Annotated in this window: 55 protein-coding genes (2 of these 55 only partly in view); 27 read left to right on the top strand and 28 right to left on the bottom strand. The window is 48.8% G+C overall.

Annotation, left to right across the window (positions count from 1 at the left end):
* The 5 genes from trhO to A8707_RS07420 form a co-directional block, all read right to left on the bottom strand.
* On the bottom strand, window positions 1-225 hold the 5' end (the start) of the coding sequence (trhO, locus tag A8707_RS07440) for an oxygen-dependent tRNA uridine(34) hydroxylase TrhO (RefSeq protein WP_231947971.1). The gene continues 621 nt to the left of window position 1, outside the view; 225 of the gene's 846 nt are visible here — the first part of the coding sequence; it begins with the start codon at window positions 223-225; the stop codon falls past the left edge of the window.
* 385 nt (window positions 226-610) lie between these two features.
* Complete coding sequence (locus A8707_RS07435; RefSeq protein WP_068816168.1) at window positions 611-1231, bottom strand: superoxide dismutase; 621 nt, start codon at window positions 1229-1231, stop codon at window positions 611-613.
* Window positions 1232-1488: 257 nt separating this feature from the next.
* Entirely contained in the window at window positions 1489-2700 is a 1212-nt protein-coding gene (locus A8707_RS07430; RefSeq protein WP_068816167.1) for a M20 metallopeptidase family protein, read from the bottom strand.
* Window positions 2701-3052: 352 nt separating this feature from the next.
* Window positions 3053-3472: a tetratricopeptide repeat protein gene (locus tag A8707_RS07425; protein ID WP_068816186.1), complete on the bottom strand. Its 420-nt coding sequence runs from the start codon at window positions 3470-3472 to the stop codon at window positions 3053-3055.
* 71 nt (window positions 3473-3543) lie between these two features.
* Complete coding sequence (locus tag A8707_RS07420) at window positions 3544-3900, bottom strand: HesB/IscA family protein (protein WP_068816166.1); 357 nt, start codon at window positions 3898-3900, stop codon at window positions 3544-3546.
* A gap of 217 nt (window positions 3901-4117) precedes the next feature.
* On the opposite strand from A8707_RS07420, the gene A8707_RS07415 reads away from it, so the two are divergent.
* The 4 genes from A8707_RS07415 to A8707_RS07400 all read left to right on the top strand — a co-directional run bounded on the left by A8707_RS07415 (window position 4118) and on the right by A8707_RS07400 (window position 8904).
* Window positions 4118-5758: a DUF6930 domain-containing protein gene (locus A8707_RS07415; protein WP_068816165.1), complete on the top strand. Its 1641-nt coding sequence runs from the start codon at window positions 4118-4120 to the stop codon at window positions 5756-5758.
* Window positions 5759-6109: 351 nt separating this feature from the next.
* Complete coding sequence (locus A8707_RS07410; RefSeq protein WP_068816164.1) at window positions 6110-6391, top strand: HU family DNA-binding protein; 282 nt, start codon at window positions 6110-6112, stop codon at window positions 6389-6391.
* Between the two features lie 29 nt (window positions 6392-6420).
* Window positions 6421-7497: a threonine-phosphate decarboxylase CobD gene (gene cobD / locus A8707_RS07405; RefSeq protein WP_068816163.1), complete on the top strand. Its 1077-nt coding sequence runs from the start codon at window positions 6421-6423 to the stop codon at window positions 7495-7497.
* 6 nt (window positions 7498-7503) lie between these two features.
* Window positions 7504-8904, top strand: a complete 1401-nt coding sequence (locus tag A8707_RS07400) for a dihydrolipoyl dehydrogenase family protein (protein ID WP_068816162.1) — start codon at window positions 7504-7506, stop codon at window positions 8902-8904.
* On the opposite strand, the gene A8707_RS07395 is transcribed toward A8707_RS07400, so the two are convergent.
* Entirely contained in the window at window positions 8901-9452 is a 552-nt protein-coding gene (locus A8707_RS07395) for a 5-formyltetrahydrofolate cyclo-ligase (RefSeq protein ID WP_068816161.1), read from the bottom strand. The genes A8707_RS07400 and A8707_RS07395 overlap by 4 nt on opposite strands.
* Window positions 9453-9548: 96 nt before the next feature.
* On the opposite strand from A8707_RS07395, the gene A8707_RS07390 reads away from it, so the two are divergent.
* From A8707_RS07390 to A8707_RS07380, 3 genes are all read left to right on the top strand, one after another.
* Window positions 9549-11129 (top strand): peptide ligase PGM1-related protein, encoded by a 1581-nt coding sequence (locus A8707_RS07390; RefSeq protein WP_068816160.1) that lies wholly within the window; start codon window positions 9549-9551, stop codon window positions 11127-11129.
* A 163-nt stretch (window positions 11130-11292) separates the two neighbouring features.
* Window positions 11293-11691: a hypothetical protein gene (locus A8707_RS07385; RefSeq protein ID WP_068816159.1), complete on the top strand. Its 399-nt coding sequence runs from the start codon at window positions 11293-11295 to the stop codon at window positions 11689-11691.
* 4 nt (window positions 11692-11695) lie between these two features.
* Entirely contained in the window at window positions 11696-12961 is a 1266-nt protein-coding gene (locus tag A8707_RS07380; protein ID WP_068816158.1) for a glutamate-5-semialdehyde dehydrogenase, read from the top strand.
* 195 nt (window positions 12962-13156) lie between these two features.
* Here A8707_RS07380 and A8707_RS07375 read toward each other — a convergent pair whose 3' ends face one another.
* Window positions 13157-13969 (bottom strand): acyl-CoA desaturase, encoded by an 813-nt coding sequence (locus A8707_RS07375; RefSeq protein WP_068816157.1) that lies wholly within the window; start codon window positions 13967-13969, stop codon window positions 13157-13159.
* A 211-nt stretch (window positions 13970-14180) separates the two neighbouring features.
* Here A8707_RS07375 and A8707_RS07370 point away from each other — a divergent pair, with 211 nt between their 5' ends.
* Window positions 14181-15416 (top strand): methionine gamma-lyase family protein, encoded by a 1236-nt coding sequence (locus A8707_RS07370; RefSeq protein WP_068816156.1) that lies wholly within the window; start codon window positions 14181-14183, stop codon window positions 15414-15416.
* A gap of 603 nt (window positions 15417-16019) precedes the next feature.
* On the opposite strand, the gene A8707_RS07365 is transcribed toward A8707_RS07370, so the two are convergent.
* Window positions 16020-16502, bottom strand: a complete 483-nt coding sequence (locus tag A8707_RS07365; protein ID WP_068816155.1) for a hypothetical protein — start codon at window positions 16500-16502, stop codon at window positions 16020-16022.
* 79 nt (window positions 16503-16581) lie between these two features.
* Between A8707_RS07365 and hetZ the strand changes: the two genes are divergently transcribed.
* The 4 genes from hetZ to A8707_RS07345 all read left to right on the top strand — a co-directional run bounded on the left by hetZ (window position 16582) and on the right by A8707_RS07345 (window position 22272).
* Entirely contained in the window at window positions 16582-17772 is a 1191-nt protein-coding gene (gene hetZ, locus A8707_RS07360) for a heterocyst differentiation protein HetZ (RefSeq protein WP_231947970.1), read from the top strand.
* A gap of 12 nt (window positions 17773-17784) precedes the next feature.
* The gene (locus A8707_RS07355) at window positions 17785-18810 is read left to right on the top strand and encodes a hypothetical protein (protein WP_068816154.1); all 1026 of its coding nucleotides are present in this window, start codon (window positions 17785-17787) and stop codon (window positions 18808-18810) included.
* A gap of 135 nt (window positions 18811-18945) precedes the next feature.
* Complete coding sequence (locus A8707_RS07350; RefSeq protein ID WP_068816153.1) at window positions 18946-21168, top strand: transglutaminase TgpA family protein; 2223 nt, start codon at window positions 18946-18948, stop codon at window positions 21166-21168.
* A 225-nt stretch (window positions 21169-21393) separates the two neighbouring features.
* On the top strand, window positions 21394-22272 hold the full coding sequence (locus A8707_RS07345) for a restriction endonuclease (protein WP_068816152.1): 879 nt from the start codon (window positions 21394-21396) through the stop codon (window positions 22270-22272).
* A gap of 239 nt (window positions 22273-22511) precedes the next feature.
* Here the strand turns inward: A8707_RS07345 and A8707_RS07340 are convergent, their stop codons facing one another.
* Window positions 22512-23432, bottom strand: a complete 921-nt coding sequence (locus A8707_RS07340; RefSeq protein WP_231947969.1) for a CNNM domain-containing protein — start codon at window positions 23430-23432, stop codon at window positions 22512-22514.
* 111 nt (window positions 23433-23543) lie between these two features.
* Here A8707_RS07340 and A8707_RS28980 point away from each other — a divergent pair, with 111 nt between their 5' ends.
* The gene (locus A8707_RS28980; RefSeq protein WP_068816151.1) at window positions 23544-23957 is read left to right on the top strand and encodes a hypothetical protein; all 414 of its coding nucleotides are present in this window, start codon (window positions 23544-23546) and stop codon (window positions 23955-23957) included.
* Between the two features lie 180 nt (window positions 23958-24137).
* On the opposite strand, the gene A8707_RS29575 is transcribed toward A8707_RS28980, so the two are convergent.
* Window positions 24138-24581 carry a TOBE domain-containing protein gene (locus tag A8707_RS29575; protein WP_068816150.1) on the bottom strand — a complete coding sequence of 148 codons (444 nt, stop codon included), beginning with the start codon at window positions 24579-24581 and terminating at the stop codon, window positions 24138-24140.
* A 93-nt stretch (window positions 24582-24674) separates the two neighbouring features.
* On the opposite strand from A8707_RS29575, the gene modA reads away from it, so the two are divergent.
* Both modA and modB read left to right on the top strand, forming a co-directional pair.
* A complete protein-coding gene (modA, locus tag A8707_RS07325; protein WP_068816149.1) occupies window positions 24675-25472 on the top strand; it encodes a molybdate ABC transporter substrate-binding protein in 798 nt (265 codons plus the stop codon).
* Window positions 25473-27314, top strand: coding sequence for a molybdate ABC transporter permease subunit (gene modB / locus A8707_RS07320; protein WP_197484671.1), 1842 nt, complete (start codon window positions 25473-25475; stop codon window positions 27312-27314).
* An 88-nt stretch (window positions 27315-27402) separates the two neighbouring features.
* On the opposite strand, the gene A8707_RS07315 is transcribed toward modB, so the two are convergent.
* Together A8707_RS07315 and alaS are read right to left on the bottom strand one after the other, a co-directional pair.
* Complete coding sequence (locus tag A8707_RS07315; RefSeq protein WP_068816148.1) at window positions 27403-27987, bottom strand: Uma2 family endonuclease; 585 nt, start codon at window positions 27985-27987, stop codon at window positions 27403-27405.
* A 185-nt stretch (window positions 27988-28172) separates the two neighbouring features.
* Window positions 28173-30836, bottom strand: coding sequence for an alanine--tRNA ligase (gene alaS, locus A8707_RS07310; protein ID WP_068816147.1), 2664 nt, complete (start codon window positions 30834-30836; stop codon window positions 28173-28175).
* A 197-nt stretch (window positions 30837-31033) separates the two neighbouring features.
* On the opposite strand from alaS, the gene A8707_RS07305 reads away from it, so the two are divergent.
* Window positions 31034-32413 (top strand): DUF3370 domain-containing protein, encoded by a 1380-nt coding sequence (locus A8707_RS07305; RefSeq protein ID WP_068816146.1) that lies wholly within the window; start codon window positions 31034-31036, stop codon window positions 32411-32413.
* Here the strand turns inward: A8707_RS07305 and A8707_RS07300 are convergent.
* A complete protein-coding gene (locus A8707_RS07300) occupies window positions 32401-33738 on the bottom strand; it encodes a hypothetical protein (RefSeq protein WP_068816145.1) in 1338 nt (445 codons plus the stop codon). The genes A8707_RS07305 and A8707_RS07300 overlap by 13 nt on opposite strands.
* Window positions 33739-33814: 76 nt before the next feature.
* The gene (locus tag A8707_RS07295; RefSeq protein WP_231947968.1) at window positions 33815-34309 is read right to left on the bottom strand and encodes a MarR family winged helix-turn-helix transcriptional regulator; all 495 of its coding nucleotides are present in this window, start codon (window positions 34307-34309) and stop codon (window positions 33815-33817) included.
* Window positions 34310-34518: 209 nt separating this feature from the next.
* On the opposite strand from A8707_RS07295, the gene A8707_RS07290 reads away from it, so the two are divergent.
* The gene (locus tag A8707_RS07290) at window positions 34519-34731 is read left to right on the top strand and encodes a hypothetical protein (RefSeq protein ID WP_068816181.1); all 213 of its coding nucleotides are present in this window, start codon (window positions 34519-34521) and stop codon (window positions 34729-34731) included.
* A gap of 94 nt (window positions 34732-34825) precedes the next feature.
* Window positions 34826-35227, top strand: coding sequence for a hypothetical protein (locus tag A8707_RS07285; RefSeq protein WP_068816144.1), 402 nt, complete (start codon window positions 34826-34828; stop codon window positions 35225-35227).
* Here the strand turns inward: A8707_RS07285 and A8707_RS07280 are convergent.
* Together A8707_RS07280 and A8707_RS07275 are read right to left on the bottom strand one after the other, a co-directional pair.
* Window positions 35222-36376 carry a glycosyltransferase family 4 protein gene (locus A8707_RS07280; protein ID WP_068816143.1) on the bottom strand — a complete coding sequence of 385 codons (1155 nt, stop codon included), beginning with the start codon at window positions 36374-36376 and terminating at the stop codon, window positions 35222-35224. The genes A8707_RS07285 and A8707_RS07280 overlap by 6 nt on opposite strands.
* 3 nt (window positions 36377-36379) lie before the next feature.
* A complete protein-coding gene (locus A8707_RS07275) occupies window positions 36380-37402 on the bottom strand; it encodes a glycosyltransferase family 2 protein (protein WP_068816142.1) in 1023 nt (340 codons plus the stop codon).
* Between the two features lie 438 nt (window positions 37403-37840).
* Here A8707_RS07275 and gloB point away from each other — a divergent pair, with 438 nt between their 5' ends.
* Window positions 37841-38614, top strand: coding sequence for a hydroxyacylglutathione hydrolase (gloB, locus tag A8707_RS07265; RefSeq protein WP_068816140.1), 774 nt, complete (start codon window positions 37841-37843; stop codon window positions 38612-38614).
* A 4-nt stretch (window positions 38615-38618) separates the two neighbouring features.
* On the opposite strand, the gene A8707_RS07260 is transcribed toward gloB, so the two are convergent.
* Window positions 38619-39545 (bottom strand): 50S ribosomal protein L11 methyltransferase, encoded by a 927-nt coding sequence (locus A8707_RS07260; RefSeq protein ID WP_068816139.1) that lies wholly within the window; start codon window positions 39543-39545, stop codon window positions 38619-38621.
* A 76-nt stretch (window positions 39546-39621) separates the two neighbouring features.
* Here A8707_RS07260 and A8707_RS29570 point away from each other — a divergent pair, with 76 nt between their 5' ends.
* The 3 genes from A8707_RS29570 to A8707_RS07250 are packed head-to-tail and all read left to right on the top strand — an operon-like array spanning window position 39622 to window position 42531.
* Window positions 39622-39759, top strand: a complete 138-nt coding sequence (locus tag A8707_RS29570; RefSeq protein ID WP_156518407.1) for a hypothetical protein — start codon at window positions 39622-39624, stop codon at window positions 39757-39759.
* A gap of 36 nt (window positions 39760-39795) precedes the next feature.
* Complete coding sequence (locus A8707_RS07255) at window positions 39796-41199, top strand: anthranilate synthase component I (RefSeq protein ID WP_068816138.1); 1404 nt, start codon at window positions 39796-39798, stop codon at window positions 41197-41199.
* Window positions 41200-41235: 36 nt separating this feature from the next.
* Window positions 41236-42531, top strand: a complete 1296-nt coding sequence (locus A8707_RS07250) for a glycosyltransferase family protein (protein WP_068816137.1) — start codon at window positions 41236-41238, stop codon at window positions 42529-42531.
* Window positions 42532-42690: 159 nt separating this feature from the next.
* Here the strand turns inward: A8707_RS07250 and recA are convergent, their stop codons facing one another.
* Window positions 42691-43770, bottom strand: coding sequence for a recombinase RecA (gene recA, locus A8707_RS07245; RefSeq protein ID WP_068816136.1), 1080 nt, complete (start codon window positions 43768-43770; stop codon window positions 42691-42693).
* Between the two features lie 150 nt (window positions 43771-43920).
* Between recA and xseA the strand changes: the two genes are divergently transcribed.
* The 3 genes from xseA to A8707_RS07230 all read left to right on the top strand — a co-directional run bounded on the left by xseA (window position 43921) and on the right by A8707_RS07230 (window position 46938).
* On the top strand, window positions 43921-45174 hold the full coding sequence (gene xseA, locus A8707_RS07240; RefSeq protein ID WP_068816135.1) for an exodeoxyribonuclease VII large subunit: 1254 nt from the start codon (window positions 43921-43923) through the stop codon (window positions 45172-45174).
* A 42-nt stretch (window positions 45175-45216) separates the two neighbouring features.
* Window positions 45217-45516: an exodeoxyribonuclease VII small subunit gene (xseB, locus tag A8707_RS07235; RefSeq protein WP_082906266.1), complete on the top strand. Its 300-nt coding sequence runs from the start codon at window positions 45217-45219 to the stop codon at window positions 45514-45516.
* 321 nt (window positions 45517-45837) lie between these two features.
* The gene (locus A8707_RS07230) at window positions 45838-46938 is read left to right on the top strand and encodes a fatty acid desaturase family protein (RefSeq protein ID WP_068816134.1); all 1101 of its coding nucleotides are present in this window, start codon (window positions 45838-45840) and stop codon (window positions 46936-46938) included.
* Here the strand turns inward: A8707_RS07230 and A8707_RS07225 are convergent.
* The 3 genes from A8707_RS07225 to A8707_RS07215 form a co-directional block, all read right to left on the bottom strand.
* On the bottom strand, window positions 46913-47164 hold the full coding sequence (locus A8707_RS07225; protein ID WP_068816133.1) for a hypothetical protein: 252 nt from the start codon (window positions 47162-47164) through the stop codon (window positions 46913-46915). The genes A8707_RS07230 and A8707_RS07225 overlap by 26 nt on opposite strands.
* A 19-nt stretch (window positions 47165-47183) precedes the next feature.
* On the bottom strand, window positions 47184-48224 hold the full coding sequence (locus A8707_RS07220) for a DUF2325 domain-containing protein (RefSeq protein ID WP_068816132.1): 1041 nt from the start codon (window positions 48222-48224) through the stop codon (window positions 47184-47186).
* 607 nt (window positions 48225-48831) lie between these two features.
* On the bottom strand, window positions 48832-49533 hold the full coding sequence (locus A8707_RS07215) for a response regulator transcription factor (RefSeq protein ID WP_068816131.1): 702 nt from the start codon (window positions 49531-49533) through the stop codon (window positions 48832-48834).
* Window positions 49534-49755: 222 nt separating this feature from the next.
* On the opposite strand from A8707_RS07215, the gene A8707_RS07210 reads away from it, so the two are divergent.
* Both A8707_RS07210 and A8707_RS07205 read left to right on the top strand, forming a co-directional pair.
* The gene (locus A8707_RS07210; RefSeq protein ID WP_231947967.1) at window positions 49756-50376 is read left to right on the top strand and encodes a CPP1-like family protein; all 621 of its coding nucleotides are present in this window, start codon (window positions 49756-49758) and stop codon (window positions 50374-50376) included.
* Window positions 50377-50391: 15 nt separating this feature from the next.
* Window positions 50392-51000 (top strand): hypothetical protein, encoded by a 609-nt coding sequence (locus A8707_RS07205; RefSeq protein ID WP_156518405.1) that lies wholly within the window; start codon window positions 50392-50394, stop codon window positions 50998-51000.
* Here A8707_RS07205 and A8707_RS29565 read toward each other — a convergent pair.
* From A8707_RS29565 to A8707_RS07175, 7 genes are all read right to left on the bottom strand, one after another.
* Window positions 50970-51185 carry a hypothetical protein gene (locus A8707_RS29565; protein ID WP_156518403.1) on the bottom strand — a complete coding sequence of 72 codons (216 nt, stop codon included), beginning with the start codon at window positions 51183-51185 and terminating at the stop codon, window positions 50970-50972. The two genes, A8707_RS07205 and A8707_RS29565, sit on opposite strands and share 31 nt — an antisense overlap.
* A gap of 90 nt (window positions 51186-51275) precedes the next feature.
* Complete coding sequence (locus A8707_RS07200; protein ID WP_197484669.1) at window positions 51276-52004, bottom strand: hypothetical protein; 729 nt, start codon at window positions 52002-52004, stop codon at window positions 51276-51278.
* Entirely contained in the window at window positions 51905-52465 is a 561-nt protein-coding gene (gene coaD, locus A8707_RS07195; protein ID WP_068816128.1) for a pantetheine-phosphate adenylyltransferase, read from the bottom strand. The genes A8707_RS07200 and coaD overlap by 100 nt, the downstream gene beginning before the upstream one ends.
* A gap of 218 nt (window positions 52466-52683) precedes the next feature.
* Window positions 52684-52941: a hypothetical protein gene (locus A8707_RS07190; protein ID WP_068816127.1), complete on the bottom strand. Its 258-nt coding sequence runs from the start codon at window positions 52939-52941 to the stop codon at window positions 52684-52686.
* Between the two features lie 101 nt (window positions 52942-53042).
* Window positions 53043-54821: an ABC transporter substrate-binding protein gene (locus tag A8707_RS07185; protein ID WP_068816126.1), complete on the bottom strand. Its 1779-nt coding sequence runs from the start codon at window positions 54819-54821 to the stop codon at window positions 53043-53045.
* 125 nt (window positions 54822-54946) lie between these two features.
* Window positions 54947-56632: an ABC1 kinase family protein gene (locus tag A8707_RS07180; protein ID WP_068816125.1), complete on the bottom strand. Its 1686-nt coding sequence runs from the start codon at window positions 56630-56632 to the stop codon at window positions 54947-54949.
* Between the two features lie 156 nt (window positions 56633-56788).
* Window positions 56789-57358: the final stretch of a sensor histidine kinase gene (locus tag A8707_RS07175; protein WP_068816124.1), read on the bottom strand. It continues 1359 nt past the right edge of the window; only the last 570 of its 1929 coding nucleotides appear in the window; its start codon lies off the right edge, out of view; its stop codon occupies window positions 56789-56791.

The following is a 57358-nucleotide window of genomic DNA, read 5'->3' as shown; positions in this document are numbered from 1 at the left end:
ATCTGCCAGTCGAGGGTCGGCTCTGAGAAATGCCAGAACGGTATCGATGGCGGTGCGAGACCCGGCGATCGTGCCGTTGATCCCTTCCTCCGCCAGCAAGATTGTTCCTTTTACGCCCTGATCTGAGCAACATGACAATAAGGGGTCTCTCAACTCGACCCAATCAGAAAGCCGCACAAACTTATAAAAGGCGGCAACGACCTGGGGCATTTGTGATTCACGCATAAAGACGCATTCATCATATCGTTTGAGACTCTCCGATCGCTTGAATTGCCCTCACCCCCTCTCTCATTGGAGAGGAGAAATCTTGTTCCCTCTCTTAAGGGAGAGGGCTAGGGTGAGGACTAATTTATATCCAAACTCATCAGCACTCGATTCCCAACTAATGGCGAGCATCTGCTAACTACGCATTATTTTTGCTTTATAACAAAAAACCGACAGTCTCTATCAGAAACCTGTCGGTCAGTCGTGTGTTCCCTGTTGATGACTCGGCTAAAGTTGAGTCTTGTACAGTATGTCTGGCAGATGGTTCAGCTCTAGTGACTTCGATCACAGGGTATGGTGATCCCTATTTTAAACCAAGTTTAAAGTTACCAGTTCACTACAAGAGTTAGGTAGCGGACTGAGACTTAGCAAAACGGCGGTTGATCTCATCCCAATTGATCACATTCCACCAGGCATTTAAGTATTCTGGACGACGATTTTGATACTTTAAATAGTAAGCGTGTTCCCAAACGTCATTTCCCATGATGGGATAATAACCCTCGCTCAAAGGGCTATCTTGATTAGCAGTGCTTGTGATTTGCAGAGTTCCTTGATTGTTTTTCACGAGCCAAACCCAACCGCTGCCAAAACGCTTTACACCCGCGTCGTTAAACTGCTGTTTGAAGGTGTCAAAGGTGCCAAAGGTGCGATCGATCTCACGAGCCAGGTCACCCGCTGGCTCTCCGCCGCCGTTGGGCTTCATGATTTGCCAAAACATTGTGTGATTGACATCGCCGCCAGCGTTGTTGCGTATCGTTGCGCGAATGTCTTCGGGAACGCTGTCGAGCATTTTGACCAACTCTTCAACGCTTTTGCTTTGCAGATCAGCGTAGTTTGAGATCGCACCATTTAGGTTGTTCACATAAGCAGCATGGTGCTTATCGTGGTGCAACTGCATCGTCTGAGTGTCGATGAAAGGCTCTAAAGCATCATAGCTGTAGGGTAACGGAGCTAATTGGTGAGCCATATAGGTTTCCTAAAAATCAGGGTTCAACGGACTGTAATCTCTTCTTAAATCATAATCGTTATGATTATGATTTGCATTAGACCAGAAAGCCTTCTGATGATCTGATGTATCCACAGCAAAGTTTCTAATCTCTGAAGTCTAGATTAGACAAAGCTTATAGATAGCTCTTGTACAAAATTGAAGATTGTTAGTAATGACTCACAATCTCACTAAAGAGGTAGAAATTTGAGAAAAGCTGTAGACCCGCAGATTCTAAGTTAAGGTTTACAGAATTTTTCAACGCACCGCACAAAGATTTCGACTCCCATGCTGAGAGCGGTCTCATCAAAATCGAAGCGAGGATGATGATGAGGAAAATCTAATCCTTTTCGAGCGTTAGCAGACCCCAAAAAGAAGTAACAGCCCGGAACCGCTTGCAGAAAGAATGACATATCTTCGCCGCCCATCGTTTGACAGTTAGAGACGATTCCCAACGGCGACTCAATCACGGTTTCAGCGACAGATCGTACCAAATCGGCGATCGCGACATCATTGATTACAGGCGGATACAGTTTCTGATAATCCAACTCATATCTCGCACCGTGACTCTGGCAGATTCCAGCGATCACTTGCTCGATGCGCTGGGCAAAATAATCGCCATAATTTGGGTTGAAATATCGGACAGTGCCGCTCATACGAGCTGTGTCAGCAATCACGTTACACGCGGTTCCGGCATGAAATTCACCCACGGTCACGACTGCCGACTCGATCGGGTCAATGTTTCGCGCCACGATCGTTTGCAGAGCATTCACCACTTGAGAAGCCACAACGATCGAGTCGATCGTTTGTTGCGGAATTGCGCCATGTCCACCTTTGCCAAAAATCGTGCAGCGAAACGTCTCGACGGCTGCCATTAACGCCCCCGATCGCACACCTGCTGTCCCTAATGGCAGTTGATTCCACAAATGCAGCCCAACAATGGCATCGACATCAGGATTTTTGAGTACACCCGCTTCTACCATTGGCTGGGCACCCCCCGGACCTTCTTCGGCAGGTTGAAAAATGATTTTGACGGTTCCTGCAAAGTCACGGTGTTGTGACAAATAATAAGCAGTGCCAAGGACGATCGTGATGTGTCCATCGTGACCACACGCGTGCATCAGTCCGTCGTGCTGCGATTTGTAGGGCACCTCGTTTTCTTCCTGAATCGGCAGCGCATCCATATCTGCCCGAATTGCCAAAACCCGCCCCAGACGATCGCCTTGAATGATCGCCACGACTCCAGTTTTCGCGATTTGAGTCTGATGATCAATGCCCCATTCTTGAAGTTTTTGGGCAACAAATTCTGAAGTCAACTGCTCACAAAAGCCCAGTTCAGGATGTTGATGCAGCCGTCTGCGCCACTCAACTAACTGAGTGTGCAGTGCTTGAATCTCTGGACGAATCCGAGAAAAATCGATCGTAGACGGATTCGCAAAAGTAGAGACCATAAAAAACTACGCTTCCTGAGTAGATGACAGATGTTGCTTAACAGAATATTTTCTTCAATTCTAATCCCTCGATCGGCTTGAATCTCTAACTCCTTGATGCCGTAACGGAATGACTGCGACACATAAACTCAAGATTGCAATTTAGAAATAGACAGCTTCCTGCTATCTGCTCAACTGACGCAGGTTTCAGCTATGAGGTTTAGGAGACAGGGAACGATCGAGCTTTACGGTTCTTCTAAATTTACTAACTTTCACTCATCCATTTCTGAGAATGACGGATTGCATAGAGTCAAAAAAATAGAGCCAGCCGTGCAGGGCAGACTCTATCGATTTTCCACAAGTCCTGAATCTTTTAGGATTCAAACAACCAAGCATTCACACGCTGCAAACTCTTCCAGTCAGGCTTACGCGTAAATCCATCGGCAATGTTTTGCTTGACTTCATCGCCCAACTCAGGCAGCGTCGTCAACTGTTGAGCAATCTCAATGTGAGGTCTAACCCCAGGTTTTGATAGCTCTAACATCGCCATCACGAGATTGACTCGCGCTTGAGGGTCTTGAGGGTTTAACTTGACTGCTTTTTGAGCCGCAGTCAGCGCCAATAAAGGCTTGTCTGCCAACAGATAAAGCCATGCTAGACACGTCCAGGCAGAGCTACTTTTGCGAGAGCGATCGCAGATATCTTTAAACACTGGAATTAACGCCTCTGGGTCTTCTCCAGCTTTATAGCGTTCAAGCCCTTCGTCAAAGAGCGTTTCAATGGTTTGGGTCATGATCGAACTAGAAATTTGAACAACTGAATCGGTCATGAGCGATTATTTCTGAACCCATGACCCCCGATCTCCTACGTCGTGAATGACTTTCCGCAGCCACAGGTCGCGCTAGCGTTGGGATTGGTGAACTGGAAGCCGCCGCCAATCAAAGCATCGCTATAGTCCAGCATCAGACCATAGAGATAGAGCAAGCTTTTGGGGTCGCTGATCACTTGAAAGCCGCCGTAATCATAGACTTCATCATCAGGACGAATGTTATTAGGATCTTCAAAATCCATCGTGTAAGACATTCCAGAGCAGCCGCCGCCCCGAACGCCGACCCGCAGACAAAGATCTTTTCCTTGGTTTTCTCGCAGCAGCATCACATGCTTGAGCGCGGTCTCGCTCATCATAATTCCGCGTTGTTGAGACTGGATGGTTTGTGTCATCTGCCCGTCTGACTCCTTGGCTACATCAAAAATCGATCGTCTCTATCTCACCATCTTATCGATTATTGACTGAAAACTGATTCGTGACTCATAACTTGACCTGGCTGGCTATGCTGAAGGAGGGCTTGGCAGAATGTCGGTGAGGAGAAGAATTAACGTTTACTATAAAGTCTGCTGCCCGAATGTCGGCTCTGTTCTTCCGTTATCTGGCTTGGTTATGACTGGTCTCAATCGTGCTACTCGTCGTCGGCTTCTTGATTTGCCGCAGTTTCCTAACGTGTGGGAGGGCGATCGTCGTCCCCTTTCATCTGGTTCACCGATGGCGCAGACCGACTGGACAGAGCCGAGTGCATCACCCTCTAAGCCAGACGGCGAGTGCATTCTCTGGGTCGATGGGTCGATGGGAGTTGTGCGCGCGATGGATGTGGTTCCGGCAGAAACGGGACCGGAAGCGATCGTGCGAACTCTACTGCGCGCGATGGAGCATCCTCACAATCCTGGGCAACCCGCTAGACCGCAAAAAATTGTGGTGCGAGATCGTGAAACTCAGTTTTATCTGCGGGGCGTGCTGCAAGACTTAGAGATCGTTTTGGACTATGTGCCCGAACTGCCGCTGATTGATGAGATTTTTCGCGGCTTTCAAGATGTAGCAGAGACGCGCCCGCCAAAACTGCCGCCCCAGTTTGCCGATCCGCTGATTGAGAAGGCAGAAGAGATTTGGCAAGATGCCCCCTGGGAGATGCTGGGGGATCATCAGATTTTAGAAATCGAGTTGAATCAGTGGGATCTCAGCACGGTCTATGCCTCTGTGATGGGGATGTTGGGCATGGAGTATGGCATCTTGCTGTATCGATCGCTCGATTCTCTCAAGCAATTTCGGCAGCGAGTGCTGGCAAATGAGTCGCTTGAACAGATGGAAGAGGCTTTTTTGGGGCAAGACTGTCTGTTTGTCACCTACGAAGCGGATCGTGAAGAGGAAGAATTTGAGGAAGAATTTGATCTTGCAGAATCAGACGATTCAGACATCAAGCCTGTTTTTGGCAATCTGCATCCGTTAGAAGGCATCCGATCGTTTCTCTATGACGAAGAAGCGATCGCTCTCTTGGTGGTGCTTGAAGCCCTGCATCGATTTGTGCGTCAACATCGTCGCAAACTAGAAAACGATGCTTTTCCGCCGATCAGCAGTCGCTATAAAATTCCGGTGCCCAAAGGGGCAGACGCAGACGTTGCTCTGGTGTCGGTCAAAGTGGCGACGATGCCTGACGTAGCAGACGAACTGTTTGCGCTAGTAGGCGATGACGAAGAGGCGGCTTTTCCGGTGATTCGCGATGACCTGGTGCCCGAAAATTCGTTTCTCAGCCTGGGCGTAATTCCGTGGGAGACGGTGGAACGAATGCGATCGCAGCTTGACTATCACCAGCCCGGAGAACCCGCCGAAGTGGGAGAAGGCTTGCCCGTGATTTTGATTCAAACGTCGCGACCCAAAGCAAAGGCAATGATCGCAGAGATTCAATCGGCTGGAGGAATTACGGGCATCTGCTTTAATCCGGGGTCTGACCCATTTGTGGGCGATCATTATGACCTCGGACTTTTGCAAACGGGCAACGATGAGCTTCACCTATTTGGCGAATTTGAGGAAGACGAGCCAACTCATCTGCAAGCGCGAAAGAAGTGGGATCAGCGCTGCAAAAAGACAAAAGGCTATTGTGGGTTGGTAATTGCCAAAGGGTTAACGGGGGCGAGTCGCGGTAACCCCAGTCTCAAAGATATGGTGGCGTTGTTTGAAGTGCCCGCGATCGGCTCTGATCAGCTAGGGCTAGGAACGCTAGAACGCAAATTTGCAGTGGATTGGATGTGAGCGTTCTCAAATGAGACACGATCGCGGTCTATTATTCTTTTCTGCGATCGCGCCTCTGATCTCACTCAAAACCAGAGAGAGCGGGAATATCGTAACTTTTCTTAGTGAACAATTCTTGCGATTAAGCATAAATGCTTATTGATTTGCTCAAATTTGGCTAAAAAGCGCTGAAGTCTATATAACTTAAAGCGTTTGACGCTCCATATGTGTAAAACAGCCTATAGAATGGGTCATTGAAAATTCGAGTGAATGGGAGTTTCAGCCGTTTTGAGCTGACCCCCTCGAACCTTCATTTTTAGTCTCACTGTGAGACACCCAATTACCCACAAGACAACCTCTGAGGAGATTTATATGAACAAGGGCGAACTCGTAGATGCCGTCGCTGATAAAGCCAGTGTCACCAAAAAACAAGCTGATGCCGTTTTGACGGCTGTGATTGAAACGATCGTTGAAGCCGTATCTTCGGGTGACAAAGTAACGCTCGTGGGGTTTGGCTCGTTTGAGCCGCGTGAGCGCAAGGCTCGTGAAGGGCGCAACCCCAAAACGGGCGATAAGATGGAGATTCCGGCGACCAAGGTTCCTGCTTTCTCGGCTGGGAAACTCTTTAAAGAGAAGGTCGCTCCCGCTAAATAACTCGCTCAATTATTCAACAGGCAACCTTTTTGAATCGACCAGTGCACGGGGGGAATTTGGCTTGGGCAGCAGAACTGGCTGGCTGTTCTCCCTCTGCCATTCTTGATTTTTCTGCCAGCATTAGCCCGTTGGGTCCTCCTCAATCGGCGATCGCGGCAATTCAATCCAACTTAAATCTGGTGCGGGAGTATCCTGACCCAGATTATCGGCGACTGCGATCGGCGATCGCTCGGTTTCATCAGTTGTCGATTGACTGGATTTTGCCCGGAAATGGTGCCGCCGAGTTGCTCACCTGGGCTTGCTGGGATTTGGCAACGTTAGATGCTACTCAGGTGCTCACGCCAGGGTTTAGCGATTATTTTCGGGCATTGAGCGCCTTTGATGCGAAGGTGCATCGGTGTCCTTTTGACTTTGCAGGAAATCAGCGAGGCTTTGAGTCGGTCTCAATGGATCTTTCTGCCGTGATTCAACCGACTTGTGAAGGTTTGTTGCTCAACAATCCCCACAATCCGACGGGGCAACTGTTTTCACGAGAGTCGATTCTATTTTGCCTAAAAGAATTCTCGCTGGTAGTGGTCGATGAGGCATTTATGGATTTTTTGCCCCCCGATCGTCAGCAAAGTCTCATTGACGATGTGCAGCACTATCCAAATTTGGTGATCTTGCGATCGCTGACAAAATTCTATAGTCTGCCCGGATTGCGGCTGGGATATGCGATCGCGCATCCCGATTACTTAAAAGTGTGGCAAACTCGCCGAGATCCGTGGTCGGTTAACGTTTTAGCGTCGGTTGCGGCTGAGGCGATGTTGTCAGATACCGAGTTTCAGCAGCAGACGTGGAATTGGTTAGAAGTCGCCAAACCTAAACTATTTCAAGGGCTATCAGCCTTGCCGGGATTGCATCCCTATGCGAGTGCGGCTAATTTTTTCTTAGTGCGGTCAGACCAGTCGGTGCCTGAGATTCAACAGCGACTCTTAAAACAGCACCAGATTTTGATTCGAGATTGTGTAAGTTTTCCAGAATTGGGCGATCGTTACTTTCGAGTGGCGGTGCGGTCTGAGTCTGAAAATCAACGCCTGATCGCAGGCTTAACCGACGTTTTGTAGAGATCTATGGCAGTTGACTATGATTTGGTTGTCATCGGAAACACCCCTGCGGGAATTCACGCCGCCGTCTCTGCTGCACGATTAAAAGCAAGAGTGGCGCTCGTGGCACAAAACACTCGTTCCGATTCGACGATCGTTCGTCGTGCCTTTGCAGAGATTGGAGAAATTTCTCAACGCCTCGATCGGGCAAATCAACTCAGTTTCTATGCGTCAGAAATGGTTTCCGAAGCGCCACAACTGACGGAGGCAAAAAGATGGGCAGACGCGATCGCATCTAGTCTTCAAGAATTGGAATCGCCAGCCGTTTTAGCTTCGCTAGGCATCGAATTTGTTGCAAGTGTAGGTGAATTTTGCCGCAAGCCTTTTTCTGGTTTTGTTGTCAATGGGCGAGTGCTACGATCTCGGACTTTCTTAATCGCAACCGATCACATTCCTCTGATTCCAAATATCGAAGGGTTGCAAACTACAGGCTATTTAACGTCTGAAACGATTGGGCAAATTGTTCCATCAAAATTAGTGATTATTGGCGATGATGAGATCGGCATTGAACTTGCACACACGTTTACTCAGTTAGGCTCTCACGTCACTCTAATTTTGAGCCGTGGAATGCTAGAAACTGCCGATCGAGAAGCCGCTTTTCTGATTCAAGCTCAGTTAGAAGCCGAAGGAATTCGTGTGTTGACTCACACTCACGTTACTCAAGTGAGAAAGATTCAATCTAAAAAATGGGTTCAGGCGGGTGACGAAGCGATCGAAACCGATGAGATTCTCCTAGCAACGGGATCACAGCCCAATCTAGAGTCTTTGAATCTAGAAGCAATGGGCGTTTCGTTTCCGGTTCGCGTCAACACCAAACTGCAAACGTTAAATCATCAAATCTATGTTTGCGGCAGTCGCATTCACTCGATCGCTCAACAAGAAGCCAATGTCGCATTAAAGAATGCGTTGTTTTTCCCGTTATTTAAGATTGACGATCGTCAGATCCCTCACATTATATTTACGAATCCACAACTCGCTTGGGTTGGCTTAACCGAGTCTCAAGCTATTCGAGCCTATGGAAAAGACGTTGTGGTGGTGAGGCAATTTTTCAAGACGTTAGCAAAAGCGCACATTCAACATAAAACAACTGGAGTTTGTAAAGTCATCACTCGTCGTAATGGAGAGATTTTAGGAGCGCATATTGTGAGCAGTGACGCAAGCGAATTGATTAGCACGATCGCCCTTGCAATCAATCAAAAACTCAAGATACAAATCTTCAGAGAATTAGCGGTTCCGTCTCCTACATTTTCTGAAATTTTGACAAGAGTTGCGATCGAATGGGATTCTCAACGCCTCAAGCACAACACGAGATTGCAAGACTTTTTAGAAGACTTTTTTCGATGGCAAAGAGAGCAATCAAGGTATTAATTGATCCTCAAATATCCCTGTTCAGTGCAAATTCCTTGCAGTGGATGATCCCACGGGTCGATCGCCAGTTCAGAAACCACCGCAGACTGAAAAACGATCCCGATCGTCGGTTTCTCCTTCCACTCTGGCGCACTGAGGAGACGATCGTAAAAGCCGCCTCCATAGCCCAGTCGATAGCCTCCCAGATCACACGCAACACACGGCACGAGAATCAAATCCACTCGATCGGACTCCAAAATCGGACTCTCAGCAGACGGTTCAAGAATCCCGTAAGCTCCAGTTTTAGGAGGGAAACCGGGTGAAAGAACGTGCCACGATAACAATTTTTCGACACAACGCGGAAAGCCCCAAACTTTAGGTAGCGAAAAGAGCAAACTCAGATCAGGTTCTTGTCTAAAACTAAAATAAGCCAAAACTGTTTTGGCTTTTTGAACCAGAGGCAGCGCCTTTAAATGTTCACAAATTTGCTGACTCGTTTGCTGCCATTCTTCTAGAGGCTGCGATCGGCGTTTTGCGAGCAGCGATCTCCGCAAGGCTTTCTTCTCCATTTCTGCCTTCAAATTTTCTACCTTCCGCACGTATTGCGAATCACAACTCAATCTGTATGATCACTTGTATCCCATACTACGCGGGAGATAGCCGTTATGGACACGCTCAATCTAAGGGCTGAGATCGCCAAATTTCAGCTTCTTCAAGACCAACTGCGCGATCGCTGGCGCAACTCAGACCAGTTTGACCTCAGCGATGCCGATATTGTGGTCATTCCCTCGATCAGCATCGACCAGCGAGAACTCTTGAAAATTGAGGGCTTTTCGCACTATGAAGAACGGCTGCTGTTTTCTCTGATTCGATTGAGAAACCCTCGGACTCGGCTGATTTACCTCACGTCACAGCCGCTTCACCCCAGCGTGATTGACTATTATCTGCAACTTCTGCCCGGAATTCCCTTTTCTCACGCCCGCGATCGGCTCCTGCTGCTCTCGACTTATGACAGCGCGACTAAGCCATTGAGTCAGAAGATTCTTGAGCGCCCTCGACTCATTGAGCGAATTCGTCAGGCGGTCGATCGCGATCGTGCCTATATGATCTGCTACAACTCCACGACGCTAGAGCGAGATTTATCCGTCGAGCTAGACATCCCCTTATTTGCCCTCGACCCCGATTTGCTAGAGTGGGGCACCAAAAGCGGCAGTCGCCAAATTTTTGCTGAAAGTGGGGTGCCTCATCCCGATGGCAGTCTGTTGGTTCACGATGCCAAAGAGTTAGCGATCGTCACCGCCGAGCTTTGGGAGCGACAGCCCGATCTCAAACGCGTCGTCATCAAACTCAACGAAGGATTTTCGGGAGAAGGCAACGCGCTGCTCGATCTGCGTCCTCTCAAAGAGATGGCTCCCGGATTGGCAACTCACCCACAGCGAGTCAGCACGATTCTCAACAAATTTCACGCCCTGCACTTCGAGTCAAAAGCTGAAACTTGGGAAAATTATGGCAGCCGCGTTCCCGAATTGGGCGCGATCGCCGAGGCATTCATCGAAGGAGACGAGAAGCGATCGCCCAGCGTTCAGGGGCGCGTCAATCCCGTTGGAGAAGTCGAAATCCTTTCAACCCATGACCAAATTCTCGGTGGACCCAATGGTCAAATCTACCTCGGTTGCTGCTTTCCAGCAGATGAGGAATATCGGCTGCGACTGCAAGACTTGGGCTTGCGAGTCGGCAAAACGTTAGCAAAAAAAGGCGTGATAGAGCGATTCGGGCTAGATTTTGTTGTGGTTCGGCACCCCAACACAGGCAAATGGGAGTTTCAAGCGATCGAGATCAATCTCCGCAAAGGTGGCACGACTCACCCCTTTATGACGCTGAAGTTTCTCACTAATGGACGCTATGACCTCGCAAGCGGTTTATTCTATAGCCAGCAGGGGCGCGCCAAATATTACAAAGCCACCGACAATCTTCAACGAGACCACTATCGAGGTTTATTGCCCAACGACTTGATGGATATCATCGCCTATCATCAGCTTCATTTTGACACCAGCACCGAGACAGGCACCGTCTTTCACTTAATCGGGTGCCTCTCAGAATTTGGTAAACTAGGGCTAACTAGCATTGGCAACTCTCCCCAGCAAGCCGAAGAGATTTATCGGCGAGTGGTCAAAGCGATCGACGACGAAACAAAGCCCGGTAGCTCGGTTCGTAACTTGTCGATGCACTGGAACAGTGGGTATTAAAAATCTGCTCCTTCTGCCACAAATCCCAACTGATTATTAAGGTAGGCTCTGTACTCAGAAAGAGGGTGATAAAATTTTCAAGAGATAGCTTCACCAGCAGTCTCTTTGCCCACTCTTCTTGACTCATCTCTTTACTTAAAAACTCTCGCGCCCCTTGTCGCTTGTGCAATCCCAAAAAACTCACAAGATTGAATTAAATAGCGATTATCCCTGTCCGTGTCGTCGTCGCGGACACTTGACTCCGATTATCCTAACCGAAGCATTTGGCTGTAGTCGCTGTCAGCAAATTTTTGTGGTCGAAGAAGGGGGCTATGTCATTGAGCAACTGTCTACAACTTACCCCTATAAGCGATCGTGGCGCTGGACAGGACACCAGTGGAATGTCGTCCATCCCGGTTTAGGAGACAGCTATTTGCCCCTCGCACTGGGCATTCTTCTGGTTTTGTTGAGCATTTGGCTTCCGGTGGCGCTCAATGGCGGTGGCGGCATTCTTTTGGTAGTCGTAGCGCTGCTGTTGGCGGTTTTGCCTGCGCTCATGGTCTGGTTAGCCTATCGCCGTTAGCTTCATGACCCCCGAACTATTTGAACCTCCTCTCGATCCCGCCAGTGTCGTCCGCAACGCCCATCATGCCTCCTTAGCGCTTTCAGTCGCCAAAGGCACCGTTCGCAGTCGCGCAGTTCAGGCGATGGCAAAGGCGCTGAAAAGCCAGCAAAACGACATTTTAGAGGCAAACACCTTAGATCTGGAAACGAGCCGGGAGATGGCAGTCCCCGATCTGCTGCTCGACTGGCTAAAGCTGACTCCAGAGCGAATTCAGAACACGATTCAGATTTTGCAGCACTTGAGTGAGCTGCCAGACCCGATCGGACGCGTGATGACGGCAAATTTTCAGGTAGATCAGTGCCAAACCTATTCTCAGTTGATGCCGCTCGGCGTGATTGCGCTGGTCTATGAGGCATTTCCCGATCTGGGCGCGATCGCCGCAGGGTTGTGCATCAAGACGGGCAACAGCTTAATTCTTAAAGGCGGCAGTGAGGCGAGTCACTCCAATGCGGCGATCGCTCAAGCTCTTCAATTTGCGGTTGAAGATGCCGATTTACCTCCCGACTGTTTGCAGTCACTTCCGGCAGATCAGGGAGCATCGATTCGAGATTTGGTGATTCAAGACCGTTACTTAAACCTGGTGATTCCCTACGGGCGACCGAGTTTAGTGCAGCAAGTGGTGCGTCAGTCTACCGCCCCTGTGTTGAAGTCGGCGATCGGCAATTGCTATCTCTATTGGTCGCCTTCTGGCAGCTTAGACGTGACTCGCTGGATGATTCAAGACAGTCATTTAAGTGAGCCTGACCCTGTGAACGCGATCGAGAAAGTCTTGATCCACCCACACCAAAATCCCTCCTTACTCGTGATGCTGTGGCGCAGTTTGAGAGAGAAGGGATTTGAGATTCGAGGCGATGCTCGACTGGTGACTGAGTTTTCAGAACTGCTCTTAGCCGAAGATTCTGAATGGAATCAGGCGTATCTCGATCGGGTTGTCGCCTTTAAAGTGGTCGATGATTTAGGAGCCGCGATTAACTGGATCAATCACCACAGTAGCGGTCACGCTGATTGTCTCGCCACCGAGTCTTATCAAGAAAGTCGAGAATTTGCTCTGGGAGTCAACAGCGCCTCAACCTATATCAACGCGTCGCCCCGCTTTTATCGCAACCCCAAGCAAGGAGACGCAATCTTTTTAGGAATGTCTAACCAAAAAGGGCACCGTCGCGGTTTGATCGGTCTAGAAACCTTGACCACCACTAAGCACATTGTTCAGGGAACTGGACAGTTTTAGAGGGTTTGAAGGATGAATCGAAATTGAGTTCATCAAACTTCTTGCAAAAGTCCGAAGATGCCCTCATCCCCCAATCCCTTCTCCCAAGTGTGGGAGAAGGGGAGCCAGATTTCAAAGTCCCTCTCCCACACTTGGAAGAGGGATTTAGGGTGAGGGCAGGGACTTTCGCAAGAGGTCTATCATTCAAATTCAGAATTATTCCTCTCCGGCTAACTTCACTTTTGTGGCTAACCCTAGCGATCGTAAGAGTTTTATCGTCATCCAAGTCATGTCGATTTCCCACCATTTCATGCCGTGACGGGCAGAGTGTTGATAAGCGTGATGGTTGTTGTGCCAGCCTTCGCCATAGGTCAAAACCGCCACCCACCAGCAATTCTTGGAGTGATCGTTTGACTCATAAGACTGATAGCCAAACTTATGAGTTGCGCTGTTGACAAACCAGGTGCAGTGAAAAACCGCTACTAGTCTCACAAACACGCCCCAAACGACAAAAGACCAGCCTCCAATCAAATAGAGAACGATTCCTAATGCGACTTGGAGACCAAAAAAATTCTTTTGAAGAAACTGATAGTATGGGTCGCCCGAAATGTCTTTTGTGAAGCGGGCGATTTGATCTCTACAAGGAATTTCATAGAGCATCCAACCCATGTGGCTCCACCAAAAACCTTGATTAGAATCATGAGGATCAGTTGCTTGGTCAGAATTTAAGTGATGAATTCGGTGCATTCCGATCCAGTCGATCGGGCTTCCCTGACAGGAGAGTGCACCACACGTCACCAAAAAATATTCCAGCCATTTTGGAGTCTGAAAGCTGCGGTGCGTTACCAGACGATGAAATCCAAGGGTGATGCCCAAGCCACCTGTCACCCAGTGCAAGAAGACAGCGACCCCAACGGCTGACCAGCTAAAGTTGCTGGGCAGTAGAGCAAAGAGCGCGCCAGTGTGAACCGCCGCCATAAATAAGATGACGGGGTAATCGAGGCGGAGTTGTTTTGAAGTTGCGATCATGCAGTAATAGTCTCGATATGGAACACAGTGCCCAGTTTGCCCGAAAACAGACCCTATTGAGATTCAAGAAGCAAAAGAATCGAGAGGTATAATGAGCTTCCCTATCTTTTGGTCTCCTTGCTGCGTCCGAATCGACGATCGATCGGACCACTCAAACGGGATCAAGCGATTCGCACCCGCCACTTTATCGTTCTAACCCAACCACACTGTAATGGATAGCGCTACAACGTTACGAGCAGCAGAAAAAACACTCACTCCAATTTTTTCTGGTATTGACGCTCAGGTCAAGAAAAACTTAACACGAGTCCTCAATGCTTATCGAAATCATCGAGTCGGAGTTCATCATTTTGCGGGCGTAACAGGCTATGGGCACGACGATCTGGGTCGGCAAGTGCTCGATCGCGTCTTTGCCGAGATCGTCGAGGCAGAGGCGGCGGCAGTGAGAGTGCAGTTTGTTTCTGGCACCCACGCGATCGCGGCAGCGCTATTCGGTGTTTTGCGTCCGGGTGATGAAATGCTGGCAGTCGCGGGCGCACCCTATGACACCCTCGAAGAAGTCATCGGACTACGAGGCACCGGACAGGGATCACTCAAAGAGTTTGGCATCGACTATCGACAGTTGGATCTAACTCTAGACGGAATGATCGACTGGAGCAATTTAGCTCATGCCGTTCAGCCCAATACTCGACTTGTATCGATTCAGCGATCGTGTGGATATTCTTGGCGACCGAGTTTGTCGATCGTCGATATCGAGAAAGTCATCCATCTCGTCAAGCAACAAAACCCCGACACGGTTTGTTTTGTCGATAACTGCTATGGCGAATTTGTTGAAGATCGCGAACCGACTGCCGTAGGTGCAGATTTGATGGCGGGTTCTCTAATCAAAAATCCGGGCGGGACGATCGTGCCCACAGGCGGCTACATTGCAGGTCGAGCCGATCTAGTAGAAGCCGCAGCGTGTCGGCTTACGGCTCCCGGTGTCGGCAGCTTTGGTGGTGCCACCTTTGACTTAAATCGGCTCCTGTTCCAAGGGTTGTTTCTCGCTCCTCAGATGGTCGGAGAAGCGATCAAGGGCAACCATTTAACGGCGTATGTCTTCGAGCAGTTGGGCTACCCGGTCAATCCGCTGCCGATGGCACCGCGATCGGATGTGATTCAGGCGATCAAACTCGGTTCACCAGAGAAAATTGTTGCCTTTTGTCGAGCGGTTCAGACTCATTCTCCGATCGGGTCTTACCTCGATCCGGTTCCTGGCGAAATGCATGGCTATGAAAGCGAACTTGTGATGGCAGGCGGCACCTTTATCGACGGCAGCACCTCTGAGTTTTCGGCGGACGGTCCGCTGCGGGAGCCTTATGTCGTGTTTTGCCAAGGCGGGACTCACTGGACTCATGTGGCGATCGCCTTGGAAGCCGCGATCGAAGCAGTGGGAAGCAACCTCCATTAAACTTCTTGCAAAAGTCCGAAGATGCCCTCATCCCCCAACCCCTTCTCCCAAGCTTGGGAGAAGGGGAGCTAGATTTCAAAATCCCTCTCCCAAACTTGGGAGAGGGATTTAGGGTGAGGGCAGGGACTTTTGCAAGAGATCTATTCAATTTAGTTAAAAACGCAGTTTAAAGCATTGATAAAGATTGAATGGAAATAGTAAATCTTAGTTTATAAACATCCGCCATATCTTGTAGAAACCTAGTTTGAATTGCTTAGATTTAACCCTTTGTTAGCTTACAAATCTCACGATTTTGGTTGAATTTAGCCTTTACTATCACGTAAGCAATTTTCCCTAGCAGGAGCGATCGTGTGAAGATTAGATGAACTGAAAGCCTTGGAATATAAGAATTTAAGCAGAATTGCTGATCTCTCCCTTAAGAGAGACAATCGTAGGTACAATCAATGAGAACTCGTGAATAAACGGTTGACCAAACTACTGATTAACTTTCAGTCAAGATAAGACTGAAGACCTGAGAGTTTAAGAAGGTTTCTTTTTACAATTCCTCAAGATCAACAGCCTCAAACTTGATTAAACACAGTGTTTAAATCAACCGAACAATACTCAAGCAATATCACTCGGAATATTGATTTGAGCATCTGCATCTACCTGACTTTGCAAAAATTGATGGATTAGGGTTTCCAATTCGGCTCGTTGCACCTCTGTTCCCACAGTTACATTCCCCGGCGTTTCAAAAAAGATCATGCTGTAGATACTCGTCATCGCCAGCATTTGAAACAAAATCTCCATGACCGGAACAGGCACCGCAATTACGTTCGGATCGGAAAGCGCAAACGGTCCTGCTGCCACATCCTTTAAAGTGGGAAACGCATAAATCACGTTTTTCTCGATTTCCGTTTGCGAACGATGACCCAGGGTAATCATCACCCAACTGTCATCCAGCGTTTGCATCACGTAATAGTGCAAATGCCGCAATCGGTGAGCCAGGGTTTTGAGCACAGGCGCGATCGACTCAATCAACTGAGGAGTCGAGCCATCTTTGGGCGCACCCTCAACCAGCGCTTGAATCTGTTTGTCTAAGTCCATAGTCAAATCCGTCCAAAAAAATCAGGGTTTCTTCTACCTATCATTGTGATCTAGCCGTCCCAAAATTGAGAGAAAGCAATTGATTTGTAAGACCTTAGAGATCGTTGGGGATATCTGCCAGAGCGTGGAAGCAATCTTTCAGCTACTATCGAGCGAATTGAAACAGGCAACCACCGCGTCTGAGCAAAAAAGTTGTCACGGTGTTGCCGATCGCCTCACTCAAGAAGTCGAGCGCATCTGCACCCAAAGCAACCGCATTCAGGCTTCTGGAGAAGCAGACGCTTGGGCAACCGCTCTAGCACGACACCGACTTCAGCAATGTTTGACCTATTATCGACTGGGTTCGGTGCGCGGGCGAGTAGAACTCCACAGCAACTTGAGCGCAGTCGTTTATCGATATATCAATCCGTCTGCTAGCCAGTCGAGCTATCAAGCCCGCCTGACCCTGATCGAAGATTTTCTGCAAGGGTTCTACGTCGAGTCGCTGACTGCCTTTCGGCGAGAAACCAAGCTAGGGGCAACCTACACACCCCGCACCCTCATTGAACTGGCAGAATATATGGCGTTCACCGAGCGCTACGGCAAACGCCGCATTCCCCTGCCTGGGCACCGAAGTCAGCAGCTCATCATTCTTCGAGCGCAAACCTTCTCACAGCAGCAGCCCAACGAGACGCTGGTTGATTTAGAACGGGCAGCCGAGGGAACCCTATTAGAATCTGAAACGCCGTGGAATGTTGCGTCGATTCAGCAGGTGCGAGAGCAGATGGTGGCTCAAGAGCCAGAAATGGCAGAAGACACCCTGCGCCAAACGGTGATTAAAGAACTGATCGCCTACCTGGAAGAACGCAAGCAAACAGACTGCATTGAATATTTTGTGCTGCGTCTGCGAGATCTGCCTGCCCACGAAATTGAGCAATTGCTAAAATTAACGCCGCGTCAGCGAGATTATTTACAGCAGCGCTTTAAATATCATCTGATTCGATTTGCCTTTTCTCACCATTGGGAACTGGTGCATCAGTGGCTAGAGGTTGACCTAGAGCACCATCTTGGTTTGTCAAACAAGCAGTGGCAGCAGCTTCAAGACCGCATTGTGCCATCACAGGCAACGCTCTTGAATCTGAAGCAGCAGAAAGCGCCCGATGCGACGATCGCCCAAACTCTCGGATGCACTATTAATCAAGTTCAGAAACAATGGTTTAAACTGCTGGAACAGGCTTGGGAAATTCGGAATGACCAAGATTCCGGAGGAAGCCAATCTCCTCATGAATAGGGTGTTATCACAATGGATCGCGACTCAGAAGCGTTACAGAAAAGTTACCTAAAGCTGTTGCAGGAACTTGGTTTGACTCCTCCTGATCTGGAGTTTGACAGCAGCGATCCCCAGATCGCCGCCGCCATTCAGGAGTATCTCTCTAACGTGCAGCGCTCTAGTTCTGAGATGTCAGAGTTCGGTCCTGACGACCTCTTTGGGGAGGATATGCTACTAAAACCGGGAGAAATACCTGCTGTGCAAGACCGTTTTCACACTCTGTTGAAAAATCGATTACAAATTGAGATCCAAAATAAGCCGCCTCTCTTTCCCTGGGAAAAAGAGATTTCTGACTATGGCTCAGACACCGCTAATGAAGTCAAACACCCTATCTTTTTAGCCGCCTCGTCATGGATGGCTCAACTTCGCAAACTCAGTCTGCCTGTGCCCCTGCCCGAATTAGTTCTGTTAGAACTCTTAGAGCAGTGTCAGTCAGTCTTGCTGTCTCCTCTGCGCGAAGGTGCCAAACTCGTTAAAGCAGTGGATTCCTTGTTTCCAGGGCAATCTCGTCTGCTGAATGATGTGGCTGGATACATTATGGTGTCTCCTGCCCGTTCAACGGCTGTCAGCTTGCAGCAGCTTGCCACCCAAGCAGGCGCAGAGCTTCCCAGTCAATATGACGAGGCGATCGAGACTCAGCAGATGGCGTTGTCGCTGCTGGCAGCACGAGAGATCATCAGTTCTCTGACGCTGAGCGTCTCACCCAAACAGCCGACGATCGAGCGGCGATGGCTTACCGATCACGGCATTCTTACGTTAAAGGTAGAGCACCAGTTTGGTCAGGAAACCGGACGGCTTCAAATCAAGGCAGACCTACCCTGCGGTGGCAGCTTGCAGTTTCAGGGAGAGCAGTGGCAAGCGCTCGCCGATCGTGAAGATGCGGGTAGCTTGAGTGTAGAACTTCGAGAGCTAAGTCTTAATCGCACCTATCCTCTAGAAGTGCGGCTAGGCGAAGCAGATATGATGATTTTTGCGATTCGACCGATGAGCGCAGGATAAACGAGAGGGGTAAAGGGTTAAAAGCGAGAAAGAAATTGGTAGAGTCAGGTGAAGCATTCTAGGTAGCCTCCGGGTGCATAGGGGCACCATGAGCCTTAAACGAATCTTTCACCCTTTACCCTTCACCCTTTTTAAATGAGACAGTCATGGTGGCAGCGAATCCAAGCGTTGCCGATGCCAGAAATTGAAGAGTCGATTCTGTTTAGAATTCTGACTCAGGCGTTGGTCAGTGTCGGAATTGTGGCGACTGATATTGCCGCAGATACCACTCTCAGTTTTTGGGCAGTGCCGCTTAGTTTGCTGGGAGCGACTTGGAGTTGGATGCGCCGCCGTGAGCGTAATATTCCGACTAAGTTTTTGTTGGCGATCGGGATGCTGGTCGCATTGGCGGCGTTTTTTGTCCGCATGATCGGGGGACGGGAACTCAATGACACGCGGCTAGTCTTAGCAGAACTCCTGATTCAGCTTCAGGTGCTGCACAGTTTTGATATGCCTCGCCGTAAAGATTTAGGCTACTCGATGGTTATCGGCATTATTTTGATTGGGGTGGCGAGCACTCTGAGTCAAACGATGGCATTTGGGGGAATGCTGCTGGTATTTTTGGCGATCGCGCTCCCTGTCCTAGTCATGGACTATCGATCGCGATTGGGGCTGACTCGATCGGGTCAACCAACCCTCAAACTTCGGAAGGTCAACTTTGCAGCGCTGCCATTAACGTTTCTATTAACTTTAGCGTTAGGTTTAGCGGTGTTTGCTGTGATGCCGCGCTTTTCTGGCTATCAACTGCGAAGCTTTCCGATGAGTGCTCAAGTTGCGACTCAGGGTGAGTTTGACAACCGCCGAGTCAACAATCCTGGCTATGTGCGCGGCGGCAAAGGGGGGACGGGACAAGGGAGCGGACAAAGTGACCGTGGGCAGATGGATGAAGACTTTTATTATGGCTTTAGCGATCGCATCAACCAAAATCTACGAGGACACCTGAAGCCGAGAGTGGTGATGCGAGTCCGATCTCAAGTGGAGGGATTTTGGCGCGTGTTGGCGTTCGATCGCTACACAGGTCAAGGCTGGGAACTCTCGCGGAATAAGGATACTCGCACGGTCAAGCGTCCCAGCTCGGCATATCAATTTTATCTGCCGCAAATGTTTAACCTCAGCCGTAAAAAAGAGGTGGTGCAAACTTACACAATGGTGACTGAGTTGCCGAATTTGATTCCGGCGATGTCACAGCCAAGAGAACTTTATTTTCCGACTCAGGAGGTGGCGATCGACGCTGAAGAAGGGCTACGATCGCCCGTCGGACTGCGAGAAGGTTTGACGTATACAGTGATCTCAGAGGTTCCTTACCGGAATCGGACGCTGTTGCAGAAAGTCGCGATCGAAGCGGTTCCTGATGGTAGTTTATATCTACAAACTCCTGAGAAGACTTCAGAAAAGATTCGCAAGCGCACCGAAGAGCTTTTAGCGACATCGCCCCAACCGATTACGGCTCCTTATGAGAAAGCGTTATTTCTTGCCCAGGCGTTAAAGCAGCGATACGCGATTCAGACTGATATTCCGCCTTTGACGAAGGATCAGGATCTCGTCGAGGCATTTCTATTTCGCTTTAAGGGCGGCTACCCGGATCACTTTTCGTCGGCGTTGACGGTGATGTTGAGGTCGATCGGGATTCCATCTCGACTTGTAGCGGGGTTTGCGCCGGGTCAATTCAATCCCTTCACCGGACTGTATGAGGTGAAGAACACCGATGCCTATGCGATGACCGAGGTGTATTTTCCAAACTATGGCTGGTTTGCGTTTGACCCGATTCCGGGACATGAGTTGGTGCCGCCGTCGATCGAAGAAGACCAAACGTTTACGGTGCTGCAAAAGTTTTGGAAGTGGGTTGCGGGTTGGTTGCCATCGCCCGTGACGAGTGTACTGAATCGTGTGTTTGGCGCGATCGTGCAGTGGCTCGGTGGTATTCTCTCGTGGATAGTCGGTCTATTTTTTAGAGGCTGGATTGGTTTATTTAGTGGCTTAATTTTGTTAACGGGATTGAGTTTTCTCGGCTGGCTGAGTTGGCAAGGCTGGCAAAAATGGCGATATCGTCGCTGGCTCAAAAAACTGCCGCCGATGGAGAGTCTTTATCAGCAAATGCTGAGTTGGTTAGAAAAGCAGGGATTTCGCAAGCATCCGTCTCAGACTCCGTTAGAGTATGCGCGTCAATCTCAAGCAGTACAGACGAGTCGTGCTCAAACGATTCAAGACATCTCTCAGGCGTATGTGAGTTGGCGCTATGGTGGACAAGCTCCAGATCTACGATCGCTTCAGCAACGATTCCGAGAGATGAGAAAGGCGAAAGTAAAGACCGGAAAGTGAATTCAAGTCTAATGACTCTTGGGTTCTTATTTTTGAGTAGTCAGCACAAATTTAGAGCTAGGTAAACTGACCCTCATTTAACTTGATAGCCTACCCACTATGGGAAATGGGTTTCCGACGCTAGCTTGTGCAAAATAAATGTCGGTCAGCTTAGACTTAAGCTATCTGTAAAAGCGTATTTAAAACGTATTGGTAGGAAGTTTAGATTAACATTTGAGGCAATAAATGGGCGGACCAAAATTTGTTCAATTCTTCTCACCCACCATTGAAGCTCTCAAAGAGTTGGGGGGTTCGGGTCGTCCATCTGAAGTTAGAAGTGTGATTGCAAAGCACTTAAATATTTCTGAGCGAGATAGAACAGATCTCCTTGAAGGGGGCGCACCTCGTTTTGATAATCAGGTCGCTTGGGCAAGATTTTATTTAGTCAAAGCAGGGTTAGTAGACTCCTCAAAGCGGGGCGTTTGGAGTCTCAGTGACAAGGGCAGAGAGATTACTTCTTTATCACTTGATGAAGCGCTCACTATTTTTCGACAGATTCACGCAGAGTTCCAGGGTGAAAGAGATATTCAAGAAAAGGTATCTCAGGAGGATGAAACAATTGAAGAAACGATTGCTCCAAAGGACACGGCAGTTAGTGACGATTTCTCGTATCGCAAAAAATTACTCGAAGTGTTGATGTCACTTCCGCCATCTGGATTTGAGCGCCTTTGTCAAAGATTGCTCAGGGAGTCAGGGTTTGAGCAAGTCATAGTTACAGGGCGTTCAGGAGATGGAGGAATTGATGGGCAGGGTATTTTGCAAGTCAATCCCTTCGTTAGCTTCAAAGTGCTGTTTCAGTGCAAGCGATATTCAGGTGCAGTATCGGTATCACAAGTTAGAGATTTTCGTGGGGCGATGATGGGTCGCGCAGACAAAGGAATTATTCTGACGACTGGAACGTTTACATCAGATGCTCAAAAAGAAGCAGTACGTGATGGCGTACCACCTATTGAATTAGTTCACGGAGAGAAGCTACTTGATATGTTTGGAAGTCTAGAACTTGGTTTGATTCCGCGCACAATATATGATATCGATCTTCATTTCTTTAAAGAGTTTCAATCGTAAAATGCAAATAGCATTATTCACTTGTCTAGATGGTCGTCTTTAGAGGATGCGAGAACGTTTTTTGAGTCTCCAGAGTTAGTGGAAATAGAAAGAAAGCAGATGTGAAAGCGCCTGAGTTCATCTACCTAGAAGAGATAGAACATGGAGTTTTATAGTTTAAGCTTTTGACTCAATGCCTAGCGATCGGAGTTGCCCAGCCAAGTGTTCTGATCGCCGTTCCGCCCCTAGAGTACAAGAGGCTAGGGGCTAGAAGCCAGAGATTCTTCGACTAATACTGGCTCGGCAGAGAGGTTGATGAGCGGACGAGTGATTTGACGCAGCAAAATGGTTTCAACCCGATCGTCGGTGACGCGAACCGCCTCTAGTTCTAACTCGCTCCACTGAACGCGATCGCCCTGAGATGGAACTCGCCCTAATTGATGAATCATGAATCCCGCCAGGGTCACATATGTCTCCTGAATGGGCAGACTGACCCCTAATTTTTCGTTGATGGTGGGCAAATCTAAAGAGCCAACAATCAGCGCAGAGTGAGCGTCGTTTTGGACTAAAGGAGCCTCAGAAGCGGATAGAAACGCGGGTTTTGGTCTGCGGACCACTCTCCCTGTTAAGAGCCTTACACTGGCATTGAGAACCACCAGTGCCGGGAAAAATAAGCGAGACGAAAACTCTAGTGGGCGAATCAGCATCAGCGCCGTTTCTTCAGGAGCATTCGCTGCCAAAACTTTGGGGACTAACTCACCTAACAGAATCTCGACATAGGTGACGAGCAAAAAGGCAACCGCCGCCGCGATTACGTGAGAGGTGATCATCACAGGCAAACGATCGATCGGAATTCGACTAATCCAAGGTTCGATCCAGTGAACGGTTGCGCCTTCACCTAACCATCCTAAAAGCAAACTTCCGGCAGTTGTGCCCGTTTGCGTCACCGAGAGATATTGCTCTAGATTGGTTTGAGCGTGATGAACTAATTCAGCCGCTTTGCTAGTGCGGGGATCGTCGGTTTTTTGAGACAGACTATAGATTTCGCTCTTTGAGGCAGAGACGATCGCTAACTCAGCCGCGACGAAAAAGCCAACGACTACGACTAAAAATAGCAAAATCGACAACTGCACCAGCGTTTCGGTGGTCTCAAGTTCAAACGTCTGCAAACTGGTCAACATCTTTTCTCCGATCGGATATCTCTACGCGGTTGCCCTTTCAGTTTAGTCAAGAATGTCCTCGATTTGCGGGTGTCTAAATTTGTAATTGAGGGTGAGTAATCCGTACGACGAATGACTTTTCTGAGAGAATGCCACTGTGAAAAAAGCGCCAAGCAATCCCTTCAGCAGGTCGATTCACTGATGTTTCAACGTCCTCTCATCTGCACCGATTTGAGCGACGGTTTACAGCGTTTAGTTGAGTGTGTTCCGAATTTGGTGGCGGGTGGCATGACTGATATTGTGTTTCTACACATTGTCCTGTTTCCAGAAGATGAGAATATTCCTCAAGCGGATGTGAAGAGAACCGATCGTGCTAAGGAACGTGGACTGATTAAGGTGCAATTTTCTGCCCTCACCCTAGCCCTCTCCCCAAGGAGAGGGAACTGGAACTCTAGCTCCCTTCTCCCTAAGGAGAAGGGTTGGCGAGGGCTTGCCCCACTTCGTGAGGAGGGCAGAAGTCGCCTACAAGTTTTACAGGTCATTTAATTCACGATCCTCAGAACCTTCTCTCTACAGCTTTAAGACAAGTTCCTAAAGGAGCAACCATCAAAGTCGAGGTGCAGTCAGGAAGAACGCTTGATGGAATCTTAAAGATGGCGACGGCTCACCAATCCGACGTGCTGATTTTGGGAACTCAGAGTCGCAATTTGTTTTCCCGTCTAAGCGCTAATCCGTTGCGATCACGACATCGCTGGATTTGATCACCGCGTAGGCTTCTTTTCCCTCGCTCAACTCTAATTCTTCAACCGAGGTGCGGGTGATGATTGAGACTAATTCCACTTGATGGACGATTTCCAGGGTCACTTCGCTATTCACGGCTCCCATAACGACGCGCTTCACGACTCCTTTCAAGACATTTCGTGAACTCACTCTTAAAGCTTTTTTAGAATCGATCGGAAGGGCTGGAAGGGGAATCAAGTTTTCTGAAGTCGGTTGCACTTTGGTTGGTTTGTGATGGACTTCGACAGGAGAAGGTTGTCCTAACCCTCGCACCAATTCTCGTAGAACTTCAGTTTTGGTACGGTGAGTCTGCTGGCAAATTTCTTCTAGCAGTTGCCGTTCTTCGTCAGTCGCTTGAAACGTGATCCATCCCTGGTCTTTTCTAGGCATAGTCTACCAATTTAGTTGGTAATGTTTGGCGAGGTTGGTATGATTTACCAACGTGTCCATTGTTTACTCCAACTCTTATTGTGTGGTGGTTTTATGAAACGAAGTCGCCTTCTGCCTTTCCTCGGAACTGTCTTGACAGGTTTGACGATCGTACTGGCATTGGGGTTGATAATACCAACTCTCGCGACCGCTCAATCTCAAACCCCTTTGCTAATTTCCGCCGCCGCTAGTCTCAAGGACAGTTTGGAGGAGATTAAGCCCTTATATCAAAAGAGCAAACCCAATGTGACGCTGACTTACAACCTCGGAGCATCGGGCGCACTGCTGCAACAAATCCAGAATGGTGCCCCGGCTGACATCTTCATTTCGGCAGCCAAGCAGCAAATGGATACGTTGGAGAAAAGTGGGGGATTGCTGCCCGGAACGCGCGACGACCTGGTGAAAAATCGGCTGGCTTTGATTGTGCCGACTAACTCGCAAGGCGTAACGAGTTTCAGCAGCTTACAGAATTCAACCATCAAACGGGTCGCGATCGGAGAGCCTCGCAGCGTTCCTGCCGGACAATATGCGGTGCAGGTTTTCCAGACGCTAAAGATTTATGATGCATTGAAGCCTAAATTTGTTTACGCCAACAATGTGCGTCAGGTGTTAGCCGCCGTCGAGAGCGGGAATGCAGACGCTGGATTGGTTTATATCACCGATACCAAAATCTCGAACAAAGTGAAGGTCGCCGCGATCGCATCCGAGACGTATCATTCTCCGATCGTTTACCCGATCGCGGTGCTAAAAAGTAGCAAAAATCCGCAGGCAGCGAAAGAGTTTGTGCGCTTCTTAGAGAGCAATCAAGCGAAGTCAGTGTTCAGAAAGTACGGGTTTATCGTGGCGAACTAAATGGCTTTAGTCGTGCCTTCCGATTTATCTCCACTTTGGATTTCGTTAAAGACGGCGTTCTTTGCGACGATCGTCACTTTTTTTGTTGGCATTGCAGTCGCTTACTGGATGCTGAACTATTGCGGCAAAGGGAAGGCATTACTGGAAGGAATTTTCATTGCTCCACTGATTCTTCCGCCGACTGTCGTTGGATTCCTACTACTGCTGCTATTTGGTAAGAATGGCGTACTCGGTCAGCTTTTACTTCCTCTTAATTTCAGCGTTGTTTTTAGTTGGTATGGAGCCGTTATCGCTGCGATCGTGGTCTCGTTTCCGCTAATGTATCGCACTGCATTAGGCGCGTTTGAACAAATCGATTCTAATTATTTGAACGTTGCTAAAACATTAGGCGCATCAGAATGGACGATTTTCCGCCGCATTCTTTTTCCACTTTCACTCTCTGGCATTCTCGCCGGAACGATGCTGACGTTCGCTCGTGCGTTGGGCGAGTTTGGCGCAACTCTGATGTTAGCGGGTAACATTCCCGGAGAAACACAGACGATTCCGATGGCAATTTATTTTGCAGTTGAAGCGGGTGCAACCACTGAAGCAGCATTTTGGACGATCGTCATTCTCTGCATTTCACTCTCTGGAATTTTTGCTGTCAATCTCTGGCGAACTCCAAGGACACAGAGGCGGAGCGATCGAGAGATTCCTGCTTCCTTTGAACGAACCAAGTCAGAAAAACCCCTGCTTTCTTTGGGCAAACCGAGTCAAAAAAATCCCTCCTTCCTCTCGGTTGACATTCAGAAATTACTCTCTGACTTTGATCTCAACGTCTCCTTCACAGCAAACCAAGATCCTCTCGGTCTACTGGGCGCTTCAGGAGCAGGCAAGAGTATGATTTTGCGCTGTATTTCTGGAGTGGAAACGCCCGATCGGGGGCAAATCATCCTGAATGGGCGCGTCTTATTTGATTCAAAGCGCGGCATTAATCTTCCGAGCCGCGATCGCCGCATCGGATTCTTAGTGCAAAACTATGCGCTGTTTCCCCACATGACGGTGGCGCAAAATATTGCGTTCGGTTTACCAAAGTTGTTATCAAGCGAGGCACAACAACAGGTTCACCTACAATTAGCCGCCGTCCATTTAGAAGGATTTGGCGATCGCTACCCTCATCAACTTTCTGGCGGACAGCAGCAGCGAGTGGCGTTAGCCAGAGCGTTAGCGAGTCAACCTGAAGCCCTCTTACTTGACGAACCCTTTTCAGCCCTCGACACGTTTTTGCGAAGTCAAATCGAGCAGCAGATGATTACCCGACTCGCTGAATATGCGGGAGTAACCGTGTTGGTGACGCACAACTTAGAAGAGGCATATCGCGTGTGTCCGACTTTATGCGTGCTCGATCGCGGACAAACGATCGCTCAAGGAGCCAAACACGACATCTTCGATCGTCCCGAGTCTTACACAGTAGCTCAATTAACGGGTTGTAAAAACTTTGCACGCGCGATCGCGATTTCTAGTAGCGAAATTATGGCGATCGAGTGGGGCATTCGCCTGACGATTTCAGAGTCACTTCCCCCATCTCTCGCTTATGTCGGAATTCGTGCGCATCAAATTGTTTTTGTCGAGTCTAATAGCGCTCACAGCGAGCCAAATCTTTGTCCCTGCTGGCTCGTCAAAACCAGCGAAACGCCTCACCGCATGACCGTGTTTCTCAAATTCAACGAGCCGCCGACTCACACTCAGGACTATCATCTGCAAGCAGAAGTCTTTAAAGAAACTTGGCTGATGGTGAAGGCGCGATCGTTCCCCTGGTTTGTGAAATTAGATCCATCCCGACTAATCTTGATGTCATCCTGACGATTCAAGATATCAACATAACGCGATGGTTGATCTCCATGCCATTAACAATGCTTTTGTGAATAACGATCAATACTGTTAATTCCGGTCATTGGACGGTTCCTCGCTGAAAAACTCTAGCAGCTTCACCAGGGTCCGTCTCAGCAATCAGAATACATCGCTTTAACAGTTCGATATCAAGGTCTTTTAATCCCGGTAGTTCACTACGATCAATGCGCTGGTATCCATCTTCTCTCAGATGGTGAAGTCTCAATACGCCATCTTGCCAAAACCAAACTTCGGCAACTCCCAACGCTCGATACAAGGCTAACTTGGTCTCACTGCCACTCGTAAAAATGACCTCGATCGACAAATCAGGAATGGGCTTTCTACTGCCAATACAGAAAGATTTATCTGCCTGAACCGAAGCTGTTCCCTCTCTCTCTTGTGTCATCGACCCAGTGGGCAAAAAGAAGATGCCTTTGTGAGCAAGGAAGTTGAATAGAAGCGCACCAATGACGCAGCCAAAAATCTCGTGGTCTTGTCCCGGCATAAGCAGTTCGATCGTTCCCTGATAAAACGACAGCCGTATACCGGGGGAATCCTCCGAGACCTGCTGCATTAGTTTAAATTTCTCCCATGTCCCACGCATAACAATGCGCTGGTCAATAGTTTTTGTGAGTAATTGCGTCATGGCGCTGCTCTCCAAAGTTTGACTTTAGTCATTTGGCGATCGCTTATTACATCTGTTTGATTGACGATTTTACAGATTTATTTGTCCTTGTTTTTACTAGCAGGCAGGGTGAGGGCAGTCTTTGCGGGTGTTTCAGAAAAGTCGCCCATTGGGTTATCTAATTTATCAACATCGTTCCCTTCAGATTAACTCAAGCCAGCGAGTAGCTGATTGTGAGCCTCTGCCAACGCATCGGGCAGTTTGCTGGCATCGCGTCCGCCCGCCTGAGCGAGATTAGGACGACCGCCGCCGCCGCCGCCGCAGAGTTTCGCGATCGCGCCCACCAGTTTCCCCGCCTGCAATCCTTTTTTGACGACCGCAGGGCTAAATGCCGCCACCAAGCTGACTTTGCCGTCTTCGGGCACAGAGCCCAACACGACGGCTCCTTCGCCGAGCTTTTGCAGCAGTTGTTCGGCAGCAGTCTTGAGCGATTCGGGATCGATCGAGTCGAGTTGGGCGACTAGAATCTTGAAGTCGCCGATCGAATCGGTTTGGGTGAGCAGTTGGTCGGCTTTGGCAAACGCGAGTTGCCCTTTGAGCGCTTCGAGTTGTTTTTGCGTGGTTTTGAGTTCGGTTTGCAAAGCGGTGATGCGATCGGGGATTTCGTCGGGTTTGACTTTGAAGCGATCGCTCAACTCGCGCACAATGCTGTCCCGCACGTTCAGGTATTCTAAAACGGCGGTTCCGGCGATCGCTTCAATGCGACGAATGCCTGCGGCGACTCCAGATTCGGAGACGATTTTGAAGATGCCGATTTCTGCGGTGTTGCTGACGTGAGTTCCACCACAAAGCTCCATCGACACGCCCGGAACATCTAGCACTCGGACGGTATCGCTATATTTTTCGCCAAACATAGCGATCGCGCCTCTTTCTTTTGCCTCGGTCAGACCCATGACATGCGTGGTGGCGATGTGTGCCTCGGCAATCCAGGTGTTGACTTGCTCTTCGATTTGCTGAACTTCGGCAGCCGTGATCGTGCGCGGACAGTTGAAATCGAAGCGGAGCCGATCGAAGGACACCAGCGATCCAGCTTGAGAAATGCCGTCATCGACAATCTTCTTTAGCGCGGCTTGCAGCAGGTGAGTGGCGGTGTGATGCGCCTGAACTCGACGACGACACGCCAGATCAATTTGAGCGGTTACGGTGTCCCCGACGTGCAGAGTGCCCCGCTCAACGCGCCCAAAATGCACCGAGAAGGCGGATTCTTTTTTCACATCTTCGACTCGCACCAGGACAGAATCGCCGGAGAGATAGCCGCGATCGCCCACCTGTCCGCCCGACTCTGCATAAAAAGGAGTCTGATTCAAAATCACTTGAACTTGAGTTCCCGCGTCGGCAGCTTCAACCTGTTCACCCTCTATGAGCAAGACTTCGATCGTGGCTTGGCTTGATGGCTGAGTGTAGCCGAGGAATTCAGTCGCGTGAATGCGTTGCGCGAGTTCATCCAACGTGCCTTGAACCGTGAGGTCGATCGTCTTATGTGCCGCCTTTGCGCGTTCGCGTTGAGCTTTCATTTCAGCTTCAAATCCGGCTACATCCACGGTTAAGCCTTTCTCTTCAGCCACTTCTTGCGTTAGCTCTAGCGGGAATCCATAGGTGTCATACAGGATGAACGCATCTTGACCCGAAATCTCATAATCGTCGTGAAGAAGGGACACACCTTGATCCGAAATCTGAATTGCTGTGACGCGAGATAGAATCTCATCGAGCAGTTTTTCGCCCCGCTCCAGCGTTTCACGGAATCGAGATTCTTCTTTTTGCAGTTCATTTTTAATCGTGTCTGCTTTTTGCCGCACTTTGGGATACGCCAATTCAGACAGCGCGATCGCCGTTTCTGCAACCTGAGTCGTAAAGTCTTGGTTAATGCCAATCAATCGCCCGTGACGCACGACGCGACGAATTAGACGACGCAGCACATAACCTCGACCTTCGTTATTGGCAGTAATGCCATCCGAAATCATGTGAACGACTGAGCGAACGTGATCGCCAATGACTTTCAGCGAAACTTTTGTAGACGGGTCAGCTTGAGCGTAATCAACTTTGGCGATCGAGGCAGCAGTTTGGACGATCGGAAAAATCAAATCTGTCTCGTAGTTGTTGGGCACTTTTTGCAGAATTTGTGCCATCCGCTCTAAGCCTAAGCCCGTGTCGATATTCTGGTTTTGCAACGGGGTGAGATTGCCCTCAGCATCGCGGTTATATTGCATAAACACCAGGTTATAAAACTCAATAAACCGAGTGTCGTCTTCTAAATCGATATCGTCGCCCTTTTCTGGATGGAAGTCGTAATAAATCTCAGAACACGGACCACACGGACCCGTCGGACCCGACACCCAAAAATTATCTTTCTCCCCCATGCGCTGAATTCGATGGGCAGGAATGCCAATTTCATCCCGCCAGATCGCAAACGCTTCATCATCTTCTTCAAAGACACTGACCACTAATCGGTCTGGCGGCAGGCTATAGACCTTTGTTGAAAGCTCCCATGCCCACGCGATCGCTTGAGATTTAAAATAATCGCCAAAGCTGAAATTGCCCAGCATCTCAAAAAACGTGTGGTGTCGTGCCGTGCGTCCCACATTCTCAATATCGTTGGTGCGAATGCACTTCTGAGACGTAGTTGCGCGCGGAAACTCTGCCTGACGCTGCCCCAAAAAGATCGGCTTAAACGGAAGCATCCCGGCGATCGTCAGCAAAACGGTCGGATCTTCGGGCACCAAAGAGGCACTGGGCAAAATCTTGTGCCCTCTTTCTGCATAAAAATCAAGAAACTGCTGCCGAATCTGAGCGCCGCTATGGGGAGTAGACATGGGAATTTGGGGATTAACGAAAAGCCTGTCGATCTATATTAACCAAGGTCAATCAACCACGGTCAATTCATCATAAATCAGGTGAGGATCGAACATCATTTACCTGTCCTCTTTAAGAACTTCTGCATCGTGAAACCGAGAACTCACAAAACCCGTCACAGCAGAGGATATGATCAGACCCGCTCACAACAAATTTAATGACCCTACGCCTGATAATGTTGCCATTTCTACCCATTTTGACCTTGGCGCAAGCAACTCCGATTCTGCCTCCGCAAGAGATTATCCGACCGCAAGAAGTCAGATCGCTGCCTGGTCAACTTGACTCGGTTTTGGTGTTTAACAGCAACAGCCCTGAAGTGGTGCAGACCGAAGGCATTCTCCTTTCAACCTTTTCGCCCATTGGCAAACGGGTGCCTTCTGCCCATCTCAATCAAGCCTTTGATGGACGCTTTGATATCTTTACCCATCACATCGCTAAAGCTCTGACTCCGCAGGATTTGCGGACTCTTTATTTAGGTGTGATTATCCATAATCCCGGTTTAAAGCCTGTCACTTTAGATATTCTGCAAGCCGCCAGTTATCTCAGTCAGCCCGATGCTCCCTTTGTTGAGATGCCCTCTTACCTAGACAACGCTCAGGGAAAGGTGTTTGCAGGTCCCGGTAGTCGGGCAGTGGGCGACGTATTGCGGGGGCAGCGTCAAAACCTCTTTCCGCCGCAGATTGTGATTCCGCCGGGAGAAAGCCGGATGTTGATGAACTTGCCGATTCCGGTCAAGCCGTTAACGCCGCCGTTGAATGGTCGATCGACGCTGATGCACCTTCGCAGCGATGGCAAGGTTTATGTTGCTAGTTTGGGAATGTTTGCCAAACAAAACTCAGACGGCACCGAACGCGAGCCGACTCTTCAGGAATGGCAAACTTTATTAAATCAGGGCAACTTAGCCACACCTCGCGACCTAGCCGCCACGCTTGCCACCTCAGCAAATGGAGCGTTTCACTATGGGCGAGTGGCTGGTGTCGCGCAGGGTTCTCGGTGGTTGGGGCAACTCGTGGACAAAGGCAGCGATCGTCTCGCCATTCCCCAACCCGGTCAAGCGTTTTCGTATGGGCTGAGTCTGCTTTATCGCGGCACGATGGGCACTGGGCAAAATCAAAATGCGAAGATTTTGAAGCGATATCCTGACACGGCGTATGAGGCACACGGAAATTATGGGATTGAATACAACTTGTCAATGCCGTTGAGAAATTTTACAAATCAGAATCAGACCGTGACGATCGCCCTGGAAAACCCATTAAAACGAGAAGACACAAAACAAGGACTGCGCTTTTTTGACCCCCCCGCTCGCCAAGTTTTTTTTAGAGGCACCGTGCGACTACGCTACAAAGATGATGCCGGACTGCCGCAAACGCGATCTGTGCATTTGGTGCTGCGTCGGGGTCAACAAGGCGACCCATTGGTGACGCTTAACCTCAAACCCGGAGAGCAACGGCTGGTAGAATTTGGCATGATTTACCCGCCCGATGCCACTCCACCCCAGGTTTTAACAGTGAAAACTCTAGACAATCAAGCGCGCTGAAATCCCTTAGTGCCTTTTTTATCGCTTTTAGGTTTTTGAGATTTCGTCACTTCTGCCAGGGCTTCTTGAAAGAGATCGTGCAGGTGAATCGGCACACTTGCAATTTCAGGAAGCTCTGGTTCTAAAGGCTTCTGGTTTGACTGAAGCAGCGAGTCTAAATCAGCCTTTACATCAAAGTCGGGACGCTGTAAAAACTCTCTCAAAACCTTTTGTAATTGAGCGGGATAGGTCTCTGCCAATCGATGCCACACAAAGGCGTTAATGGTGGACTGCTCTAAATAACTGCGAATCAGCTTATCGGCACCTTTGACGCTCTGCCAATCATCAGACTCCAGCAGATTGATAAATTGAGTGTGAGTCGTCAAAAACATCTGTCCCCAGCGCGGGTGAGCCAACACCGTCACCTGCTCTGCCTTTTTCAAATCAGCCGGAATGTCAACTTGAGGAGCCGCCATCTTGACCGCATTTTTGTTGTTTAACAGCTTGGCTGCGGTTTGGGCATCCAATCCCATTGATTCGGCAACGTCTCCGAGTTCCTCATCGCCCATTCCAGCTTCTTGAGCCATTTCTGACAGCGATTTAGAGCTATCGATTCCGGCTTCATCCAGTCGGCGTTGGGTAAGAAATTCTTGAAATTCAGGAATCTTTTTGCTGAGTTGATAGCCCGGAAGGGTCACTTCATCACTGCCAAAAAAGTCTAGGAAATCTTGATGATAGCGATCGACCGATTTCCACGCTTCTTCTAACAACTCTGGCGCATCGCCATATAAATCAGATTTATGATTCTGTTTAAAGTTTCCGATCGCGACGGCTAATTTTGGCTTTCCTAAGTTCCCTAATTGCAGATAGGGGCTAAAGAATGTCCAGTAATCCTCAACGGGTGCGATTCGCGTGACTACGATTTCTCCCACCTTTAATCGTGCCATGTCCTCTAGCATTGCTGAACTGTTTGGCTTCACGATATAGGTTTTCATCGTCAGCCAATTCATTAACTCAAAACCGTCAGGCAAAATTTGCTGAATGGCAAACAATCCTGTGAAGTTGCGCGTCCAGTTTGAAAGGAGTTGACGATCGCCCTCTGACAAACCCGATTCACCCTCGGCAAATAACTCTAGCGGCGTTTTATTGCCAACCTGTCCCGCTGTCAAAAAGGTATCGACCACGAGATCTTGCTGTTTGCGATCTTTTTGCTGCGATTGCGAAGCTCGTGCTAATTGATCGGCTGAATAGGTTTCTAGAGCCGTCGCCAAGTCTCCCTCAGCGTCTAAGACAAAATCGGTCAATGCCTGTTTTAGCTCACTCGCCCGCTCTAGAATTGAATCCACGCTTTATCTCCGATCGCTGCTAGTCAACATACGCCTCTACTGTAGCGGCAGATCAGCCCCTTGAAGCAGGGTGAGGTTATAAAATCTCTCGCAGTCGCTGCAGAGCTGATTTAATATGCGTCAACTCGTACTCGGTGAGCTGACCAAACCGCTTTTTTAAATAAGAAATGTGTGCCGGAAACACGTCTTCAAAGACTCGCTCACCTTCAGGAGTCAAGACAATCAGGAAACATCGACGATTTTCAGGCGGCACTTTCCGCCGGACTAAGCCTTTTTGCTCTAAGCGATCGATGATTCCGGTCAGAGTGCCTTTCGTCACCAGCGTTTTTTCTGCCAGTTGATTCATAAACATGCCCGACGTGTTGCCAAGGGTTGCAATCACATCAAACTGAGGCGGAGTCAGCCCTAACTCGCGAATGTGAGGCTCATCGTAGGCACAAAAGGCTTGATAGGTCTGAGCCAACTCTCGCAGCATTGACATAAATGGCTCTTTCTCTGCACGTTTAAAATCCATCAAGGGAGTGGTTTCTTGAGATTGATTTGCTTTTCTCTGCTTCACCGGGTTCGCCATTTAGAATATCTGTACTTACAGTATCACTCATCAAACAGTATGAGTATAGACAGTTTGGGTGGCGATTTTAATTCTACATCAAGTTATGGATCGCTTGATTAGCTTTTTGTAACTCTTATGTCGTCTTGTGTGTTCTCAGTCTAGGTACAGTCAGATTCGGTATGGTTGATGCAGAGAAATTCCTTCGGTCGATCGTTGTGTGCAATTCCATGACCCCTTTAATGCTCCGTCAGCTATGGTCTTTAGTTGAAGCGACTCAATCGGCGCTGCTTCTCAATCTAGACGATGCTAGTCTGGTTCAGTGGCTACTGCGGCAATTGAGAACTCAACAACCTCTAAACCCTGAAGAAATCACCATTCTCAGCAGTTACATTCAGTCAAAACTGTCGTTGATCAGAGATTTGGCGCATCAAAAAGTGTGAAGACTGTTATTTGGGTGCTTTGGAGAAGAAGCTGGCTGAATCCATCGCCCCGTCGCATAGGATAATTCAGAGAGTCTCTACGATCGCCATTACTATGCAGCTTGAGTTTGTCCCGGTTGAAGAATTTTATTTTGCGTTAACGATGGCAGTGCGGACACTAGAGGACTTGACGACTCCTGAACTGGTCGAGCAGGTAAACGCAAAGTTGACCGAGAAGTTTGGGCAACCTTCGACGGTGGCGGCGGCGAGTCAAAATAGCTTTAACTACGTCTTTCGCGTCAAGGACTATGACAATTCTCCGGCTCCTCAGCTAATGGTCTCGATCGCAGACTGGCAGGGTAATTTGCGCCTCGGCAGCGACTATGGTTGGATGTTAGATGAAGATCGTAAGCCAGTGAGAACCGATCGCTTTGAGCATCGATCAAAGTTCTCTCAAGAGGTGCGATCGTATCTCGGAGAGTGGTTAGATGTGCCGTTATTAAAAAGTGGTTTATAGGCTTGAAATCACACTGGATAGGATTGCCGCCATTGCATCGACGCTATAAAGTTCGACACATCGTTTTCTGGCTTGAAGTCCTCGATCGCTGGCTTCTTCAAAGTTATTAAAAATCCATTTAATTTTGTCTGCCAACTGGTTGGGTGAGTTTGGCGCGACTAAATAACCTGTGTGGTTGAGAATATCTGGAATGTCGCCTACGTTCGTAGATAGAATCGGCTTTGCCATTGCCATGCCGTCGGTGAGCTTAAGCGGAAATTGAGCCTGAGCCGTGAGGGTATCTCGCTGCGGAACGACGACTATATGAGCCGCAGAGACGATTTCTGGCATTTTCTCAACGGGTTGTTTGGGGAGCTTAATGATCCAGCGTCCCCAGCGATCGATCAGCGTGTCGTCATAATTGTCATAAGGGCTGCCGCCAATAATTACCAGCCGCAGACTCGGATCATTTAATTGGTCTAATGCGACTAAAACATCTTCAACCCCTTTATGCGGTCGAGGTGCCCCCGGAAACATCAACGTCCTGTAGTCTGACAAGCCATACTGTTTACGAACGGTTTTGGGATCGTAAGAATGAGGGTTGAATAAATCGGTGTCTTTGCCATTGGGAAGATAAACGCCACCAAAGCGGTTTTTGAGAAATTGAGTGTCGATCGTCACGGCATCTGCCCGATCGACGATTTGCTCAGTCCATTTCACATAAAGCGCGTGATCGGGGTGTCTTAACTGACCGTTTTGTTTAAAGAGATCTCGATAAAATTGTTTAAGAGAAGGGCGATAATTCCAATCGTCTCCTCCGTGCCAACTGAGTTCCCAATCGTCCATATCGAGCATGAGAGGACGATGAGTTTGCAGCTTTTTGAGCAGCGATAATCCAAAGCTGGTCGGTTTAGGTTTAACGGCGTAAATGATATCGCCATCAATTTTTTTGAGGAGTTGCGCGGCAGCTTTTAAGACTTGCGGATAGTTGCCTCCTGGAACTGAATGGACGGCAATTTCATCGGGAGGAGACGCATACAATTCTTGCCCAAACTGAAAGCCGACCACTTCGACTTGATAGGTTAGTTTTTTTAAAACTTGTGCTAGAAGAAAAGCTCGAACCGCTCCGCCACCCGACAAGTCACTGACGACTAATGAGACTTTAGCCATCAGTCACCCGCCTTTAACAGACAGTAACCGATCGAGAGGCTTTGATAAGATGCCCAAGATCTTCCGAGGCAAATTATCGGTTTTTTCGTAAAGCAGAGTAGTTGGAATTATCTGTCGAATCATGAATGCTAAATTAAGGCTCGATCGACCTCGAATTCTGATTTTTCCATCCAATAAATAGATTGGGAATTGAACAAACTTTGCAAATTGCTCAAATTGCGTCTGATTTTTTTCTTTAATTGAATCGTTGATGAAAAATGTCAAGCTGCGCTGGCAAAATTGCATAAGACTAGGACGCTGATCTGTCACTCTTTGATAAAAATCAGCGTAGGATTTCACTAAATAAGTCCAGCTATTTGTCATGTTGGACTGATGCTTTGTATAGAAGGCTCCGATTAGCGGAGTATAGATAAAACTAATCTCTTCAGACGCAATTTCTAACGCAAAGTAGCGATCGACCATTGCCTTCAAGCCTTCCTGCAAAGGATGTTTTAAGAAAATGCTTTTTCGCATTAACGTCGCTTGTTGAAGAGCGGGATGAGGAGAACTCGACAAAAAATCAGGAGTCAAAAGACGCTCGATCAATTCTTCTTTCGTTAAGTGACCAATGATATGGGGCTGACGGTCAATAATCGTGTCGTTGGGGTCGATTAGCACTCGATCGTAGTCGCAATAAAAGACGACCTCTTGGTCTTCATATCCGGCTAAATGCTCTAGCTGAAATCTAGTTTTGTCTTCGTGAATCCAATCATCAGCATCAAGACACTGAATCCATTCTCCTTTGGCTTTAGACACTCCAAAGTTGCGAGCAGAGGCTAACCCTCTATTCTCTTGAAAGTAATAGCTGACGCGCGAATCTAACGCCATTAAAGATTCTGAAATCTGACGAGTGCTGTCAGTAGAACCATCGTCAATAATGATGCACTCTAAATTGGTCAGCGTTTGCGAAAGGACGCTTTTCACAGAGCGATCGAGATAATGACCCTGGTTATAGCAATTGACAATAATTGAAACAAGCGGTGTCATTAACATCACTCCAATCAGACTAAAAATTGCTCTCGTGGATGAGGCTATTCAATAACTTTAATGGTACCTTCTTTTACTGAGTCAAAAATGCGGTTCACCGTCTGCCGTTCTTGAGAGGTGATCTTATGATTAGAGAGGAGAAGCGAAGCCATCTGAGCATAGTCTTGACAGTTTAATTGCCTGACACTCAAAATCTGATCGGTTGTCTTCTTAAAGGATGCAATATTCCTGATTTGACTGATTCGTACCATTGATCGTGCCGTTTACTCGGTGTTTTTAGGGGTGTTCTCTTTAGTGTTGACCAAAAAAACCTTGTATAGAACAAAGGTTGAGTGAAAGACTGTAAAGAGTTCATCAAGCCGCTTCTTTCAATCCTTATATCGCTAGTCAACCTCTCCTGCACTTAGAGAAAACACGGTTTTACTCGTAATATCACTTATGGATGTCTACAGAATTTCTGCGCTCTCAGACAATTACATTTTCTTGCTGCATGATCCCAGTTCTCAAGTTGCCGCCGTAGTTGATCCGGCTGAACCGCAGCCTGTGTTGCAAAAGCTTCAAGAACTGGGCGCACAATTGGTTGCGATCTTTAACACCCATCATCACGGCGATCATGTGGGCGGCAACCGAGACTTGCTCCATTACTTTCCAGACGCGATCGTCTATGGCGGCGAACACGATCGGGGCAGAATTCCCGGACAGACGGTGTTTTTGAAAGATGGCGATCGAGTCACGTTTGGAGATCGAGCCGCCGAGGTTCTGTTTGTTCCCGGTCACACTCGCGCTCACATCGCTTATTACTTTCCGCCGACAATTGCTGACGAGCCGGGAGAACTCTTTTGCGGTGACACACTATTTTCAGGAGGCTGCGGCAGATTGTTTGAAGGAACGCCCGCTCAAATGGTGAACTCCCTCAGCAAGCTTCGCGCTTTGCCAGACAATACGAGAGTTTGGTGCGCCCATGAGTACACGCTGAACAATTTGAAATTTGCGGTGACGATCGAGCGGGACAATGCCGACTTACGATCGCGCTTTTCAGACGTTCAAACGGCTCGGAGTCATCATGAATCGACTATTCCCGCCTGGTTGGGGGTTGAGAAGCGCACGAACCCGTTTTTGCGATGGGATCAGCCAGACGTGAAACGGGCAATGGGCGATCGTGATCCGGTGGCGACGTTTGCAGCCCTGCGGAAACAAAAAGATGTGTTCTAGAAGTTCAAAGTTTTAAGCGATAGGCGATCGCAATCCATTCGTGCGATCGCACCCGATCAACTTCTTCAAAACCTGCCTCTGTGAAGGCGTTTGCTAGCTCTTCGGCATAGTCGATCGTGAACCCAGCCGCGATCACTAATCCTGATTGATTGTGACGGAGAGCTTGACGAAAATCATGTACAAGAGCGATATGAACTCGCGCAAAGATGTTGGCAACGATTAGGTCAAACGTGGCAGTCGGCTCGATCGTCGGCACCGTTTCCGCCGTAGTGCCGCCCATCCAGTGTCCCAAAGTGCTGCCCTGTCCGAGGCTGCCTTCCATCACGGTGACGTGCGACTCGACTCCGTTTTGCTGAATGGCGAGTTGAGCAGACTGCACCGCAATTTTGTCGTTGTCTAAAGCTAAGACGGTGGCTCCGAGTTTAGCGATCGCGATACTCAAAATTCCTGAGCCGCATCCGAGATCTAGGACGTTCATTGCTGGGCGGACATGGCGTTCGATTAACTCCAGACTGAGCACGGTCGCGGGATGAAACCCACTGCCGAAACTCAAACTCGTTTCTATTTTTAAGAGAATGTCATCTGGCTGCGATCGGTAGGGACTATCGGGTGAAAGCACCACAAATCGCCGTCCAATGCGATGAATGCGGGAATCGATCGCTTTTGTCGGTTTCTCAGCGATCGTCGCGATTTCAAGTGCGGTCGTGAGTCCAGTGCGATGTAAGGGAGAAAGTAAATCTGCGATTTTGTCGATCTGAGCGATCGAGCCGATGTCGTTTGAGAGATACAAACAGATGGTAAATGCCCAATCCTTCTGATTTGGGTGATTTGCGATCTGGATTTCACCCATGTAGTTAACCTCAGACAGCAACGTACAGACCCAATCAACTGCCTCGTGAGTGGTATTGAGGCTCAACTCTGTCCACGACATTTTCTTTTCCTTTAGTTGAATCCGATCGACAACAAACTCTCATCATATTGGACACCAAGAGGAATTTGAATCGCAAATGTCTCTTAGGCATGGCGAAATCAATGAGACGTTCCACCGAAACATGAAACGTTTCACCGAAACGTCTCTACAGCGTTGGGTGAATTTGTGGTCGATCGCATTTGCGAGTCGATTTGGTACTGACCTCCCAATCTGATAGATTGCGTGAACGCACTATCTATTTTCTTCGTTGATGGATGTCATTTCACCTTGGCACTGGCGATCGCTGCCGCTTAATCAAAAAACTGGCTCCGATGTCTTTGCAGCGTTGTTTGGGTCAGACGATTTAGCGATCGCGACTCTTTTAGAAAGTCCTGGTCTCGCGCCGTTTGATGAATCATTGGCGAGATACTCAATCTGTGCGGGTGCGCCTCGTGTGGTTGACGGAAAGGCGCAAGTCTGGACTCCTGCGATCGGGGAAATTTTGCCGTTTCTGCAACAGTTGCTCGATCGTCCAAAACCTGTTGTCGCTGGGGTTTCTGAATTGCCATTCACAGGCGGCTGGCTGGGCTGGCTGGGCTATGATTTGGCGTGGGAAATTGAGCGACTGCCTTACCTCAAATCTGATGCGCTGCCGTTTCCGATCGCGTTTTGGTACGAGCCAGATTGCTTTGCAGTTCTAGACCATCAGCAGCAGATTTTGTGGTTAGCTGCAACAGAATTCAGTCAACTTGATGGAATGCAGAGGCAATTAACTACGACTAAAAAACCACAGGTTTCGACTCAATCTTCTGCTACAAAATCGGCTGCATTTCACCTATCGCAAACCGATTATGAATCTGCCATTCTGCAAGCTAAAAAACATATTCAAGCCGGAGATATTTTTCAGGCAAATTTATCGCTTAGATTTGAAACTCAAACCACTGCCGATAGCTGGTCGATTTATCAGGCGTTGCAGTCGATCAATCCGTCGCCGTTTGCTAGCTATTGGCAGACTCCGTGGGGAGCGGTGATCAGCAGTTCTCCTGAGCGATTGGTGAAATTGCAGGGGCGACACGCCCAGACTCGCCCGATCGCCGGAACTCGTCCAAGAGGAGTCACATCGGATCAAGATAATCAATTTGCTCAAGAGCTGATTGACAACGCGAAAGAACAAGCCGAACACATCATGTTGGTGGATCTAGAACGCAACGATTTGGGACGAGTCTGTGAATGGGGATCGGTAATCGTCGATGAACTACTGACGATCGAGCGCTATAGTCACGTTATGCACTTAGTTAGCAATGTAGTTGGAACGCTAAAATCTCAATATAATGCAGTTGATTTGATTCGAGCCGTCTTTCCGGGTGGCACAATTACGGGCTGCCCTAAAGTGCGCTGCCTGGAGATTATTGAGAGGCTGGAACCCGATCGCCGCAGTTTGTTTTACGGGTCGTGTGGCTATTTGGATCTGCGCGGAAATTTGGACTTAAACATCCTGATTCGGACGTTACTTTACGCCCCTCAAGCTGATGGAACCAGTCTTGTTTGGGGGCAAGTCGGCGCGGGCATTGTGGCAGACAGCGACCCAGAGCGAGAATGGCACGAATCACTGCACAAAGCCCAAGCCCAACTTGCCGCCCTGAAACTTGCGACTTCAAGCGAAGATAGAGGCTAGAAGTTTTATCGTCTTTTCTCTGTTTGGCATGTACAAATGTCTGAGTTATCTCACCCAGTTGATATTCTGATTCTCTCAAATGGACCTGGAGAACTCGCGACCTGGGTTAAGCCTGTGGTGCGATCGCTTCGGCAAATTTTAGGAAACGATCGCGCCCTGGTCCGCATTTCTGTGGTGCTTTCGCCTTGCCCCAATGCCAGCGGACAAGAGGCTGAGATCGCTCTAAGCTATCCAGAAGTCGATCGAGTTCAGGCTGCTAAATGGTTCTATCCTTTTTTACTCCAAGGCAAAACGGCTGAAGATTGGAACTGGCACGATCGCGGCATTGTGCTGTTTTTAGGAGGCGATCAGTTTTTCACTGTGATTCTCGGCAAACGGTTGGGTTATCGGACGGTGATCTACGCCGAGTGGGAAGCCCGATGGCATCGCTGGATCGATCGCTTTGGGGTGATGCGTTCAGAAATCGTCGATCGTGCCCCTCAACAGCAGGCGCATAAATTAACCGTCGTCGGCGATCTGATGGCAGAAGTCGCGACGCTGGCAGTCGATAGAGACGAGATGTCTCACCCTGTCTTCTCGGAATTGATCGGCGTTTTGCCTGGATCAAAGCCTGCCAAACTTGCTCAAGGAGTGCCTTTTTTATTGGCGATCGCTGAACAGATTTGGCACGATCGTCCCCACGCCCGATTTGTGATTCCGGTTGCACCGACGCTTGATTTACAAACCCTTGCTCGATTTGCCGATCCGCAGCAAAATCCGATTTTGCCGCTGGTGGAGGGAGTCAGCGCTCAATTAGTGTTGCCCGCCTCTGACACAGAACGTCCCTATCTAGAGACGCAAAACGGCTTGCGAGTTGAGCTTTGGCAAAATCAAACCGAACGAATTCCGGTGTATTCGCTGCTGGCGCAGTGTGACTTGTGTTTGACGACGATCGGAGCTAACACCGCCGAGTTAGGAGCCTTAGCAGTGCCGATGATTGTCGTAACGCCGACTCAGCAACTTGATGCGATGCGCGCCTGGGATGGCATTCCTGGATTGCTTGCCAACCTGCCCGGCGTGGGGTCAACGGTAGCGAAACTCATCAACTGGCTCTACCTACAGCGAATTGGATTATTAGCATGGCCCAACAAATGGGCAAACGAAGAAATTGTTCCTGAACTGGTAGGTCGGCTTCAGCCTAAAGTCGTAGCAGCCCTCGCCCTCGATTTTCTCAATCACCCTGAAAAACTACAGCAGATGCGCGACAAACTCCGCAGCGTGCGTGGAGAGCCAGGAGCCGCGAAAAAATTAGCTCAAATCGTGCGCGAAGAAATAGAGACATTCTCCCAGTAGCCAAGGGATTCACCCGACGCTGTAGAGAAGTTTCACCGAAACGTCTCCTCGATCGTGCCATAACCCAAATCTCACATTCAGAAATCCCGTTAATAACGAACAAAAAAAGGGGCAGGTCATTCACCCGCCCCATCCATTATTCAAGAAGTCCGATCGAGCTTATTCCTCAACAAATTCTTCGTCTTCTTCATCCTCTGGGTCAGCCGCTCCGACCGAGTTGGCAGAAACTACGGCTCCCATTTCAAGCTTCTCGCGCACCAATTTTTCAACTTCCTTCGCAAAGTCAGGCTTCTCTTCCATGTATTTGACGGCGTTATCGCGTCCCTGGCTGATATTGTCGCCGTTATAGCTATACCAGGCACCCTTTCTGACAATCACGCCCGTCTCTTCTGCCAGGTCAACCAGACACCCGATCGTGGAGATGCCTTTACCAAAGATGATGTCAAATTCCGCGATCCGGAATGGAGGTGCAACCTTGTTTTTGGCAACTTTTACTTTGGCGCGGTTGCCATATTCTTCGTTGCCCCGCTTTAAGGTCTGAATCCGACGAATATCGAGACGCACAGACGCATAGTATTTCAGCGCTTGTCCGCCTGTGGTGGTTTCGGGGCTACCATACGTGACCCCGATTTTTTGACGTAGCTGGTTGATGAAGACAACCGTGCAGCCCGACTTACCGATGTTTCCGGTAATCTTGCGAAGGGCTTGGCTCATCAGACGGGCTTGCAGACCCATGTGAGAATCGCCCATCTCACCCTCAATTTCAGCGCGAGGAACGAGAGCCGCTACTGAGTCAATGACCACGATATCAACGGCGGTCGATCGTACCAATTGATCCACAATCTCCAGGGCGGCTTCCCCGGTGTCAGGCTGAGAGATCAATAGATTGGCGATATCAACGCCCAGTGCGGCTGCATATTTGGGATCGAGCGCGTGTTCAGCATCAATGTAGGCAGCCGTCCCGCCCGTTTTTTGGACTTCGGCAACCGCATGCAGCGCCACCGTCGTCTTACCCGAACTTTCGGGACCATAAATCTCAATCACCCGACCCTTTGGCAAGCCACCACCCAGCGCGAGATCTAGCGTCAGAGCGCCACTAGGGATGGTTTCAACCTTCATCCGGGTGGCATCACCCAAACGCATAATGCTGCCTTTCCCAAAGTTGCGCTCGATCTGGGTGAGCACCATCGTTAGGGCTTTTTGCTTGTCGGAACCTTCGGTTGTCTTACTGCTAGCCATTAGCGCCTCAAAATAGAAAAGTTGTAGAGAGGAAGAGTTTAGATCTGGAGTCTGTCAGGGCTACTCGTGTTTAACCTTGTAGCATGGGAGTTAGAAATCGTGATGACAATCAGTCTATAGTTCGATGCTTCTTTCTCCAGGTTACCCGCGATGTCGTTGAATGTGCATAGCTCGATCGTGCCGAATTTTGCCTTATCGGTGGGTGGGTTAACCGCCTACATTCAACGGCTGCTTGAGCAAGATGACCAACTCCGTCAAGTTTGGGTGACGGGGGAAGTCTCCAGCGCGTCGAAATATCGCAGTGGGTTGTTTTTTACCCTGCAAGACCCCGATGCCAAAGCCGCCGTTAGCTGCGTGGTTTGGCATAGCCAACTCGACAAATTAGCGACTCTGCCAGAGCCAGGAGAACAGTTGATTTTGCTGGGTCGCATCAGCCTCCACCCTCAGCGAGGCAGCTACCAGTTGATTGTCTGGCAAGCACTCCCGGCAGGAGAAGGACTGCTGGCTCTGCGCTATCGGCAGCTACGAAACCGCCTAGAGCAAGAAGGACTCTTTGACCCAGAGAGAAAGCGCCCGTTACCCGCTCATCCTCAGACCGTTGCAGTGGTGACATCGCCTCAAGCGGCTGCTTGGGGAGACATCCAACGGACTCTTAAACGTCGCTATCCAGGGTTGCGGGTGCTGTTTTCCCCGGCATTGGTGCAGGGAGAGCAGGCTCCAGCATCGATCGTGGCAGCGATCGCACGAGTCGAACGAGATCGCAGAGCAGATGTACTAATTATATCACGCGGCGGCGGTGCGATCGAAGATATGGCGTGTTTTAATGATGAATTTGTGGTTCGAGCCGTGGCGAATTGCTCGATTCCGGTCATCGCCGGGATTGGACACCAGCGCGATGAGTCTCTGGCAGACCTCGCGGCGGATGTTTGTGCCCACACGCCAACCGCTGCCGCCGAACAAGCAATTCCATCTCTATCAGACCTGCACGCCGAACATCAGGATCGAGTTCAGGCATTCAATTCTGCCGTGATGAACTATTTAGAAGTCGAACACGATCGCTTACAGGATTTGCGCGATCGGTTCAAACGGCTAAAGCTCGATCGTCAACTCAAACAAGAAGCCCAGGTCGTAACTTGGCTGAGACAGCGCCTGATTCAGTCCACTCAGCGATCGTTTCAAGAAGCGGCTCAATATCATCAACTTCTGCAAGAAAAGTTAGCAACTCTTGATCCTCAAGCCGTGCTTCAGCGAGGATACGCCGTGGTGCGACAAATGAATGGAAGCATTGCCCGATCGACATCAGGACTCTCTCCAGGTCAGGATTTATCGATTCAATTAGGGCAAGGACGCTTGATCGTCAAAGTCACCAAAGTCTCAGAGGCATCATCCACTTTTAACGAATAGAGACTATAAATATTAGAGGTCACCTTCACTCCGGGGCGCTGCATGAATATTTCCCCTGGCTCAAATGCAGGTCAGTCAAAACAAATCGAAGCGGATAAAGACTCGACGATCGAGAGCAGCCCATCTGAGCGATCGTTTCAACACGACTGGAACTATGAAGCCACGGTTGCCCAAGTTGAATCAATTTTGTCGGGCATTGAGTCAGGCGAGTTAGAGCTTGCGGATGTGTTTGAGCAATTTTCGGCGGCTGTCAGATATTTGAGGCAGTGTGAGACGTTTTTGGCTCAACGTCAAAGACAGGTTGATCTATTGATCGAGACGCTAACTGATGAAGAATTTTAGAGTCTAAATCGTGAGTCAGTTGAAGATGCTTAAGCATTAAATTATGTCGTCTTTAACAAAACGATTACGGCTTATTTCGTCATTATTCAACACCGATTTTTCGTCAAAACTTCAGCATTTTTATTAAGTGTTTTTGACGATAATGTGCATTGATTTAATTTGCCGATCGTCTCGCTCTAAGTTGAGGATTCGGACGTTAAGATTATGAATAGCTTGTGGAGTAGTCACTCACTAATGGTTACTACTCCACTCTGATCTAAATAGAATCTTTAAACCCTATTTAGACTATCGAAGTTTGACCTACTATTCTAAGACCCACGCATGAAATCTGTTGATAATCAAACGCTCATTCCTCAAGCAAGTTATGCGAAATTCTTGCGTCCTCTTCTTCCTTCTGAAGCGTTTGACCCCGATCCCAATAAGCTGTTGATTTTGGGAATTAATCTGGCGATTTTGATGCTTGGATGGGCGATCGCTGCCAAATTAGATCAGTGGAACCCCGTTTTTTTGTGGCTTTATTTGCCTCTGGCGATCGTGATGGGCAACAGTGTGACGGTGTTGTTGTTTAGCTCTCACGATTTGATGCACGGGGGCGTTATGAGAAATCCTCGGCTGAATTATTTCATCAGCTTGATCGCACTAGCCATTTGGTGGATGCCCCCGACGCTGTGGAAGGCAGTTCATAATCGCGAACACCATTCAAAAACAAATTCGTTGAGTGACCCCGATCGCAGCTATCTCAAAGAGCAGCCCAACACTTGGGGGAAATGGATTCAAAATCAATTTATTCCCTCTTCTGAAGTTCATCCTCTGGGGTTAATGCTGGGCATGGCGATGGCTTGGGGAGTGCATGGCTTTCGCAATCTCACGTCTGTGCTGCTGTTTAATCACCGATCGGTCGATTATGTTCCGGCTAGCTTTGCGGTGAGTGTTAAAGAGCGCTGGGCAATTGCGAGAGAATTCTCGATCGTGTTTGCACTTCATCTCAGCGTGATTGCATATTTGGGGTTTAGTCCGATTCAACTCGTGCTTGGCTACTTTCTCCCGATCGCGATTGGATATGCGATGGCAATGTTTTATATTTTCACAAATCATATGCTTTGTGAGATAACTGACGTTAACGATCCGTTAATTAATAGTGTTTCTCTTCGAGTCCCTAAGCTATTTGACCTACTGCATCTAAACTTTTCTTACCACACAGAGCATCACATCTTTCCTGCGATGAATTCTGACTATTATCCAGTGCTTCAAGAGTTGCTAAAAACTCACTATCCTGAGCGCTTTAATTTAGTCAACGGAGAGCAGGCTTGGCATTTACTGATGCAGACTCCTCGACATTATCAGAGTGATCATGTGTTAACCGACTGGTCAGGAGAAAAATCGGTATCTTGTCCCCTTATTCAGACTTTAGAACGGGATTAAATAATTTGAAGACTTGTTCTACTGTTAGCCACAGGTCTAGAAACGTTGGGGAAAGTAATCGCGCTGCTTTGCAGATACCGCAAGGGTCGCTACCTCGAAATAAGCCTCTCTGATACTCTTCCTTAACAAGCGTGCAAATCGCGATCGTGGGTTGCTTTGGTTTGCCGATATAGTCTCTGCCACCGATGCCGAGGTAGCCCACGATCCAATATTCTGAAGCACCCAAAATCGCATAATCTCAGGTTTTAAGCACTTCTCGATTTCCCAAGCTGCTGAGAAAGCTGCTGAGACTTTAAACCCACCTCGATCGCTTCAACCAAACGAGTCATGCCAGTGGTAGTCAGGTAAGTAGGGGTTCTCCCGCCTTTTCCACTCAATATTTTCTCTGTCAGCTTGTGCGAAGCATAACCTGTTAAGACGATGATAAGGTCTGCGCCAGGAAGTTGCGCTTCGACCTGTGCCCAAATACCCGGTCCTGTTTGAGAAGTTGCCCAAACCAATTCGACTTCTGATTGACGGAGCCGATTTCGGACTGCCGTTTCTAGGCGATCGTGACCGCCCACAATCACTACTTTTCCACCCAGTCCTTCACAAGCAGTCGTTCTACTAGAAGGTTTTACTTGGCGAGATGTAAACTCGCTTCTAGGCGGATCGATGGCTGCCTGTCGGTTTCGGTGAGCCACATCGACAATGAAATTGAGCGTATTTTCATAACTGCCCCTAAATTTTGCGGCGGGCGATCCAGTTTCACTGGCTTTGCGATCGTAGCGGTTAATCTGCTCAACCAGTCGATTGACGACTTCCTCCAATGCTCCAGTTTCTTTAAGATCATCAGCGTATCCTTTGACAGCGATTGCGACATCTGTGGCTCTATAGAAGTCGTCCTGCTCCTCAATCAGCTCAATTAATTCCTCTTTGACTCGCAGTCTCCATTCTCTCAAAGATTCAGCGTCTTGTTTTGCCAGAAGCCTCTCTTCTTCTTGCAGCAGTTTTTCATCAATCTTTGCTTCGGCAAGCACTTCTGCCTGCTGAATCTGCGCTTCTAACGTCTCTTTTTGTTGCTCTAGCTGCTTCAGAGTAAGGCTATTGCTGACGGTTTGTTGAGCAAACTGCCCGATTAAGGTTTCAACCTTCTCTACTAGAGGCACAAGCCGCTGACGAATCTCTTCAGCAATTTCTGCAATTTGGGTTTGCCGTTGCTGTTGAGCTTCAATCTCTTTTAATTCTGACATTCCACTTGCAATTAAAGCTTGCGTCTTCTTTTCGAGTTCTGCAATAAAGTCCATTTTGGTTATTTTTAAAGTTGATACTGGTCTAAGATTCCCTATTCTAAACGGCAATCTAAAAAAGATTTTGCCTGGTCTGACTGACAATTTGCAATAGGAAGCCTCCAGCGATCGTGAGAGAAAAATCACAGAAGGTTGGACTGATCCTATAAACTGCTAAACCATAAGCGGTGGGTTATGGTGTTCATCAAGGAGATATTTGTCTAGTTTAAAGGCTTAGGGTCAAGCTCATAGGAAGCTTGGAAGAGTTTGCAGATGACCCTTTCAAGCTTTTTTCTTAGGTTTTTATTTTACAGGCACTCCATAAATGGCTATTTGCCTTTTTTCGAGAACTGCTCAAAAATTGTTTAAGCTGATATGGCTGTACTCAACTTGATTAGGACGCTGCTTACTTGAGAACGGCTTCTATTATCCCGTAAGCTGGAAAATCTCTGTCCGTCCGGGGCGATTGGCTGTGGACTGATGGTTATTCCCACTCGCTGGGGAAACCGATTAGATGGAAACCGAAAAGCAGTAATCCAGCTTTGGCTAAGATCCATTACCTGCTAAAGAAAACCGTCATTTGTAGAGACGTTCCATAAAGCATCTCTACAAACTTGCCGCAATCTCAACTGGCAGCAGGCGGTGACTCAAACTTATAGCCAACCCCACGGACGGTCTGAATTAGCGCAGGCTGACTCGTATCAATCTCAATTTTCTTACGAATCTGACCAATGTGGACATCAACCACCCGCTGATCCCCCACATACTCATAATCCCAGACTTCTTGAATCAACTCTGCCCGTCGCCACACTCGACCTGGGTGACCCGCCAAAAAGTGAAGTAAATCAAACTCTAGGGCAGTCAGAGGCACAAAGTCTTCGTTGAGCTTGACTTCACGCCGCACCGGATCGATCGCCAGTTTGTCAAAGACGAGGCACTGTTGCTCGGCAGGTGTCACAATTCTCTGACGTTTGAGAATTGCGCCCACTCGAACGCCCAACTCTCCTAGACTAAACGGCTTTGTGATGTAGTCATCAGCACCTTGACTAAACCCACGAATCTTGTCCGCTTCATCAGTGCGGCTGGTCAACATCAGCACAAACACCCCGGTGCGACTCTGCATTTCTTGACAGAGATTATAGCCATTGGCATCAGGCAGGTTTACATCTAAAATCACCAAGTCAGGGTTGAACTGCTCAAACATCGTCAGCGCAGTCTTGCCGTCTTCAGCAGACTCCATTTGATAGGTTTGCTGAGTGAGATAGCGATGGATCAACTTCCGGATTGCCGGGTCATCGTCTACTACGAGAATCTTGGCTGGAGCCATGACCATAACCTTGCGTTGGGAGGGGGTAGTGGTGGAAACTAAGGGTAACTTGCAGAGATAGATAAAATCATACCTACATCTGTAACTACACGAGATAATTTTGCCATCAGCATTAGTATGCCTCAGGTTTTGACTAGAATAGCTTGGTAAGCTACGTTTCCTCAAAAAAGCTTGTGACCCGCGTCGCGCTAAGTTACCTTGGAGAGAAGGTGGAGTAATAGCATGATGAGCGATCGAAATCCCTACGAAAAGCTTGGAGTCCCTGAAGGGGCAACCTTTGAGGAGATTCAGAGTGCCCGCAGCAAGCTGCTAGAAGAGTTTGCTGGCGATGAAAAGCAGCGGCTGGAGGTAGAAGCCGCCTATGATGCGGTGTTAATGGAACGGCTCAAAATGCGTCAGGAGGGGAAGATTCCCGTTCCCGATCGGATTCGGTTCCCTGAGAAGTTAGCTCAGGCGGCTCCCTCGGCGATGCCTACCCTGCCTAAAAATTCTCCTGCGTGGTTGACCAATCTGGTCGATACGCCGAGCAAGGTCGATATTGCCTTGCCTGGGGGAGTTCAATTTCTTTTAGGTGGGTTGGTGGTGCTGTCTCCGACCGATGCCGTGCTGCAGCTAGCGATGGCGGTCAGCGTCGGTTCAACGCTCTACTTCCTCTATCGAAAAGAACGCAAGTTAGGAAAAGCGGTGCTGCTGGGTCTGGGTGGTTTGCTGCTGGGTTTTGCGATCGGCGCTGCGCTAGAAAGCATTCTGAAGGTCTATCTCCCAATTCAGTTGGGGGCAGAAGTCTTTGTCAGCCTAGTGACGTTTGTGATTCTGTGGCTGTTTAGCAGTTTCTTGAAGTAAGAGTGTGATAAAAGGGTGTTAATAGTTGATGCTAATACCCCTGACCCTCTGATTTCTCTGCCCACCGAGCAGAAGTTCTACAGAAGAAACAAGAATTCAACTCCTAAAACGGGTTGGATGACGGCAACTATGAAAAACAAATTGACGATCGGATTGTTTGCCTCGTTTTTGGCGATCGCAGTCGATTTTGGAGTAAATGCTTCTGCACAATCTAACAACGAACAGGTTCCTACAAAACCACAAGAGAATCCATCGAAAGCAAGGCGCCTACCTTTGCGGTTTCCTGGGAATGGCGGCAGTCGCTTACGGTTATTTAATCGAGCTGACTTTAACAGCAAACTGAGAAAAGATATCGGTGCGACATTAAAGTCTTTTGAAGCGATGACCTATAAGCAGTATGTTGAGAAGTACATGCCAGGTATGGGCGGAGCTGCTGATGTCGCAGATGATCGAATGATTGCAGTTCTTGAGATCTCGTTTCCTAAAGGGACAAAGACTGACAACGCAGAGTACTCGTCCGCAACCGTTAGAAGTGTAAGAGACCGAGAAACGGGCGAATTAATCGAATACGAAATTTCAGGTCAAAAGGTAAATCAGCCTGAAGGCGACTGTATCGTGAAATGAAAAGTCTTCTCAGAGGAGCGGCGTTTAGATGACGCGATCGTTTTGATGGAGACTTTTTGACGCTGAGCGGCACTCAATGGCTGCGGATGACTAAGCAGCATCGGAGCAACTGTCGAGAGGCTTGTCGCGTCCTCTAGATGGCAATGCTGCGACGATCGAATGATCAAAACTGGTGCCTCATCCATTGAAGTTGCCAACGTGCTGATCAGGAGATTGATCAGGTAAAGGTGAAGCCAGATCCTGCTGCGGTTTAAGCGTTTGAATCAGGCATTTGACTAACTCTTGCGCTCTCCTCCTTTGCCCGCTTGGTTGGCTCGAACGGCACTTTCTTTAGCACGAGCCGCCTGAGTGTCGGGCTGGTTAATTTGCAGTTGTTGGCGACCATTGCGAACGATTCGCAGCATTTCTGCCATCTGTGCCTCCATGTCTCGAAGCACCCGATCGGCATAGCCATCTGCCCCGTTTTGAATGTCTTCACACTCTTCGATCGCCAGCCGTCGCATCTCTTCGAGGTCTTGCTGTGCTTGGCGGCGAGTGCGTTCGAGTTCAGCGATCGTTTGTTCCTGAACGGCTTCACACTCCTGCTGCAACTGAGCGCGAATCTGCTGTGCCTCCAGTTCGGCTTGGCGAATGATCCCCGTTTCGTTGGTGATTTGAGCGGCGCGACGTTCAGCCTCCTCGATCAGGTCTTGAGCATATTGCTCTGCCTGCATCAAGATTTCGTCTTTTTGCCGCACGATTTCTTCTGCCTCGTGAAAGGCTTCTGGCAAGCTCAACCGCACCAAATCAAGCTGATCGAGAAATTGCTCCTCATCGATCATCGTGCGGCGGCTGAGAGGAATGCGCGGACTGTCGAGAATCATTTCCTCAATCCGATTGAGTTCTCGTTGAATATCGGGTGTGCCTACTCGCGCATCGTCTCGGTAGGCGGCTCGATCGGAGGCAGCTCCATTGGCGTGGAGACCGTCGGGGCTAATGCTGGCGGATGAGTCTTGGCGTAGCATTTGTAAATATCTAAAGCGACGTGGTGGGGGACAAGATGATCGATCGCGCCGCCAAATTTGGCAACTTCTTTGACGACACTGCTGCTCAGAAAACTATATTCATTTGAGGTAGTCAAAAAAACGGTCTCAATCTGATCAAACAGCGTTTTGTTGATGTGCGCCATCTGCAACTCCATTTCAAAGTCAGAGATAGCGCGTAACCCTCGCAGTAGAGCGCTGGCACCCCGAAGTTTTGCATAGGTCACGGTCAGCCCTTCAAAGCTGTCAACTTCTATATTGCCAAGCAGTTGGGTCGCTTGACGAATTTGGTGCATTCGCTCTTGAATGGTGAACAGAGGAGTTTTATTGGGGTTGCGAAGCACCGCCACGATCACCCGATCGAACAAGTGACTGCCTCGCTTAATAATGTCGAGGTGTCCGAAGGTAATTGGGTCAAAGCTTCCGGGGTAGATAGCAATCACACAGAACGCACGCTGATGGGTAAGTGGATTCTAAAGGCAGAATTGTGAAGAAGCCTACCTCTTTAGGAGGTTAGCGAGTTTGATGGTCTCTCTCAAGGTCAGCATTCCTGAATCTGTGTGATTCAAGAAGCTTTTTTGATACTAAGAGAGAATATAGCCATTTGAGAACCTTCTTACTTTACCAACAATGATTCCGTCGCGGCTGATATGGGCGTACTTTATCGAATCGATCGAGGAGTCGATTGAGCGAATTTAGCGAAATTCTCCATATGCCATGCGGTCAGGATGGATAACGACGAGGCTGTAGCCCGTGCCAAAACTGCGGAAAAAAGCATGATCGGGATGTGGATTGCAGCCCGATCGTCATTTCCAAACCAATAGGCTTCTTGCAAAAGTCCGAAGATGCCCTCATCCCCCAACCCCTTCTCCCAAACTTGGGAGAAGGGGAGCCAGATTTCAAAGTCCCTCTCCCACATTGGGGAGAGGGATTTAGGGTGAGGGCAGGGACTTTTGTAAAAGGTTTAATAAACCCACGCCAAATTTGTGAGAGAACCGTAATCGAAAGAAGCATTCTGTTTTAATCGACCACTCTGAGGTCTTGGATATTCCACAAGGCACCGCCTAACTCAGGATAGTTTACGCCCTCCACCCGATCGCGCACCACCGCCATAACCCGCGCATTCATCAACGTAATCCAGGGCAGGTTTTCGTGAGCAAGCTGCTGGATTTTGCCATAAATCGCCTTACGTTTGGTCTCGTCAAGCTCCTGTGCGCCCTCAATGTAGAGGCGACCGATTTCTGCTTCCCAATCTGCCACGACTCGATTTTCGATCGGCTTGCTAGGCAGCGATGGCTGGTTGAAGTTGTGAGATGAGCCAGTGGGAGACCAAATGTTAGACCCCGAATTTGGCTCTCGTGAGTTGCCCATCGCGATCAAATAAGCATCCCAATCGAGAGTGTTGTCGAGTTTATCGATCATTGTATTAAAGTTAATCGGGTTCAAATCAACCTGCATCCCGATTCTGGCTAAGTCTTGTTTGATCTGGGCGATCGAGGCTTCTCTCACCGTGTTTCCCGCATTGGTGATTAAGTTAAAGCGCACTCGATGCCCGTCTGCGTCTGATAACTGCCCTTTTGCATCATATTTAAAGCCTGCTTCGGTCAGCAGTTGTTTCGATTTTTTGGGGTCAAATCGATACGCCTTTTCGGGTGCAGGCGGCTGATAATAGGGGCTTTGCTCCATGATGATCGATTCGACCAACGCGCCCAACCCGCGATAGATGTTGTTGTTCATCTGGTCGCGATCGATCGCATACGCCACGGCTTGTCTAAACTTGACGTTGTTAAACCACTTCGATTTAATCGGGTTAACGAGCGGCTTGCCTTTGCGACTGCCCTGATTGAGGTTAAACGCCATAAACGTTGTGACAGGTCGCGGACCTCCGATATACATCTTAAATTTGCCGCGCTTTTCTTCCTGCTTCAACAGCGTGAAGTCTTCGGGTCGAATCGGCTCTGAGATATCTTGTCCGCCCGATCGAAATTGCAGCAAGGCGGTATTTTGATTTTCAACGATACTCCAGACGATCCGCTCAATGTAGGGTTGAGCCTTTCCCTGAGCGTCTTTGCGCCAATAGTATGGATTGCGTCGGAAGATGACTCGCTGACTCGTCGCGTAGCCATCAAGCATATAAGGACCATTGCAAATAATCTTTTTGGGGTCAGTTCCGGTGCCCCAGGTCGAAAGAAACAGGGGATTGCCGTCGCTGCCTTTGGTTTTGACTGCTTCTTGCAGAATGTGTTTAGGCAGAATTGCCAGCCCCAAGGTTCTTAAAAACGGGGCAAATGGTTCTGGCGTGGTGAACTCGACGCGCCGATCGTCCACTTTTCGCACGCTGGGAAACACGCGACTTTTGCCGATTCGCAGCACATCTTGAATGTCAGTTGGAATGCCAGGATTGAGAAAAATATCTTGATAGGTGAAGAGCACATCATCCACCGTCAGCGGTTGACCGTCTGACCATTTCAGCCCCGGACGCAGCGTAAACTCAATGCGTTTTTTGTCGTCGGAGATTTTCCACGATTCTGCTAGGGCTGGCTCGACTGCTCCCGTCAATCCATTTTCGGTGATCAGTCCCTCATACATTAGTGAGGCGACGTTGGGGTCTTCGTTAATCAGCGCGTAGTTAAAGCTTTTGGGGTCGCTGAGAGTAAAATCAACGAGTTGGGGCACTTGTGCGGCGGACGTTCGATAGAATTGAGGGTTGCAAGCACTGAGAACGATCGCCACTCCAACTGCTGCCAAAGCCAATAGCCAATAACGCCGAAAATCTTTCGAGAAAACCGTGGAAACCATAGCGCCGTATGCAGAAAGGTTAGAAGGTGCAGTCTGCCTTACTAGAGCGGAGGCAAACGACATCCTTGATCCTTTCTACACCCTAGACGGATTTTATGGCGGACAAATTAATCTACGAAGCAATTTTACGGTGCGTTGCGAAGAGATTCGAGCCGTTCTCTCAAGGCAAGTCGAATCAGCGATTTGATTAGAAACGTGCCAAACACGCCAGCGACCACGAAACTTGCGATCGCGCCTCCTTGATAAGCGCCCACGAGCAGCACGACCCCTGACAAACCTGAGAACCCCGTCAAGCAGGCGTAAATTAAGGATTTCACTGCTAAGTGTAGGGTTTTAATATGACGATCGCTCTCGAATTGGACTCGAATCTGCAACTCTCCTTGTTCTATCCGCTCTTCGAGTCGCTGAATCGCCAGTTCTGCCGAGTTGGGTTTGCGAATTTGATAAGTCAGAAAACTCTGAGCCTGACGCGCCAACTCACCCAAGCCACTGCCGTGATGTTTGGGTGCCGTTATCACTAGACTTTTCACAAACGGTTTTGCGGCAATCAGCAAGCTATATTGTGGGTCTAAATCGCGCGCCACTCCATCTAAAGTCGTCAACGCTTTGATAATAAAGGTCATCTTGGCAGGCAGTCGAAAAGGCTGCTTCTCAAACAGCGCATACAGCTCATTCCGCAAGTTATTAAACGCCTGAAGTTCGACAGGTTTATCGGTGAAGCGATCGATTAAAAACCCTAGCACTCGCCGCACAGGAGTCATGTCTGACATCGGCTCAATCAAGCCCATATCGGTCAGAGTGTGAATTACTTCGTCGGTGTCTTTTTTCAAGACTGCGAAGAAGGTTTTCACCATCTGATCGCGGTTGATTGGCATCACTTCAGCCATCATGCCAAAGTCGTAGAAAATCAGCCGTCCGTCGAGCGTCACCGCCATATTGCCGGGATGGGGATCAGCCTGAAAGAAGCCATCTTGCAGCAGTTGCTTGAGATAGGCGCAAATACCCAGGTGATTGATATCTTTAGGATCGATCCCGATCGCTTCTAAACTCCGACGATCGTTCACTTTAATTCCGGGCACATACTCCATCGTCAACACCCGTTTTGTGGTGTAGCGAGGATAAATCTTGGGCACCACAATGCGGGGATGATCGGCAAAATTATGACGAAAGCGATCGGCGTTCATCGCTTCTTGAACGTAGTCAACTTCTTTATGAAGAATTTCAGCAAACTCTTGATAAATCGCGTTGAGGTCATATTGTCTCGCGGTCGCAGAGTAGCGCGTACTCAACTGCACGACTCGATCTAATATTTTGAGATCTAAGTCAAATAATTGGTCGAGTCCCGGACGCTGAACTTTGACGACGACTTCTTCGCCTGTGTGCAGTCTGGCTCGATGGACTTGCCCTAAACTCGCGGCGGCTAAAGGCACCCGATCGAACTCGCGATAAAGGGTGTGAAGTGGGCTATTTAGTTCAGATTCAATAATCGCGATCGCCTGGTCAGCGCTAAATTCTGGGACACGATCTTGAAGCTGAGAGAGCGCCTTGACATATTCGATCGGCAGCAAATCTGCACGAGTCGAGAGCGCTTGCCCAATCTTGATAAACGTCGGACCCAAATTGAGCAGCTTGTTGACGAGCCACTGCGCGCGGCGATCGCGACGTGACGAAGAACGGGCTGCAATGTGACTATCCCACCACAGATAAAAGCCAAACTTAGCCGCCGACAGCGAAACGTCCACTTGGCGCGCCAGTGGAGAATCGGTTTGCTGTTGCCAGCGCAGAGGTTTGGGTGAGATGGTTTGTAACATAGCTTCAGGTTATTATACTCAGTCTTCCCGCTTGAATCTGGAAAGCCTCGACACCTTGACTAAATTTCTGAGAAGGCGTGAGAGTTCCGAATAAGATATGGTCTGGTTTTTGCTGTAATTGGCTACAAACACCGCACGATCGAATCCGAATCAGAACTATTGAGCGATTTCGAGATTCTGTGGCAGCGTCACCGTAAAGCGAGTTTCGAGATGAACGCCACTGGTCGGCAAACTAGATGCCTCGATCGTGCCATTTAAGTGCTGCACTAGACTCTTCACGAGCGCGAGTCCTAACCCGGTTCCGGGCACCGCGTTTTGGGTCATGCCCTGGCATCGTCTAAACTTCTCAAAAATGTAGGGCAGTTCTGCTTCTGAGATGCCAGATCCATTGTTGCAGACGGTGATCGAAATCTGCTGTCCGCTTTGCTGTGAAACGTTGACTGAAACCGTGCTGCCAGGGTCTGAATATTTGCCAGCGTTGGTCAACAGCTCTAACAGAATGCGATTGAGACTTGCCAAATCTGTATTGAGAGCAGGCGATCGAAGTGGTAACTCGATTTCTAGATTCAGGTCTTTGAGTGCCCAACGCTGATGAAAGGACTGGCTCACATCAGTGATTACTTGTTTGAGATTAACGGTCTGAAGCTGAATCGCGACTTGTTTGCTCTCCAGTTCTTGAAGTGTCAGCAAATCGTTGATCAGACTCGTTTCTTGAGCGCACTGCTG

It is taken from the genome of Phormidesmis priestleyi BC1401 (genome assembly GCF_001650195.1).
GTDB classification, from domain to species: Bacteria; Cyanobacteriota; Cyanobacteriia; order Leptolyngbyales; family Leptolyngbyaceae; genus Phormidesmis_A; species Phormidesmis_A priestleyi_B.
This window is presented reverse-complemented; position numbering and strand designations above follow the sequence as displayed.

What these genes read in the sequence shown, in the direction of transcription:
- A8707_RS07435 (WP_068816168.1), bottom strand. Translation starts at nt 1,231, where the DNA reads ATGGCTCACCAATTAGCTCCGTTACCCTACAGCTATGATGCTTTAGAG.
- A8707_RS07430 (WP_068816167.1), bottom strand. Translation starts at nt 2,700, where the DNA reads ATGGTCTCTACTTTTGCGAATCCGTCTACGATCGATTTTTCTCGGATT.
- A8707_RS07425 (WP_068816186.1), bottom strand. Translation starts at nt 3,472, where the DNA reads ATGACCCAAACCATTGAAACGCTCTTTGACGAAGGGCTTGAACGCTAT.
- A8707_RS07420 (WP_068816166.1), bottom strand. Translation starts at nt 3,900, where the DNA reads ATGACACAAACCATCCAGTCTCAACAACGCGGAATTATGATGAGCGAG.
- A8707_RS07415 (WP_068816165.1), top strand. Translation starts at nt 4,118, where the DNA reads ATGACTGGTCTCAATCGTGCTACTCGTCGTCGGCTTCTTGATTTGCCG.
- A8707_RS07410 (WP_068816164.1), top strand. Translation starts at nt 6,110, where the DNA reads ATGAACAAGGGCGAACTCGTAGATGCCGTCGCTGATAAAGCCAGTGTC.
- A8707_RS07400 (WP_068816162.1), top strand. Translation starts at nt 7,504, where the DNA reads ATGGCAGTTGACTATGATTTGGTTGTCATCGGAAACACCCCTGCGGGA.
- A8707_RS07395 (WP_068816161.1), bottom strand. Translation starts at nt 9,452, where the DNA reads ATGGAGAAGAAAGCCTTGCGGAGATCGCTGCTCGCAAAACGCCGATCG.
- A8707_RS07390 (WP_068816160.1), top strand. Translation starts at nt 9,549, where the DNA reads ATGGACACGCTCAATCTAAGGGCTGAGATCGCCAAATTTCAGCTTCTT.
- A8707_RS07380 (WP_068816158.1), top strand. Translation starts at nt 11,696, where the DNA reads ATGACCCCCGAACTATTTGAACCTCCTCTCGATCCCGCCAGTGTCGTC.
- A8707_RS07375 (WP_068816157.1), bottom strand. Translation starts at nt 13,969, where the DNA reads ATGATCGCAACTTCAAAACAACTCCGCCTCGATTACCCCGTCATCTTA.
- A8707_RS07370 (WP_068816156.1), top strand. Translation starts at nt 14,181, where the DNA reads ATGGATAGCGCTACAACGTTACGAGCAGCAGAAAAAACACTCACTCCA.
- A8707_RS07365 (WP_068816155.1), bottom strand. Translation starts at nt 16,502, where the DNA reads ATGGACTTAGACAAACAGATTCAAGCGCTGGTTGAGGGTGCGCCCAAA.
- A8707_RS07355 (WP_068816154.1), top strand. Translation starts at nt 17,785, where the DNA reads ATGGATCGCGACTCAGAAGCGTTACAGAAAAGTTACCTAAAGCTGTTG.
- A8707_RS07350 (WP_068816153.1), top strand. Translation starts at nt 18,946, where the DNA reads ATGAGACAGTCATGGTGGCAGCGAATCCAAGCGTTGCCGATGCCAGAA.
- A8707_RS07345 (WP_068816152.1), top strand. Translation starts at nt 21,394, where the DNA reads ATGGGCGGACCAAAATTTGTTCAATTCTTCTCACCCACCATTGAAGCT.
- A8707_RS07340 (WP_231947969.1), bottom strand. Translation starts at nt 23,432, where the DNA reads ATGTTGACCAGTTTGCAGACGTTTGAACTTGAGACCACCGAAACGCTG.
- A8707_RS28980 (WP_068816151.1), top strand. Translation starts at nt 23,544, where the DNA reads ATGACTTTTCTGAGAGAATGCCACTGTGAAAAAAGCGCCAAGCAATCC.
- A8707_RS29575 (WP_068816150.1), bottom strand. Translation starts at nt 24,581, where the DNA reads ATGCCTAGAAAAGACCAGGGATGGATCACGTTTCAAGCGACTGACGAA.
- modA (WP_068816149.1), top strand. Translation starts at nt 24,675, where the DNA reads ATGAAACGAAGTCGCCTTCTGCCTTTCCTCGGAACTGTCTTGACAGGT.
- modB (WP_197484671.1), top strand. Translation starts at nt 25,473, where the DNA reads ATGGCTTTAGTCGTGCCTTCCGATTTATCTCCACTTTGGATTTCGTTA.
- A8707_RS07315 (WP_068816148.1), bottom strand. Translation starts at nt 27,987, where the DNA reads ATGACGCAATTACTCACAAAAACTATTGACCAGCGCATTGTTATGCGT.
- alaS (WP_068816147.1), bottom strand. Translation starts at nt 30,836, where the DNA reads ATGTCTACTCCCCATAGCGGCGCTCAGATTCGGCAGCAGTTTCTTGAT.
- A8707_RS07305 (WP_068816146.1), top strand. Translation starts at nt 31,034, where the DNA reads ATGACCCTACGCCTGATAATGTTGCCATTTCTACCCATTTTGACCTTG.
- A8707_RS07295 (WP_231947968.1), bottom strand. Translation starts at nt 34,309, where the DNA reads ATGGCGAACCCGGTGAAGCAGAGAAAAGCAAATCAATCTCAAGAAACC.
- A8707_RS07290 (WP_068816181.1), top strand. Translation starts at nt 34,519, where the DNA reads ATGACCCCTTTAATGCTCCGTCAGCTATGGTCTTTAGTTGAAGCGACT.
- A8707_RS07285 (WP_068816144.1), top strand. Translation starts at nt 34,826, where the DNA reads ATGCAGCTTGAGTTTGTCCCGGTTGAAGAATTTTATTTTGCGTTAACG.
- A8707_RS07280 (WP_068816143.1), bottom strand. Translation starts at nt 36,376, where the DNA reads ATGGCTAAAGTCTCATTAGTCGTCAGTGACTTGTCGGGTGGCGGAGCG.
- A8707_RS07275 (WP_068816142.1), bottom strand. Translation starts at nt 37,402, where the DNA reads ATGACACCGCTTGTTTCAATTATTGTCAATTGCTATAACCAGGGTCAT.
- gloB (WP_068816140.1), top strand. Translation starts at nt 37,841, where the DNA reads ATGGATGTCTACAGAATTTCTGCGCTCTCAGACAATTACATTTTCTTG.
- A8707_RS07260 (WP_068816139.1), bottom strand. Translation starts at nt 39,545, where the DNA reads ATGTCGTGGACAGAGTTGAGCCTCAATACCACTCACGAGGCAGTTGAT.
- A8707_RS29570 (WP_156518407.1), top strand. Translation starts at nt 39,622, where the DNA reads ATGTCTCTTAGGCATGGCGAAATCAATGAGACGTTCCACCGAAACATG.
- A8707_RS07255 (WP_068816138.1), top strand. Translation starts at nt 39,796, where the DNA reads ATGGATGTCATTTCACCTTGGCACTGGCGATCGCTGCCGCTTAATCAA.
- A8707_RS07250 (WP_068816137.1), top strand. Translation starts at nt 41,236, where the DNA reads ATGTCTGAGTTATCTCACCCAGTTGATATTCTGATTCTCTCAAATGGA.
- recA (WP_068816136.1), bottom strand. Translation starts at nt 43,770, where the DNA reads ATGGCTAGCAGTAAGACAACCGAAGGTTCCGACAAGCAAAAAGCCCTA.
- xseA (WP_068816135.1), top strand. Translation starts at nt 43,921, where the DNA reads ATGTCGTTGAATGTGCATAGCTCGATCGTGCCGAATTTTGCCTTATCG.
- xseB (WP_082906266.1), top strand. Translation starts at nt 45,217, where the DNA reads ATGAATATTTCCCCTGGCTCAAATGCAGGTCAGTCAAAACAAATCGAA.
- A8707_RS07230 (WP_068816134.1), top strand. Translation starts at nt 45,838, where the DNA reads ATGAAATCTGTTGATAATCAAACGCTCATTCCTCAAGCAAGTTATGCG.
- A8707_RS07220 (WP_068816132.1), bottom strand. Translation starts at nt 48,224, where the DNA reads ATGGACTTTATTGCAGAACTCGAAAAGAAGACGCAAGCTTTAATTGCA.
- A8707_RS07215 (WP_068816131.1), bottom strand. Translation starts at nt 49,533, where the DNA reads ATGGCTCCAGCCAAGATTCTCGTAGTAGACGATGACCCGGCAATCCGG.
- A8707_RS07210 (WP_231947967.1), top strand. Translation starts at nt 49,756, where the DNA reads ATGATGAGCGATCGAAATCCCTACGAAAAGCTTGGAGTCCCTGAAGGG.
- A8707_RS29565 (WP_156518403.1), bottom strand. Translation starts at nt 51,185, where the DNA reads ATGGATGAGGCACCAGTTTTGATCATTCGATCGTCGCAGCATTGCCAT.
- A8707_RS07200 (WP_197484669.1), bottom strand. Translation starts at nt 52,004, where the DNA reads ATGCTACGCCAAGACTCATCCGCCAGCATTAGCCCCGACGGTCTCCAC.
- A8707_RS07190 (WP_068816127.1), bottom strand. Translation starts at nt 52,941, where the DNA reads ATGTGGGAGAGGGACTTTGAAATCTGGCTCCCCTTCTCCCAAGTTTGG.
- A8707_RS07185 (WP_068816126.1), bottom strand. Translation starts at nt 54,821, where the DNA reads ATGGTTTCCACGGTTTTCTCGAAAGATTTTCGGCGTTATTGGCTATTG.
- A8707_RS07180 (WP_068816125.1), bottom strand. Translation starts at nt 56,632, where the DNA reads ATGTTACAAACCATCTCACCCAAACCTCTGCGCTGGCAACAGCAAACC.